This is a genomic window from Nostoc sp. NMS7 (assembly GCF_017115085.1).
Taxonomy (GTDB): Bacteria; Cyanobacteriota; Cyanobacteriia; order Cyanobacteriales; family Nostocaceae; genus Nostoc.
The window spans coordinates 1-40,910 of the sequence record NZ_JABXKJ010000261.1 but is presented as its reverse complement, the minus strand read 5'-3'; the positions used below and the strand labels follow the sequence as shown (position 1 = coordinate 40,910).

Below are 40,910 nucleotides of genomic sequence, written 5' to 3'. Positions count from 1 at the left end.
ATTTTATCAAACCCTTTCTACATAAGCTTTACGTCAAGTGTTTCTTGAAAGAGGGATATGTTATGGAATCAATTCATCAAGTATAAATACTTATAAAAATAGACAATCTTTAGCGAGTAGTCCAAGCTTTTAAAAAGATTTAACAGTGATTTAACATTGGCAGGTTATCGACTAAAAATCGTCAAAAAACAGAAGAAATGACATTTTTTCCTTCTCTAGGTTCGCTGTTTGCGATCGCAACCAATTTTTCAGCGCATAGATAGATTGACCTCACAAAGTTTAGTGAGATAATAGACTGGTGAGGGACAGAACGGACGCAACTTGATTATTAAGGGGGAAAATTATGAAACTCCAGCTATTAGCGGCCATTGCCTTAGCAACTCCCCTATTTTTCACTAGCTCGGTTAGAGCCGGGAATCCGCAGGACTTACAAAAGCTGCTTTCAACTGGGGAATGTGTCAAGTGTGATCTATCGGGAGCTAACCTCAGTGGCGCTCATTTAATTGGTGCTGATTTGAGAGGCTCGAAGCTCCAAGGAGCCAACCTTGTAGGGGCTAACCTCGAAGGTGCTGACTTAACTGGTGCAAACTTGGCAGGTGCTAATCTAACATCGGCTTATGTAACCAATGTGAATTTGAAGCAAACCAATCTCAACGGGGTAAATTTTACTCGCGCTACGATTAACGATTCTAATGTGTATCAAGCATCAATGAATGATCTCAATCTGACTGATGCAAAAATATATAATACTGGAATCGGTATTGGTGGAGAAGGAGAAGGTGACGTGATTCCTGATTGGAAATAGATTTAACTGAGTAGGCAAGTTAAAATAAACACAACATAGGTTTTTGCAGGCTTTAAATCAGAGAAACTGGTTTTTTGCCAGCATTATCCTTAAAATTTGCCTATACAAAAATAAAAAATGAACCCTCTCTGTTTTGTAATCACTTTACTATGACCAAAGCAGAGGGGGTTTTTTATGGGAATTGATACCTGCTGCCATAATAGAATTAAGCTGCTATCCCCAGAATTCCTTATGAGTGAATCTATCACCTTGACAGACGCTGGCTTATTACCAGAAGATTTGTTACCCGGTGTTAGTCATTTGGTAACAGAGGATGATGAACCTTTGGATAATCTACCATCTGAGAAACAACAAAGTTCTACAGATGTACGAGTTGCGAGGGCGGCAATACATACCCATGAGTGAGCAATGGCTGACTGAAGTTGAGCTAGGTTTATGTTTGTGGGAAGGTGCGTATGAAGGTAAGCGGGATGTTTGGCTTAGGTGGTGTGATGCTACAGGGAATATGATTCCGACTGGTGCAGAACGATCTGAACAAGAACGTTTACGAGCTGAACAAGAGCAAGAAGCCAAAGAAACTGCCCTGCAACGGGCTGAACGCTTGGCAGCACAGTTACGAGCATTGGGTGTTGAGCCGGAAGTGTGAGGATGGGGAGTGGGGAGTTGGGTAATTCAATTAATTGAAAAATGCTTTTAGAGCGAAATTGCTAGGAAACCCCATAAAAACGAAAAACCCGCCGTAGCGGGTTACACAACAAAACTATGAACAATGAAAACTTGATTTAGCTGAAATGTGTCATCTCAGCTTCTAGTTGACGAATCAGTTGTTCGTCGCCCTTTGCTCTGGCTACTTGCAAGCGATGCTCTAGGCTTTTTTGAATATTCGCTCTGTGAACTTCTTGTCCTTTGCTCACACTTTGTAGTCTATTTTGACTCATAGTGATTACCTTTTTTAATTTTTCGCTTTATGTCTTGTCTTCTTAACATAACACACATTTTGTAGCTGTTGCTACAGAAAAATATTTTTTTATGTAATTAATTTGATTAAGAATTATGTACACAAATCAGATAAATCAACAACCGCTTGTGACTTTACTGAGCGATTTCGGCGATCGCGATGTTTATGTGGGCATAATGAAGGGAATCATCGCCCAAATCAACAGAAGACTGACGGTGGTAGACTTAACGCACCAAATTGGACCGCAAGATATCAAAGCAGCCCGGTTTTGCCTGATGAATGCTTATCCCTATTTCCCAGTTGGGACAGTGCATGTGGCAGTAGTAGATCCGGGTGTGGGAAGCAAGCGACGAGCGATCGCAGTAGAATTTGCTCAAGGGTTTCTCGTCGGCCCAGATAATGGTATATTCAGTGGGGTACTGAGTCAAAGCCCAGCGACCTGTGCCGTCGAACTCACAAATCTTAACTATTGGCGAACTCCTCAACCAAGCAAGACTTTTCACGGTAGAGATATCTTTGCACCAATCGGGGCTAATCTTGCTAGTGGCGTCTCCCTCAAACAGCTAGGACAAGAAATTGATCCAGCAAGTTTGGTAAAACTGGATATCGGCGAGTGCAAGCAGACAACCACAGGTGTAGTGGGTTGCATTCAATATATTGACAATTTTGGCAACTTAGTGAGCAACATTCCAGGAAGTTACGTACAAGGCAAAACTTGGTGTGTGCAAGCCGCCGGGTTAAGTATACTAGGCTGTGAAACTTACAGTGATGTCAACGTGGGAGAGATAATAGCTTTAGTTGGCAGTCACGGCTGGGTAGAAATTGCCATTAATCGCGGCAATGCTAATTTACAGTTGCAGTTAGATTGGCAAGAACCGCTGCAAGTTATGCTAACTTAAATACCGCACCTCGTAAGTGCCGCATCAAGAGTCTTTGCCATTTTTGGATGCTTCTAATGACTTGGAATGCCCCAGGTCGAATTTAGTTTAACCACTACCACATAGATGTATATTTTAGCTTTTTTTGATAATTGTCATAGCATTCATAAAATCGTCACCTGTAGCGAATCATATTCTCCAGACTAATTCTTGTGGAGTGGACTTTCCGCCCCATCAACCCGCACCCGGACAATATAAGTTGCTGACTTGACGTTTACCTTCATTGAGCGTAGTACTGATAAATCTGATCGGAGTCCTATATTTTTGAAATGCACGTAGTGGACCCTCTAGGCTAAAGTAGTGCATTAGACGTAGACGTAGGTTGGGTGGAGCGGAGCGCAACCCAACATATATCATGATGTTGGGTTACGCAAAGCCTCCAACGCCACTTGCTACAACGCGGGAAACCCGCGCAACGCAGTGGCTCCCCAACCTACAATTTTTTTGGAACATTTTAGCCTAGATGGTTCACTGATAAATCTGATCGGAGTCCTATATCTAGTACTTACGCACTGTACAAATTCATCATGATCTGCGTTAACAAAAATAGGTTGTTTCAGGCTTTTCTTAATTATCCTTTGGTCGTAAATAGACGATGCTGTAGGGGTTTAGCATGCTAAACCCCTACAAAAGATGTGGTTTTTCACCTGATATATATTTGGTATTTATTGTCAACGCGTAAGTCTTGATATCATTTCACGAAATACCTAATACGGATACATAGGTAGGGGCGTACAGTTGTACACCCCTAGAGCCAATTCATCTGTTGCAAACGACATTCCTTAACTATGTTCATCCCAAACCACGGGAAAGGAATAATCTGAAAACGCCGAGAAATCATGATTATTGCTACGGGTTTCTTCATCCAGAACTTTGACAACTTTGTTATAAATGTCTTGTGCTTGTTGCGGGGAATCACCGATGCTGGTTAATCCCAACTTGCCAAACTGCGAAAGGCAACCCATAAGATGAAAGACTGTACCTGTTTCAGTACCACTGTCAAAGTGTAGTCTCTGGTGAGCGATGATATCCATCAAATCATTAGGTAATAATCCCTGATAGCGCTCTTTTTGGAGATTGTCAGTGGCAATGTAGTATTTGGGACGACCTTGTTGACTATAAAATAAGCCCGTGGAAAGGTCATAACGACCGTTCGTTAATAATTTCAGGGTCATGAATGGATGAGTTGTGCCGCCTTTACGCAGGTTAATTTCGATCGCCTGAATATCCCACTCTCCATTACCCTTGTCAACAGCGATAAAATCTACACCAAATCGCTCTAAAGTGCCTTTTTCTGCTAGCTTTCTGCCAACTTGTAATCCCAATTGCTGTAATTGCAACCGATAGCTTTCATCAGCCGGAAAGCGACAACCAAGATAAATTTGACCGTCTGGACCTCCAAGAATTTGGTCGTGGGTTGAAAGGATTTCCACTTCGCCAGTGGGTGTGATCCGCCCTTGGACACTGGGCGATCGCTTAATTTCGCCTTCCACAAATGCTTCAGCGATCGCCCCTAATTCCCTGATTCTTCCGGAAAAATTGTCCCAACTCTCTTGCTTTGCTTGAAAGCGCATTGTTGAGAAGCGATCGCTAATTGCTGCTACCCTTTGGGCATGAGTACCTTTACTTGGTGCTAAATTCTCAATCGGTCTAAAGTCTAGCAAGGCATTCCCTTCTCCAGAAATGCCTTCGTTGAGTTTTACCACTACCCGTTGTAATGTTGGTTGTCGTTCCCACAAATCACCGGTAGCTTCTGCCAAATCTGTATGATTCCAAACTTTTTCGGTGCCATCTGGATGCGGTACTCCGCTTTCCTTGAAGATTTGCCGACTCCCACTTTTTGTCCCCCAAATCTGTAAATCTGGTGCGGCAGCATATAGTGGTACACCTAATTTTACAGACAATTCGCCTTCCCAGTGCGAAGAGTTGTAACAGATCATAAATGATTTCTCTAGCCTCAAAGATTGATGAATCCGCTCTAGCAGGCGGGGGCGTTCTAAAATCTTTTGGCTGAGGGGCTTAAGAGAGGAATCGTAAGTTGAAAGTAGCAGCAAGCGATTCCGAGCATGAGAAAAGGGAATTCCTGGCAACAGTTGCAGATAATAATCAATGATACTAGGATGCAACGGTACTGATGTTACATAAACTAGCCGAGTCCGGGGATTTTGTAACCGAATTAAGGAAAATAGTAATCTTTCTTCATAATGTTCGCAGCCTTCAATCTTTTGGAGTTCGCGCTGGTCGATACTCAGGGAGGGAATAATTATAATATCCGCTTCACTATTGTCAAATAGCTCAATCGTTTTCCAGCGATCGCGCAGAGTTGATTGTAAATGGCGAAACTTTTCAATCTGTTCTAACTCGGAAATATTTAGTGTTGCCATAACCCCTGCTCTCTAATGATCTCAATGTAGCGCACCACGCAGACTTTTGGACGTTTAGTTTAAAGGTATAGCCCAGGTGTCAGGATTCAGGTAGTTTTGCAATAATTTTAAGAAAGTCGGCAAGAATAAATCAAACTATAGCAATCCTACTTAATTTGTGATAATTGCAACCCCCAGATTCCCGACTTATTTAAGAAGTCGGGAATCTTGTTTATCACTATTTCCTTAATTTATTTTCCGTCTTAAGGTTGAGCAAATTGCAGCTTACTTTACCTCTAGGGAGCGATAAAGTACAGCAACATAATAGTTAACTTGAAAGCAGATGAAAAGTATAAATCTTTCATCAGATGAAACTTGTGTACTTGTTTTTCGTGGTTAGGTGAATTACCAAGACAAAACCTATGGCTAAATCAAAAGAGCAAAAAGAAAAAAAATTACAACCGCCACAGCAACAAGAAGCACCAGGGGTTGAATCAGAAATGACGCCAAAACCCAAGGCAGATGATGCCAAGTATCGGGGTAGTGGCAAGTTACAAGATAAAGTAGCATTGATTACGGGTGCAGATAGTGGTATTGGTCGTGCTGTAGCGATCGCATTTGCTAAAGAAGGTGCAGATGTGGCGATTCTTTACCTAAATGAACACGACGATGCCAAAGAAACAAAAGATTTGGTAAAAAAACAAGGACGTCGTGCAGTAACCATCGCAGGCGATATTGGCGATGAAACTTTTTGTCAGCAAGCTATACAACAAACAGTTGATGAGTTTGGCAAACTCGATATTCTGATCAACAATGCTGCCGAACAACATCCGCAAGATAGTATTGAGGAAATTACCAAAGAACAACTAGAGCGCACTTTCCGCACTAATATATTCTCGATGTTTTTCATGACTAAAGCTGCACTCAAGCATTTAAAAGCAGGCAGTTCTATCATCAATACCACATCGGTAACAGCTTATAAAGGGAACCCACAACTCCTAGATTATTCCTCTACAAAAGGTGCGATCGTTGCTTTTACTCGCTCCTTATCACAAAATTTGGTGTCAAAGAAGATTCGCGTTAACGCTGTCGCACCAGGGCCAATTTGGACACCTTTAATTCCCTCAACTTTTCCGAAAGAGAAAGTTCAAACTTTTGGGAAACAAGTACCAATGGAACGAGCTGGACAACCAGAAGAAGTTGCTCCCAGCTACGTATTTTTAGCCTCTGATGATTCTTCTTATATGTCTGGACAAGTATTACACGTCAATGGTGGAGAAGTTATCAATGGCTAAGTAAATAGAGTTAGAAGTTAGGAGATACGCGATTAATCGCGTCTGTACAGGAGTTAGGAGAGACGCAATTAATCGCGTCTGTACAGGAGTTAGGAATTAGGAGTTATAAACTATATATTCTTAATTTATAACTCTTCACTCTAAACTCCTAACTGTAAATTCCTACCTCTACCCTAATTGTCTTCCATTGGAGGGATGAGTCAAAGGTAAAATATTGATAATCTATCTAGCAGCAAACATTTAAGAAATAATAACTACGTCTATGGCATCTCCTACACCACTGCATGGCACAGAACTAGTAGATTGTGCTAGAGCAAATGCCAAGCAAGGGATTGAAACTGCTGCTCATCAATGTGGCTATGGTCAAGACCTCAACAAATTTGCACGAGAACTCAGACAAGCTTGTGAAGACATGAATTTACAAGTCAAGGAACTCAGCGGATTAATTACTGACCAGGACATGATACTGCAATTGGGTACTGGCGAAATTGTTGCTCCAGACACGGCATCAGAATTGTAAAAGTTGGTCATTTGTGCCTAACGTTCCTCTCAATAATGCCCCTCAAGAGACAACTATCACTATTCTCGATTAGGACTTACGCAAAACTACATGCATTCTGGGGCAATACCCTGCGGTCAGCTAAAGCTACGTGAATTGCCTCTACCTAAAAATCATTCTTTTCAGCTATTGTTTGCCTAAGTCTTATCGATTGTCATTAGTCGGTTTAAACCGATTTCAGCTATAAGAAAAGGAAATTTATTTCCGGGCGGATGCTGACTTGGGTCAAGATAACTTGGTGAGAAATCCTAATAATTTTTTGGTATTTGATGTTAAGAGTGTACGACGATAAGTATCAGCTGCTTTTTTAATAGCTTCGACTTGAGTCGGATAAGGATGAATTACACTGCTTAACTTACTCAAACCAATTTTATTCACCATTGCCGTAGTCACTTCTGAAATCATCTCACCCGCATGACTGGCGACAATAGTTGCACCGATAATTTCATCAGACCCTTTTTTATGGTGGATTTTGAGAAATCCTGACTCTTCACCATCTGCGATCGCTCGGTCTACACTATTAAAAGCTATCTTGATTGTCGTCACCTCAATACCCAATTTCTGTGCTTCATGTTCGTACAATCCTACATGGGCAATTTCTGGGTGAGTATAAGTTACCCAAGGCATCACCAGATTACTGAGTTTCGAGCGTCCTAAGCCAAAGGGAGAAAACAGCGTATTTTTAATTACAATCCGCGCTGCGGCATCAGCCGCATGGGTAAACTTCCAGTTCATACAGATATCGCCAGCTGCATAAATTTTGGGATTCGTCGTTTGGAGATAATCATTTACCTTCAGACCTTGGCGCTTGTCGTATTCTACACCCACTGCTTCTAAATTTAAACTTTCCACATTCGGCGATCGCCCCGCACCAACTAAAATTTCATCTACTGTCACCGAATCTCGATGACCATTGGCGGAAAAGTAAAGCCGTTTCCCTTCAGTGACTGTTACCACTTCTTCTAATTTGGAATTCAGTACCACGCGAATTCCTTCGCTAATCAAAACCTTTTGGAGAATTTCAGCCGCCTCAGCATCTTCTTTATTCAGAAGATGAGAACTGCTATGGAAAAGTACCACCTCACAACCCAATCGCCGGAAAGCCTGCGCCAATTCGCAACCAATGGGACCGCCACCAATCACGGCCAAACGTTCCGGTCGTTGAATCAGCGAAAAAACCGTTTCATTGGTTAGATAACCCGCCTTTTCAATTCCCGGAATTGACAGTTGTGCAGCTCTTGTGCCAGTAGCAATTACAGCTTTTTTAAACCGGAGAGTTTTATCGCCAACTTCCACAGAATTTTTACTCGCAAATCGACCGCTACCCAAAAAGACATCGACACCCAACTTTTGAAACCGTTCCGCCGAGTCATTATGGCTGATACCAGCCCTTACCCGCCGCATCCTCGCCATGACTTTGGGAAAATCAACATCAATATTATGTTGGGGAATATTAACTCCCAAATCTTGAGCATCCCAGATTTCGCCAACAACACGAGCAGACCGAATAATAGTTTTAGATGGTACGCAACCAACATTTAAGCAATCTCCACCCATGAGATGCTTTTCAATTAACGCCACTTTTAGACCCAAATCCAGACCCGCCGCGCCAGCCGCCACCACTAATCCCGCCGTACCAGCACCAATTACTACCAAATCGTAAACATCTGCGGGTTGAGGATTAACCCAATTTGGCGGATGGACGTAAGACACCAACTTTTGGTTATACTCATCCATTGGGCGAACTGTGACTCTCTCGAATTCTGGATTGGACATTAGTTATACCTCATTTGAAAATTAAAAATGCTCAAGTCAACGCCTTTGCGGTATTCAAAATTAAGAATCCCGATAAATTTAGGCGGCTCAATCTTTTATTTTTAATGCTTATTTAACAATGAATACAGCCTTTAAACTGTTTTGTCCGTCTGGAATTGACAGATACTATTCAAGCTTTCCTGTATAAACGTTTCAGCGGGAGCATCTCAATGAGTGTAAAAAGCCTTGTAAAACCTCACCCTAACCCTCTCCGAACCCACGGAGAGGGAGCAAGAATCTTGTTTCTCGTCTGGTATATTTGCTTTCACTGAGATGCTCCTGGTTTCAGCAAGGGATAATTTATCTTGAGCATTTTAATTGCTATTTACCTGCTCTTCTAAAGCTTTGCGTGCAATCCAGGTTACATAAACTGTCACAGCCACTGTTGCAATCAAACCCAAGATGCGAATTGCCCATTGTAAAGTCGGGTTGGTAGGTTGAGCTTCAGTGCCAATCATGGCCAGATTACCCGCAAGGGAACCAATATAAACATACAGAATGGTTCCGGGAATCATGCCTACAGAGGCGATGAAGTAATCTTTAAGTGAAACTCCCGTAATTCCAAAAGCATAGTTGAGCAAATTAAAAGGAAAGATGGGGAACAATCGCGTTAACAGGACAATTTTTAATCCTTCTCTACCAACAGCTTGGTCAATGGCAGCAAATTTTTTGTTATCTGCGATTTTACTAGCAACCCAGCCCCTTGCTAAATAACGTCCCACAAAGAAAGCAGCTGTAGCGCCAAGGGTTGCACCAATGAACACGTAGAGAGAACCCCAAACTGCACCAAAAATTACACCCGCTCCCAAGGTGAGAATAGAACCTGGGAAAAAAGCGACGGTAGCGATAATGTAAAGGGCAATAAAAGCGATCGCTCCTACTGTACCAAGGCTATCAATCCATTGCAACGCATTCGCTAAAATAGCTTGGGGATTAAAAGAATTTGAATTTACAGATTTTTGTGCGAAAGCAAAGTCAGTATTTAACAAAAAAGCAAAGCTAAGTATTAGTAATATTAATACAATCAATCTAAAAAACTTCCGCAAATCTCCCGGATTAAATCGATTTGCTATAAAATGCTTGTTCATAACTTGCACGGGATGAATTTTTGACCTTCTGAGGCTCAACGTTGATATTTACACGGATATACTACCTAGATCAGAAATAGCTTAAACCTTCTTAAATTTTTCTTGGCGATACCAGCGACAAATTCGTTCAGGTGAAACACCGAGTAAATAAGCAATAATTACTAATTGATTAAGTAGCGTAGTTTTGAATACTCCCTTTTGCAACCATCTACGGGCTGAAGTAACAACTGGTGTGAGAATAATTACAATGCATCCGGTGCGTTTTAAACGACGCATGAGTTCAAAGTCTTCCATGATGGGCAATTCAGGAAAACCACCTATTTGCTGAAATACTGCTTTTGTTAAAAAAATTGCTTGGTCGCCATAAGGCATTTGGTAAAAATGCGATCGCGCATTTACTCCCCACTCCACCCATCGTAAACTTAAAAGTGAGGCATCAATCCGCAAATTAAACGCACCAGCTACAGTCCCAGGCTGTTGTAGCGCTGTGCGAATCATGTTATCAAACCCGGTCGGTAAACGAGTATCTGCATGGAGAAATAATAGAATATCACCGCTAGCAGCTACAGCACCGGCATTCATTTGAACAGCCCGACCGGGAGACGATGAGATAACTTTGATATTTAATGACTGAGCAATTTCTACTGTGCCATCTTCTGAGCCAGCATCTACGATAATTACTTCTATATCTTTACTGGGTTGAGTAGTTGCGATTGCTTCTTTAATATTCCCAGCTTCATTGAGAGTTGGAATAATAATCGAAATTCTGGCACTTCCAATATTCTGATTCATACCTTGACTGACTGCATAAGCTAATCGCCTGTTCTAAACTATGTGCAATAATCCACAATAAATCTGTTTCCTAATTGGTAATTCAATGATTATTAATCCCGAAGAAGTACCTAGTGAAATACGCACAAATTACCCTGATGAGTTCAAGCCAATGGTTGCAGGAAGAATACGGCAACGGTTAGGTAACTTTGCAGGATTGCAAAACTTTGGAGTAAATCGGGTAAAGTTAGAGCCTGGAAGCTATTCTTCTTTAAGACACTGGCATTCTCATCAAGATGAGTTTATCTATGTCTTGGAGGGTGAACTAACATTAGTCACAGATAGAGGTACAGAAATTCTCACACCGGGAATGGCAGCAGGATTTGCCGCAGGTGAGGCAAATGGACATCATTTAGTAAATCGCTCATCGGTGGTTGCTATTTATTTAGAAGTAGGAGACCGTACTCCCAATGACAAAGTTACTTACCCTGATGAAAATTTGATGACAACACCCAGCCCTGATGGCAAGTCTAGAAAACTTATTCCTAACGATGGCACACCCAGGGCTATTTCGTTCTAGACAGAAAACGCCCAGAACTGAAGTTCAGAGGCTTATAGCTAAAGTCCGTTAAAACTGATATCTTGCATCAGTTCCAACAACCGCCTCAGAATTCATTCTGAGGCTAATAGCTAAAGTCTTCTAAAGAAGACTGAGCAAAAGTTTGAGTCCACTAAGCGTGGAGTTGAGCTATCAGCCCGGAACTTGAGTTCTGGGCGGGCGATGGTGCTAATTGAGAATGGTACAAGATGTCAGTTAAAACGGACTATAACCTTTTCTTAGCCGTCTTTAGACGACTTTCGCTATTAGACTGGTGAATTCATTCTGAGGCGGACTAGATGAGAATGAAATAGCCCTGATGGCACACCCGATTAAATTTAGTCATCCTCAACATAATTACTATGACAGCGATCGCCATTAACTTAAACCCGATCATCCAACTCACCGACAACCAATTTTATCAGTTGTGTCGGCAAAACCCTGAAGTCAAATTTGAACGCAATGCAGCCGGAGAACTTCTAATCATGCCACCCACAGGCGGAGAAACTGGAAATCGTAATTTTGAAATGACGGCAGATTTTGTGATTTGGAATCGCCAAACTAAACTAGGAGTTGGCTTTGATTCTTCCACCTGTTTTAAACTGCCCAATGGTGCAAACCGCTCTCCTGATGTTGCTTGGATTAGACAAGATAGATGGGATGCACTCACACCTGAACAAAAAGAAAAGTTCCCTCCAATTGCCCCAGATTTTGTTTTAGAGTTAATGTCACCCAGCGATACTTTGCGGGAAACACAAGAGAAAATGCAGGAATATATCGATAATGGAGTTAAATTAGGTTGGTTAATTAATCCGAAAATGCGTCAGGTACAAATTTATCGTCTTGGTCAACCAGTGGAAATATTAACATCTCCACAACAATTATCAGGAGAAGATATTTTACCAGGATTTATTTTAAATTTGCAAATAATCTGGAGATAAATATTGATTTATGACAGCGATCGCTATTAACTTAAACCCGATCATCCAACTCACCGACAACCAATTTTATCAACCCTGTCGGGAAAATCCTGAAATCAAATATGAACGCAACGCAGCCGGAGAACTTCTGATCATGCCACCCACAGGCGGAGAAACTGGAAATCGTAATATTGAAATTGCAGCAGATTTTGTGATTTGGAATCGCCAAACTAACTTAGGAGTTTGCTTTGATTCTTCCACCTGCTTCAAACTTCCTAATGGTGCAAACCGTTCTCCTGATGTCGCTTGGATTAGACAAGAGCGATGGGATGCACTCACGCCTGAACAGAAACAAAAGTTCCCCCTAATTGCTCCAGATTTTGTTTTAGAATTACTTTTCACTTTTTCATGTTTATCTCCAATGGGCGACATAATTTCTAAGATTCCTGACAAATAAAACAGTCTGACATTGCGGTTATCTTGAAGTTGTGCCTCAATCCCTTTGAATTGCTCCCAAGAAACATTTTTGAGAGTTACCAGTTTTTCTTGTGTGGGCTGCTTTACAAGTGGGATGCTCATAAAAACACTTTTCTACTTTTCGAGATATTAGAGTTATTCTAAAGTTTTGCGATCGCTTACCGTATTAGTTCTCAATCAGATTAAGCGATCGTGATTACCAAAACTTGCCTTGTTTATGGAAACCAGCTTCCCCTATTGCTGTAAAACTGAAACCGTCCAAAGCCAAGAAATTGGCCGTGGGATTTCTCACCCACCGGGAACGCTGTGACACCCAATAAGTAGACACCAGAAAAGCTGGGATTACTCACAGGGCGGAGGGCGATTGTAATTGTTTGTCCCGGAGTTACAGGCGGGTCAAAGTTCACAGAAACCGTGCGTGTCTTGCGCTCGTTTGTGACTGCGCCTAGTTTTAGTCGCGTTTCTTTACGATCGCTTGTTCCGACAAAGGCGCGGGTATCATTAAGATTGTAGTCGATGTTTTCTACTCCTTCTTTCTGAGCGATCGTTACCTTCTGGAGGGATTCTCCAGCATTCTCTGGCAAATTAATAGTAAAATAATAAGTCCCGCCCAAAATATTCACATCTTTGTAAGTAGTTGTCGCCTTAACAAGTTTCGGCGGTTCGACAAAGTAGACAGTACCATCTCTAAGCTGCACTGCTTGAGTCCCCGTCACGGCAACTCCTCCAATGCTTATTGCTAACGAGAGTGTTATCCCAAACAAAGTTGCAACGCGCATGATTCAAATATAAAAAAACGTACTTATTTCAATTTTAGTCCTTTGGGAATCAGTGATTTAGGAATGATAGAAGCTTGTTTTTCCCAATCAGAAGATTTCGTGTACCACCAAGCCCAAGCAATTAAAACTGCTTGAAAGGGAAGTCTGACTACGTGTAACCAAGGTGAATTTGGTATATGTTCTAGCTTAATATGATTAACCGCCATGTTGATATTGGCAGGTAAAACCGCAATAAAAAGAGCAATAAGTCCCCAAGCAGCAGCTTGACTTACAGGCGGGACTAATAACCCGATACCACCTAAAATTTCATAAAAGCCACTGAGATAAACTAATCCTAAAGGGTAAGGAAGTTGCGGCGGCACAATTTTGACAAATGGTTCTGGAATAATAAAGTGTGTTACTCCAACCACAATGATCGATATAGCAAGTACGACACGTAAAATTTCCTTATACTTATTCATGGTTTTTGCCTGATTATATACTTGTCGCTATTACTTCAGTTTTACCCACAAGAAGTTTAGGGGAAGTCTCTAGCTTAAACTCTGCTTGTATAAGATGTGAAATCTTATTAACTCTTTCAGGTAGAGCAAAAGACATAAGAGTATTGAGTGTAGTTTTTTCAATTCCCCCAGTCTTAAATTCTGGATGACCTATCTTCCATAGAATATTAGAAAGTTTTATTGAGGGATGAGAGTGAACGTTAAAAGTTAATCTATCTTGATTTGCAAAACGTATGTACCAATCGTAATCTGCCATAGTATTTAGCTTAATATCTTGGTGTCCACCCAAAAATTCAGTATATTCAATGTTAGGTTTAAATAATTCTCTTAATTCTTGCATTCCATCATCCCAATTCAACTCTTCTACCGAAAAAATCAATTCCGAATCAACTTGCTTAACTTTTTTCTTAAATTCATACCCTTTGCAAAGACTTCGATTCAAAAAGGCGTACTGGTAGAGTATTTCTGGCATTTCTACTCCAAGAGTATATAAACTGCGTCCCTCACAGAATGCGCGAGCCTCATCATGCAGTTGATTTATTAGTAACCCAATATCTTTAGTAGCAAAACTTGTGTAATCTCCTCCTTTCGCTTCAAAGGCATCAGCTTTTGCTCTGACACTAAAGGCAAGAGCTACCATTAGTGGTAATCTTTCCGGTTTGCCTATGTCAATACGATTAAGTTGAGTTCGCAGCCAAGCTTCTAAATCCTCGGCTCTTTGAATAAGTGGATCTGCTTCTAGTAATTCAGGCACTGTATAGGTAAATCGTTCATAGGTTTTGAGTAGTAGAAAAGTTCGAGTCTCAAACTCATCTCTACGGCTACGAGCTTCTAAATCTTTAACTTCTTCTACAACATTTTGAAAACCTGTACGCATCTCCTCACGGAGAATATTCATTTGCTGTGCTGAGTTACACTGATTACAAACTAATAACTCAAGAGTGCGGTGTTGAACAGTAAGGGCATTTTGAATACTGTTAAAGCAAGAGTGAATTTGTTCATGATTTCTGTCTAATTTATCTGAGACTGCTTGAACTTGTTCATGATTTCTGCCTAACTTCTCAACACATGATTGAATCTGCTCTTGATTCCGGTCTAATTTCTTTTTGACCTTGTGAAGTTGGGCAGCATTGTAAATGCCTACACCCAGATTGAGTATATTTACTCCCAAATTAGCAATGTTAAACATATCAATAGCTGGTCTAACGGATTGAATAGTCTCTCCACTTGCTCTATGGCGAGTACCCCAAGTACCTGCTTCACCTTCGACTACCTTGTAATCTGAGGCATCTCCTCCCTTAAACAAATGTGGTTCTGGTCGCTGAGTAAAAGGATTAACCATAGTTGTTGTCAAAATAGACTTAATCTTAGTATTACCAGGAATAATCTTGGTGTATCACTCGTTCTCTACAAAAGAGCGATCGCCCTACTTCTGCAAAGCATCTAAAAAAGATTTAAGCCACTTTTAACGGTTTCTGAGGAAAAGTAATTGGCTCTGGCAAAGTTTTTCCTTGCTCTTTATACCATTCAATCAGAGACTCAATCACTTCCTGTCCATGTTTAGCGGCTTCTTCATAAGTCTTACCATGAGTGTGGAATTGCTGCCAAGGGAATTCCGGTAAGTGTACTAAGTAGCAATTATCCTCATCTGACCATTGAATTACCATACTGTAGCGATCGCTCATTATTCTTCCTCTATTTCTCCTAGTTGCTTCAAAACACGATTGACTTGCTTTTCCAAGTATCGGGGTGCATCGTCTCCATCTTTTCCCCCAATGGTAACTGGTTCGTCAGGTATTAATAGGTGAGTCCAGAAGGTATGACTACCTTTTGCAGGACGATAGACAAACCCAGCCTTCAACAAAATTGCTTTTAACTCTCTAATTTTCTTGAGCATCTACCCTAAATTTAAATCGCCATACTGATTGTTGTCCATTAAGGTGAGGAAGCGATCGCTTAATTTATCTGAATTGACAAAGGCGATCGCCCTTTTTCCCAACCCGGATTTCAACGTCCTGAACTACTCGCGCCAGCAGGTAACTGGGACTGTGCTAAAGCTGCTGTGGAAAATGGCACAGATGCGATTTACTTCGGTTTGGATCGGTTTAACTAACGCAAGAATGCGGGCACAAATCTTCAGCCAAAGTGACAAAGTAGCGCAAGTGTCGTAGTTCCATCTGTTATCTGAATTAATATCTTTAAAATATTAGTTAAGCTAAAAGTATATATTGGACATAATTAAGAATATTTTCTACTGTGATCAATAGGCGGTGATCAACCCAAGGCACATGGTTGATTTACCGAAAATCAACATTCTGTAATTTCACCACTTATGAACAATCTTTCAATACCTAATAATGATTGGGATGCTGCCCTTTACGAAGATAAACACGCCTTTGTTTGGCAGTATGGTGACGACTTACTAAAATTCCTCAACCCTCAGCCAGGAGAATCCATTTTGGATCTCGGCTGTGGTACTGGACAACTCACTGAAAAAATTGCCCAAGCTGGTGCTGAAGTGATGGGAGTTGATCATGCACCCACGATGATCGAAAAAGCCAGAGAAAACTATCCCCATATCCGCTTTGATGTTGCTGATGCTATAAACTTTCAAGTAGATAAGCCATTGGATGCAGTGTTTTCCAACGCTGTACTACATTGGGTGAAACAAGCAGATAGTGCGATCGCTTCCATACATCAATCCCTAAAACCAGGGGGACGTTTTGTGGCAGAATTTGGTGGTAAGGGAAATGTGCAGGCGATCGCTACAGCTTTAGAAAGCGCCTTAGAAGCATTTAATATTTCTGCACAAGCCCGAAATCCTTGGTATTTTCCTAGCATTGGTGAATACGCCACTCTGCTAGAACATCAGGGCTTTGATGTCATTCATGCCATGCTTTTTGCTCGTCCAACTCCTTTAGCAGAGGGAGAAGCAGGTATGGCAAACTGGATTCAGATGTTCGCCAGCAGTTTTTTAACAGGACTTTCTAGTGAGCAACAAATACAAGTAATTCGCGCCGTCGAGGAATATCTGAAGCCAAGGCTATATCAACAAGGAACTTGGACAGCAGACTATCGAAGAATTCGTATAGTTGCCATAAAACTTTAAATTGTGCGAATTTTTACTTGTGCCTTAATTAGCAATTAGTATCAGTTATGTATATACTCAAATTGTGCGTTCGCCCTTGGCGTTGGCGCAGCCGTCCCCAGACATCGTTTTTATTACTACTAACCATTAGCCTCACCGCTTTAGTAGTCCCGCCTTCACTAGCGCAAACGCCCTCAATACCATTGCCTTCTAGTGCGCCTCTGGAACTAGATTTATTGACCAAGCCAAAAGACTATGTAATCACAGCTAACACCATAAACCCAGAACGATTAACCGTTCCCAGTTTATGGTGGGCACAACAAAACTCTGAGAAAAAGCTATTGGATAATTGGATAGCATATCCAGCTTCTGACAAAGAACCTGCACGAGTAGACTTGATCGTGAATCAGCAAATTTGGAGCTTACTAGATTATGTAGAGCGCTACAACTTCGTAAATCGCTTGGGTAGCGCTGCACGGAACTTTGGTTACAATCTCCGCGTATTTAATTATCAAAAAGAACCCTTGGCAACCTACACTTGCAACTTTAGTACAAGTCCAGCTTCATGCAGTATCCAAACGACTGTTAAGAACAAGATAGGGTTACAGCGTTCTTTGTAGAAAAGGGAGTGGGGAGTGAAGAGTGGGGGGAGATGAGGGAGATGAGGGAGACAAGGGAGACAAGGGAGATAAGGGAGACAAGGGGAATAACCCATGCCCAATGCCCAATCAAGAGGAAGTTAGGGCATGTTTTTTCAATTCGTCTAGGGAAACCACTTCCAAAGCTCTAGCATGGGTTGCTGAAAGGATGACGGGTGGAGCAACGCCAGCATCGAGAGCTTCTTGCCAGCGAGAAGCACACAAACACCAGCGATCGCCGAGCTTCAGTCCAGGAAAATTAAAATCAGGAACAGGTGTGCTGAGGTCGTTTCCCCGCGATTTGGTGAACTCTAGGAATTCTGATGTCACTTGGGCGCAGATGACGTGCGATCCGAAATCCTGACCACCTGTGCGACAAAAACCGTCGCGGTAAAACCCACTCATGGGAGAAGTACAGCAAACCTCTAGGTTTCCGTCGATTACGTTTTTAGCGTCTGTCATTGTTAATTCGTTGTACTTGATTTTTCCACTTCGATATAAGCCTATATTGACACTTTCCTATCTTTTTTTGATTTATGCAAGAAGTCTAATAATTTCCTTCCGCTGACATGAACTTTCAGTTACCCTGAATAGGGTGTATTTAAATCTGTAACAAATATTTATGCCTCCTCGTTGGCCTCGCAAACCCGATCGCAAAGACCCAGATTACCGCAAGATCGATGACCGGATGAATTTTGCTGTGCATGTGGCGATCGCTGCTACTATTAATTCTGGCTTTTGGTTTTTTCACATCTTAAAAAGCACTACCTGGGAGTGGCTGCCGTGGTTGACTGCAAGTTGGACAGGAATATTGTTGGTGCATCTGATTTATATTAGTGCGATCGCTAATTATAGCGATCCATCAAAATCCACCTGAAGAGGGACTGCTGATGCTGGGGCGATTGTAACCTGTGGTAGTAGAATCAGCCTGTTAAGTGAGCAATAATGTAAAAAAGCCTGGATTTCTCGCTCTTTCTGAATGTAGGGTTACTTTTATGGCTAAGACTAACACCACAGAACTACTGGAAGCCCTAGCAGCTGAAATTGGCGAAAATGTCTACATGGACATTGCCAAATGGCATCTTTATTTATCTAATGCCAAACTACATACCCTTGTTGCTGAACAGTTGTATCCCTTAATTACTTCCAACACTGTAAATGAAGACCAAGTTATAAAAGTCTTGGAATCAATTCCCATAAAAATTGGTGGCGGTAGAAGAGAGGTTCCTTTAATCGATTTACTACCACTGCAATGCCAAGTCAACTTAGTAGATATCTTGGAGAAATATCAACGCGAAATCTAATCGCTAAAACCAAGATTATTTATTTTACTTGGACAATGTTTTAGTTAGTATTCCCTGATTAGATTTGAGATACTGAATTAGGGATTTATTTGCTACTTCAATTTTATAAAAACGAAAACCACAGATACACATAAATGAATCTCGTACAATTTATGTGTACATCGGTAGAAAAATATCCTTTAACAATTAAGGAATCTCGGCCTTCTAAATCGGTTGAGATGTGAGCGAGTTTATTTTGAGACTTGCTTTTAACTTTCATGCAAACTTATTGAGGCAATTTACATGCTTTTACAAATCAAAGATACTGGCGCATTGGTCAAAATTGTTGAAATTCAGGAATTACTTGACCCAAATAGTGATGTTGTTCACGCAAAAGACCAAGAAGGTCAAGAAGAACAGCAACCTGAAACGTTTAAAAAAGAAAATCTCGTTTTTCCTTCAGGTGAAGTTCTACCACGCTGTTGGTTAGATGCCGACTATAGACACGACAACGCTTAACGATTTTGAAATCAGGTAATTGGTAATGATGGTAAAGTGATTATCCATTATTAATTTACCTAACAAGACCAACAAGTGGTAGCACACCTAGCTGTGCTACCCTAATATTATGTTCCAGATGATGATGCAGCTTTTTCTGCTAACGTCGCCGTTTCATTCTGCTGAAACTTCGGGAAAAATGTCTTGGCAATCCAGTCAGTCAAGATGTGAGACAGTAATCCTAAAGGCCCAGCAAACAAAGACAAAGCCAGAGAATGAATTGTCCAAATACCTGTTTTTTGCCCTTCCCAATAAATCCAGCGGCCGACGAATAAATCCATCACTAAAAAATGAATCCAACCTGTTGCAGCAGCTGTTTCATCTGCAAAAAATCGCGCAATATCAGCTAATTGGGGATTCGATAAAGCTTGGGCATTTTCTGGGGTAATGCTGTTGATAAACAAATATAAATACGCCCCTGCTAATAGCACAAAAGGCAAATATGATTCCATGATTCGCCGTGTCACTTTCCAATTTGGCAATAAAATCATCAATGCCCAAAATGGCAACACGAAAAGATTGGCAACGTTAAATAGTTGAGAAATTGTCATATTTTTGTCAAGTGAAGAATTCTCAGTTATTATGTTTTTCTTCTTTTGAATTAACTAGTTATTCATAACTCGTAACTCTCAAGAGATAGATGCCTGACTTCTCAAAGAAGTCAGGCATCTGCGTATACTTATAAAGCTACAAGTTGTGATTCAATTTCTGAGGACTTCAAATCACGGCCGATGAAAACTAAGCGGGTTTGCCTGGCCTCTTCTGGTTTCCAGGGGCGATCGTAAAATTTATCAAATCGGGTTCCCACGCCTTGCATCACTAAGCGCATGGATTTATTTGGCACTGCCACAAAGCCTTTAATCCGGTAAATTTCTTGTTCTTGTGCTAATTTCTCCAACTGCTGTTGCAGCTTTTCTGGGTCAAAGGTACGATCCAAAATTAAATTAGCTGAGGTAATTTCTTCGTCGTGATTGTGGTCTTCTTCGGTATCGTGATGACTAGGACGGCTATCTAAGTTGTCTTCGACTGCGGCTTGGAATCCTAATAATATAGATGCATCAAGTTGAGAACCATCACTCTCGACAATCTTCACCACTCTGGGCAACTCTTGCTTAATCAATTCCTCAACTCTGGCTTTTGTCTGGGCATCTACCAAATCAATTTTATTCAACACCACCAAGTCTGCACAAGCAAGTTGGTCTTCAAACAGTTCTTGCAAAGGTGTTTCATGTTCTAGACTATCATCTGCTTGGCGCTGGGCTGCGATCGCCTCTAGATCACTAGCAAATGTCCCCGCCGCAACCGCCGCACAATCTACGACAGTAATCACAGCATCCACAGTGGCGGCGTTGCGAATTTCCTGCCAGCGAAAAGCCTTTACTAACGGTTTTGGTAAGGCTAAACCAGAGGTTTCAATCAAAATGCAGTCGATGTTATCTCGCCGCTTGATTAACTCTTGCATCATCGGGTAAAATTCTTCTTGCACGGTGCAGCATAAGCAGCCGTTAGTTAATTCATAGATATTATTGTCAGCCTCACCATCTTCAGGGCAAACTTGACAAGATTTTAATAATTCGCCATCAATACCGAGTTCGCCAAATTCGTTGACTATAACGGCAATGCGACGCCCTTGGTTGTTTTGTAGCAGGTGGCGAATTAGGCTGGTTTTTCCACTACCTAAGAAGCCTGTAATCACTGTGACAGGAATTTTCGTAGCCATATTTTTGCCGGATTTACTCAGTATAGTAAGTTTCACGAGTTATAAACTTAAATACTGAGATTAAGCTTGGTTTGAAGATTGACTTAGTTATTTTAAGCTGAAAGTCTATGGTAAAGCTGAAAATATAGCAATAATTGAGGGGCAATCTCCCCATGCTTGCTTTCACAAATCAAAAGCAGTCACAGGGCTATTGCCCCTAAATATTTTGAGCATTGTTCGCTCTTTCTCCAGAAACACCTATGAATTATCCTTCATCAGGCTGTCTGGATTTATGACTCCACACACCATACTCCGCAATCTCAACACAGTTACTCAGCAGTTGCCAGTTCAGTACTACCGCGTGTACGACGCCGTGTGAGGCTATTGTAAAGCATTACACCGATCGCCTTAATTAAATTGCCTTCTAATTCTTGGAACATCTTCATGTTCGTACCAAAAGCGGCGTTAGCTTCATCAACGATGCGATCGCATGTAGCCTCGTCAAGGGGTAATTCATCCAAAACTTGACGATATTTGGCTTTGAATGCCTTCTCATCAGAAATCTCTGGAAACTCATAAAAGGCTGTTCCTTGCCCATCAGACAAATTCATCGCTGTTACAGCAATATTTTTGAGAATTTGTCCCCCGGATAAGTCACCCAGGTAACGAGTATATGAATGGGCGATTAACAGTTCTGGTTCTGTTTCAGATATTTCTCGGATGCGCTGTACATAAGCTTCACCTGCGGGAGATAGTTTGATTTGCTCTCTCCAGTTGGTACCAAAGTAATAACTCAGGTCTTGCTCTAAGGTATACTTGCGGTTTAACTGAGGAAAGTTAATTTGAGAAACTATTGGGTGCTGGCGATGCTTTTCCATTTCCTCTTCCATCGCTGAGTAGACGAAGTAGAAGTTAGCAACTAGTTTCCGGTAAGAGTTTTTCTCGACTACTCCTCTTAAAAAGCACTTGACAAAACCTACATTCTCTGCCATTGTGTGGGCTTTTTTAGTGCCTACACGTAATTTGGTTGCTAAATTGCTGCTCATGCTAAAATTCTCAACTTTAAAAAGTTAACTGCCGAAGTTTGGATTCACTAACGGCTAAAAAAGCCATTAAAACGTTACCTTAAAACTATTTGATGAGAATTTATATTAAAATTTTTTAAGCTGCAATGATTTTGTAGGTATTTACACACCAACAAGCCTAAGGGAATAGAATTTTACATTTCGCTGTTTTGATTTTTTGTTGTTATTAGCTGAATTTTGCTTTCATCCTCAGCTTTCCTGAAAAACACCTGTGATGAAAAAAGTGTAATATTTATTACAATTTATTCTTTGTGATTAACATTACAAAGTGTGAACTAATACAGATAATCAAGACTCAAGTTGAGGGCATAAAAAGAATAATTCGCTAAGATGTGGAGACTTTAATAATAATCTAAAAAGCAATACTGACTTTATAAAATCTTTACAATTAAAGTTGGGTTAATTCAGTATTATTACGTAATCTTAGCCGAATCTGGAATGAATTTCTAAAGAGAAAAAGCATCTCAAAATTGCTGAATAAAGTCTTAAGTGTTATTTTTCAGTGTGATTGTGTGGAGTGTTTAAACAATATGGTTTCATCTATAACTCGGACATCGGGCATTGCTGGGGGTTCTGCTTCCGACGTTGAGGGATTGGGCAAAGGGATTGAGAGCAGTTTTGCACTGAATTTAATCCCACTACCAGTAAATCCCTTATTTGGCACAGATGGGATTCGCGGACGAGTGGGAGAATTACTGAGTGCGCCCCTAGCATTACAAGTTGGTTTTTGGACAGGGATTGTTTTACGTAACCATGCTACTGAAGTAGGGCCAGTCATTCTCGGACAAGACTCTAGAAACTCCAGCGATATGCTGGCAATGGCGTTGAGTGCAGGGTTAACAGCAGCAGGATTAGAGGTGTGGTATTTGGGATTATGTCCCACTCCTGGCGTTGCCTATCTCACCAGCATTAGTGAAGCCATCGGCGGAGTGATGATTTCTGCCAGCCACAATCCCCCAGAAGACAATGGGATTAAGATTTTTAGTGCCGATGGTGGGAAGTTACCGCAAATATTGCAGGCAGAAATAGAAGCCGGACTGCGTGGTAAAATATCACCTATTGCTATCAGTAATTGCGGTCGGCATTACTCACGTTTGGAGTTAGTGGGGGATTATAGCTCGGCGTTGAAAAAACCCTTGAACAGTAGCCTAAATCTTCAAGGAATGAAGATTGTTTTAGACTTGGCGTGGGGTGCAGCAGTCGGGTTAGCACCATCAGTATTTAGAGAAATGGGGGCAGAGGTAATCTGCTTGCATAACGAACCAGACGGCGATCGCATTAATGTTAATTGCGGTTCCACTTATTTAGATATTTTGGCAGCAACAGTACAAGAACACAACGCCGACATCGGCTTTGCCTTCGATGGTGATGCCGATCGCGTCTTAGGAGTAGACAATACCGGACGGCAAGTTAACGGCGATTACATTCTCTATCTCTGGGGACGCCACTTACAACAAAAGCAACAACTCCCAGACAACCTGATTGTATCTACTGTCATGGCCAACTTAGGCTTTGAGAAAGCTTGGCAGCAACAGGGTGGAAACTTAATTCGTACCGCAGTCGGCGACCAATACGTGCAAGCCGAAATGTTGCGGACTGGGGCAATGCTAGGCGGCGAACAATCAGGTCATATTCTTTGCCGTCATTATGCTGTGACTGGAGATGGTTTGTTAACAGCATTACATATAGCAGCCTTGGTGAAAGAGGCGGGTGTTCCCTTAGGCGAATTAGTAGATCAAAGCTTCCAGACCTATCCGCAATTGTTGCGAAATGTGCGAGTTATTGATCGCGATCGCCGTTTGGGATGGCAAGATTGCCAACCTCTGCAACAAGCGATCGCTCTTGCGGAAGTTGCAATGGGTGATTCCGGCAGAATTTTGGTTCGCGCCTCTGGCACAGAACCAGTGATCAGAGTTATGGTGGAAGCTGCCAATGCCGACCTTGCCAACCACTGGACAAATGAATTAGTTTCCCAAGTCCAGCAACATTTGATGGACTAAATTAGCTATTATCAAGCACCAATTTTTCGTCATAGCTTCTGCAAATTAACCAGCCTTGGTTATCTGTAGAAGCTGTGAAATTTGTATTTGCAATAAGTAAGTGGGTCAAATTAAATATAAAACCTCACCCTGCCTCCGGCTTCCCTCTCCGTGAGTTCGGAGAGGGATTGAAGGTGAGGTTTGATCTTATGTTTAATTACGCCTACCTACTTATCTGGCTAATTTATATTTTGGAAACAGGAGAGAATTTTTTTGATAATTCAAAAAGATTAAGATTTATAGCGTTTCCTAATCACTCTCGAAGAGCGGGGAGGAGGTTGGGGGTGGGGTTCTTGTACCTCACTCAACCGATAACTGCTATAGCATTTTTAATTACAAATTATTAAATCAATCAATTAGAGATGAATTCGGATTGCACGAGTTACAGCAATCCAAAGAAATTTGTCAACTATAATAGATTCTCTGAGGCTGATAGGCTACAGCACCACCATGCCAAAATTCAAGTCAAAATCTCAGCAATCTAAAAAATCGAAAAAGCAGGCTAAAAAGGAAACTTCTACCCTTAACCTCAAAGAACAGTTAGCCCAAAAGCGCAAAGCAGCCCAAGCACGTAAAGAACTCATTAGCTTACTTACCACCGCCACTTTTGGCGGTGTCTTCGTTGGCATTCTGCTCTTTTTCCTAGCTGGAATTAAAGCAGCAGTCCCTGGCGTCTTAGGGATAATCATCATGTCCCTTTCCTACAAATACCCCCGCCAAGCGCTATATGCCTTCATCATTTACGTACCTATTGGGGGTACTATCACCTACTACTTAGGCGATAGTCCCATACTCCAATTAGCTAAAGATGCATTTTACGTTCCAGCGCTAATTGGACTTTGGCAGACTTGCCGGAAACAGGGGCTACCCCTAATTATTCCCCAAGGCATTAAAATCCCACTTTATATTGTTTTGGGTTGCAGTCTGCTAACACTGTTATTTGTCAATGGTGGACAGCAGTTTAACCCGCCTATTTCGGGACTATTAGAAAAAGGTCCCCCAGAAATACCTTTAGGTATGGGAATTCTCGGACTAAAAATATTTTTAGGCTATGTCCCCCTGATTGGTTGTGCTTACTATTTAATTCGGGATAAACGGGATTTTCTATTTTTATCACGCCTCCAGATTGCTCTTATACTAATTTGCTGTGTGCTGGGATTTATTCAATACTTCTTACTAATAACGGGTGTATGTCAAGGCACTAGAGGTCTTGAAGGAGACGCCTTATTTAGAGCAACACTCGAAGCCAGATGTTATTTTGGTGGAGCGCTAGTATATAGTCCTGATGAAGGGGTTATTCGCCTACCAGGGACATTTGTAGCTCCTTGGCAGTGGGCATGGTTCTTAATTGCCAGCACCTTTTTTACTTTTGCCACCGGCTTCACCGATCCCTCCCCAATATGGCGGCTAGTCGGTTTAGGTTCTTTAGTGACAGTCTTTCTCAATTCTGTTATTTCTGGACAGAGAATCGCCTTAGCTTTAGTACCAATCTGCTTCGGGATTTTGCTATTGCTCACTGGACAAATTGGCAACCTGAAACGATTTATCCCCATAGGCGTGGGACTTGCCTTGATTGTGGGAATTGCGATCGTGACTAACCCTGTTCTAGTGCAAGAGAGAACCGAGAGTTTTACTGGTCGCTGGGACGCTTCACCACCTCAAGATTTTATCATCCAGCAATTTGAAGAGAATTGGAAAACCGTAGACGGTCCACTGGGAAGTGGCTTAGGTCGAGCAACTAACTCTACCCGTGCATTGGGTAAAACTAAGCTTGTGGAAACCTACTATCCCAAAGTACTTTATGAAGTTGGAATTATTGGAGTACTAGCGTTTCTGGGTTTGGTAACAACTTTAACAATTATTGGCTTTAAAACCTATCGCTCCATAAAGAACCGTAATTTCCGCAGTTACGGAGCAGCTTTATGGGTGTTTATATTGTTTATTAGCTACAACACCTACTACTATCCTCTAGATGTTGATCCGGTTGCTGTCTATTACTGGTTTTTTGCAGGAGTTCTTTTCAAATTGCCGATATTAGATAAACAAGAGAAGGAAGAAGCAAATCCTAAGCAGAAAAACAAAAAACTCTAATAAGCTGACGGGACATAGTGAGAATACTCCAGTACGCTATCGGTGGACAGAACCTTGCTTGTGTATTAAGCTTAACCAAGGGTTGCTAAATCCTCTTAGTGGCTAAGTCTGGTTATCAGTAAGTATTAGCGAATAATCAGCATCTAAAGGTCGAATTACTGGATATCAAGCTGAATATAAACTCCGAGATATCAGATATATGAATACTCACAGTCAAACACGCCAAACTAGATTTAATTGGATTGACCAGATAAAAGGATTAGCAATTTTAGCAATTGTCATATTTCATTTTTTTCAAAATTATCCGGCGCGATCGCAACTAATTTCAGTTTTAGATAGTAATGGAGCAAAGCTCGGATATGCTGCTGTAGATATCTTCTTTTTAATGGCTGGTTTTAACACAAGTTATGCTCTCATCTCTAAGTTACAAAAAAACCAGATAGAGGAGATTAAAATTAACTGGAAATCATGGCTACTTAAACGTTTATATAGAATATATCCTGCTTATATACTAGCTGTTATATTAACTTGTTTACTTTATTTACTTGTTAATATTAAGATTAATTTAAACCTAAATTTTTTCTTATCATTTATAGGTATAGCCGGGATAAGATTCCAATCAATCAACCCTGGTTTTTGGTTTTTCACAGTAATTTTAGAGGCTTATTTACTTACACCATTGATATTTTTATTTTGCAAAACTCACCAGAATAAAATATTAATTTTAGGACTTATAGGAGCAATAATAACGAAGTTATTAGCTTTTTACTTTTTAATAAATCATCATACAAATAATTATTTATTTTTCTTACAAGATAATTTTATAGGAAGTTATTTATTTCAGTTCTGTCTAGGACTTTATTGGGGAATTATCTATGCCAAGCATCAAATTTTTAGAAAAACAGATTTGATTGTTTCAAGCATTCTTTTTAGTCTGGGATTTATTATTTATGCTATCTTAACTATTTTTAAAATCAAATATATATATATGTTAGGTATAGATATGCTATTTACTCCTTTATTTTTTTTTGGTATTCAAGCATTATTATCCCATCTCGCTAAAATAGCTAAAATTCAACATATATTAAGCTTTTTTAGTATATTAGGAATTTATTCTTATCAAATTTATCTAATTCATCAACCTTTGTATTTTGTTTTATTACCTAAATTAAATTATGTGATTCAAATAAATAACTATTTGAAGATAGGAGTTTCTTTAATAATAGTGAGTATATTACTGGCAATTTATGTATTTTCATTTATTAGAATAGAGCGATTCCTCATGAAAATGCTTGGAACAGTCATGAATAAGCAAAATTAGTGTTTCAGATGATTAACGAAAATTCCAATTACCTTTAGATAAAGTAGTAGAAAAAATTATGACTAATTACCCTTTAATTTCTGTAATTATACCAACCTATGGGCGAGAGGAAGCGCTACGTGATAGCATTGTGGATGTCTTAAAACAGGACTATCCAAATTTTGAAGTTTTAGTTGTAGACCAAACCGCAAAACACCAACCAGAAATTCAAGCCTACCTGGAAGAGATGGCAAAGGCAGGTAAAATTAAATGGTTGCGCTTAGATTGGGCAAGTTTGCCAGGGGCGCGGAATTATGCTGTCCGGCGGTCTTCTGGTGAAATAATATTATTTATTGATGATGATGTTCAATTAACTCCAGGATTGTTAGCAGCCCATGCAAAAAATTATTTGCAAAATCCAGAGGTGGGGGCTGTCGCCGGACGGGTATTTGACAGAATGAAATTGGGTGATTCGGGAGGAGATTTAGAGATTGAATATCTACCTCCCCAGGCTATGGACCCAGGAATTGCTTGGTATCATATTGATTTAGTACATACGATTAAACCCCAGCAAGTGCTGACAGCGAGGGGTTGCAATATGTCTTTTCGGCGCGAAATTTTTACTAAGTACGGGCTGAGGTTTGATGAAAGGTTTGGCGGTAGTGCGGTGCGGGAAGAGTCAGACTTTTGTTTGCGGGTGCGCCAGACGGGATATAAGATTTGGTACGACCCAGAAGCCCATTTGGTGCATTTAGGCGAAGAAACAGGGGGTTGTCATGATATTAGTATGCGATCGCTCAAATATCAACTCACTTTCTACCACAACCATTTCTTGCTGGGGCTGAAAAACCTGACTCCAACTCAAGCTTTACGCCTATTCGCCCGTTTATTTGACTGTCACGTACTGGGACGCCCACCTTGCCATAAAAGCGGTTCCCCCATCAAAATTGTCACTCGTGCTATTTTCTACATTTTGGGTTTTTTCAAAGCCTTAGGTACTGTCATCCAATCAATATGGAATGACGGTCAAATTTATAGTCGATTGGATGAACAAGTTTAGTTAGGAGTTAGGAGTTTGGAGTTTGGAGAGACGCGATTAATCACGTCTGTACAGGAGTTAGGAGTTAGTGAATACCAAAGGATAACTAACAATGAAAATTTTAGTTGCTAGTCACACTTATATCGTAGACTTGAACTGTGAAAAATTACGCGCTTTATCTCAACTAGAACCTGACATTGAAGTGACAGTTGTAGTCCCAAAGCGCTGGAAACCAGGTGGTGTGCAAAACAGAATTATTGAAACTGAATACCGCGATGAAGGCACATTTAGAATAGTTCCTATTTCTAATTTTAGTCAAAATCATCAGGGACTCCTTACCTTTGGTGTCGATTTGATATCTTTGTTAAAATGGTTTCGTCCCCAAATTATTCAGGTAGAACAAGGGTCTAGAGCATTGGCTTATACTCAAATGATTGTCTTAAATAAATTCTTAGGACTCAAGGCAAAAAATGTATTTTTTACTTGGTGGAATCTTCCATACAAACTGAAACTCCCAGTTTCTTTGTTAGAAAAATATAACCTCAACCACAGCCACGGGATCATTTGTGGCAATCAGGATGGAGCAGAAGTTTTGCGACAACGGGGATATCAAGGGTCAATTAAAGTTATGCCACAACTGGGCATAGATGAAAGTCTATTTACTCCCAAGGCGCAACCGGAATTAGCAGCTAAGTTGGGTATTGAAAAAACCGATTTTGTGATAGGCTTTGTAGGGCGTTTTGTACAAGAAAAGGGTTTATTAACACTTTTACAAGCCTTAATCACTTTGAAAAACAAACCTTGGAAATTACTCCTCCTGGGACGGGGAGAGTTGCAAAGTGAATTAATCAAAATAGCGACGGAAAATCATATTAAAGAACGGTTAATTTTGCTAGAAAGTGTCCCTCATGATCAGGTTGCAAACTATATCAATTTAATGAGTACTTTAGTACTGCCTTCAGAAACAACTTACAAGTTTAAAACCTTAACATCTGTTGGCTGGAAAGAACAGTTTGGTCATGTGCTAATTGAGGCGATGGCTTGCCAAGTACCTGTAATTGGTTCTGATTCTGGGGAAATTCCCTATGTAATTGGCGATGCTGGTTTAGTATTTCCCGAAGGTGATACTCAAGCCCTTGCTAATTGCTTAGTTCAGTTAATGGATAAACCCTATTTTGCTCACAGTCTGGGTGAAATGGGTTATCAAAAAGCAATGATTAAATATACAAATAAAGCTTTAGCTAAACAGCAATTAGAGTTTTATCAAGAATTAGTTAATAGTCATTAAGAGGATGTTTTAAAAATCTAATTTATTACTAGCCTGGGCGACTAGAAGTCGCGCGCCAGGTGCTTCTCCCAGGGGGAGACGCTGCGCGAACAAGTCGGGCATTGCCCGCCCAACGCACTGGCTTGGCTACACAGACAAAACCCACCTCCGTGGGTTAAAAAACCTTGATTAATGACAAAAAAATGAAAATATTACAAATTGTCCCCTCAATTTCTCTGATTTACGGCGGCCCCAGTCAAATGGTACTAGGATTAGCTCCAGCATTGGTAAAAGAGGGAGTGGAAGTTACAATTCTCACAACTGATAGTAATGGCGATAATGGTCAAACACCTCTGGATGTTCCTTTAAATCGCCCAATTAAACAAGATGGCTATGAAATAATTTACTTTCGTTGCGCCCCGTTTCGTCGCTACAAATTTTCTCTAGATTTATTAAACTGGCTAAAACGTCATGCTCATGAGTTTGACATAGCACATATTCATGCTCTATTCTCCCCAATAATTAGTGCTGCTGCTATTGTGTGTCGTCAGCAAAAGCTACCTTATATTTTCCGTCCTTTGGGTACTCTTGATCCGGCTGATTTACGCAAGAAAAAGCAATTAAAACAGCTTTATGTCGCAATTATAGAACGTCAAAATTTAGCTGGTGCGGCAGCTATTCATTTTACCAGCGATCAAGAAGCTAAAATATCAGAACGATTTGGAGTATCTACGCCAGAGTTGGTGATTCCCTTGGGTGTAATCCCCCCTGAATCGTTTCTTAAAAATGTATCTGATCAGTTGTTAAAAATACCAAAGGATGTACCGTTAGTGCTGTTTATGTCACGAATTGACCCAAAAAAAGGGTTTAATTTGTTGATTCCAGCGCTAGAAAAGCTATTAGCGGTTGGTTATAAGTTTCATTTTGTCTTAGCTGGAACAAATCCCCAAGATCCAGATTACGAACAAAAGATAATATCCCAAATTCAAAATTCACCACTGCGATCGCACACTACAATTACTGGCTTTGTAACTGGTGAACTAAAATTTAGTTTACTACAAGCTGCTGATTTATTTGTCTTGCCTTCCTACTACGAAAATTTTGGGATTGCTGTCGCTGAAGCGATGGTAGCAGGAACACCCGTAGTCATTTCTGACCAAGTGCATATTTGTCAACAGATACGTGATAGTCAGTCAGGTTGGGTGGGTGCAACAGATGTCGAAGCACTGGTAGAGTTACTACAAGAAGCTTTGCAAAATCCCGCAGAACGCCAACGACGCGGATTAAACGCCCAAAAATATGCTTTGGAAAATTTTAGCTGGGATGCGATCGCTCGTCAAACAATCCAAGCTTACCAGGAAATTCTGGCAAACAAATTAATTTAATTCAACGCGAACCCAATCAAATGAGTTGGGAGGATTACTTGGAGACATGAGTACTATAGAAGATGGTGAAACTCCTGTTCCTGCTGTTTGGCATGAGTGGTTACGATGCGTTGCTCAAGTCAAACAAGGTAAAGTTGATATAGACTTACACATTCACAGCTAAGATAAGTAAGTCGGCGTGGAAATTTATAACTATAGGATTCCTATTTGATTTTTGAAATGTAAAGAAAAACCTGTAGGGAAAAAATACTAATTTAGAGCATATATGTGTACTTTAGTCAATAAATTTTACCTCTCTCTCGTTTCATATCCGAGAGTACTGACAACCTAAAATTTTGTTTCAAACCGCTAAACTCCGATAGGAAAATAGGGGTTTTATGTGATGATGGCATACTAGAATATATATGCTTTTCTAACTACAGGGAATATCAATATGACTATCCGTCTAGGTGACACAGTACCCAACTTTACGCAAGCCTCAACACACGGCGACATCGATTTTTACGAATGGGCAGGTGAGAGCTGGGTTGTGCTGTTTTCTCACCCTGCTGATTTTACACCTGTTTGCACAACAGAACTCGGCACAGTTGCCAAGCTCAAACCAGAATTTGACAAGCGCAATGTCAAAGCGATCGCACTTAGTGTTGATAACGTTGAATCCCACAACGGCTGGGTGGGAGACATCGAAGAAACTCAAAGCACCACCCTTAACTACCCAATTTTGGCAGATGCCGATCGCAAGGTTTCTGACCTTTACGACATGATCCATCCGAATGCTAATGCGGCTGTGACAGTGCGATCGGTTTTCGTGATTGACCCCAACAAGAAACTCCGTCTCACTTTCACCTACCCTCCCAGCACGGGACGTAACTTTGATGAACTTTTGCGGGTGATTGATTCTCTGCAATTGACTGATAATTACAGTGTGGCAACACCAGCTGACTGGAAAGATGGAGAGGATGTTGTAATTGTCCCCTCACTGAAAGATCCAGAAGTACTCAAACAGAAATTCCCCAAAGGTTACGAGGAAGTCAAACCCTATCTGCGGCTAACTCCTCAGCCTAATAAGTAAATCTGAAAATGATTTCGGATAAAAAAGCAAAGACGCAAAGTTATATCTTGGCGTCTTTGTTTTTTGCATGAGAATATAGTCAGTAGGCTAGGCATCCGAACCTGGAGGAAATCCCGATGTTTTCATCTGCTTTGGTTTTGCAAATTCCGTCATCAATGCAAATGACAGACGAACAATTTTTTGATTTCTGTCAGGTGAATCGTGACTTACGGATTGAGCGAAATAAATTAGGAGAATTGGTAATTATGCCCCCTACTGGTTCAGAGACAGGAAACCGAGAAGTTAATATCTCAGGACAGCTATGGGTGTGGTCAGAACAAGATGGTACAGGTATAACTTTTAGCTCTAGTACCGGATTTAAGCTATCAACAGGTGCAGAACGTTCTCCAGACGCTTCCTGGATTAAACTAGAACGGTGGAATGCTCTCTCAGCAGAACAGCAGCGAAAGTTTGCTCCTATTTGTCCAGATTTTGTAGTCGAACTCAAATCTCCTAGCGACAACCTCCAGACTTTGAAGGAAAAAATGGAGGAATATATGAACGAGCCAGGAATACAGTTAGGCTGGTTGATTGACCGTAAGCAGCGTAAAGTTTATATTTATAGTCCTGGATTACCAGAGGAATGTTTAGATAATCCTGCAACAGTTAGCGGCGAGTTGGTATTGCCTGGGTTTATTCTAAATATGAGTAAAGTTTGGTAGAGAAAGTTTTACTTAAATTTAGGTTTGAGGTAATACAGCAATTTAATTTGGGAAATTGGGGTGACATCAAAAGGTAATTGAATCGTAAAAGTGCTACCTTTACCTAATTCACTTTGCACCTTCAAACTACCTTAGTATGCCTGAATAATTGCTTTAGCGATCGCTAATCCTAATCCAGAACCACCAGTTTTACGAGAGTGTAGGCGCAGTCTGCACTTCTCTACGAGACCCTTCTCTACGAGACGCTACGCGAACGGCAAGTTCAGGACATCGCGCTGCGCGAATGGCAAGCTCAGTGACCACCGTAGGCATCGCTATTCACCCGATAAAAGCGATCAAAAATCTGAGTCAGTTCCTGAATAGTCGTCATGGACAATCTGCGCGCTCCAAGAGTGGTGAATCTGTAAGACTTGCAATTGAGTCTGTCGACGCAAAAGTAAAGTTTTTACCGCCCTATTCTCCTGATTTATCTCCAATAGAGTCTCTAGCTTCCCTCTCCAATATATCGGAGAGGGATTGAGGGTGAGGTAAGCCAGGGGCATAAATTGTATCTTATTTAATTCTTATTCCTTAATTGTTATCCCATTACCTCAGCAGTCTTCTTCTTATCCAACTTGAGAATCAACACACCCAAAGGTGGCAAACACAAATCCAGGGAATAGGGATGACTGTGCAAAGACCAATCATTTGTCCACTTACCACCTAAGTTGCCCATATTACTGCCGCCATAGGGTCGCGCATCACTATTGAACAACTCGGTATAAAATCCTTTTTGCGGTACACCAATACGGTAATGTGAATGGGGTTGCGGTGTAAAATTGCAAACCACGATCGCAAAATCATCAGAATCTTGATCACGACGGATAAAGGAAACTACACTATGACGGTTATCGCTACAGTCAATCCACTCAAACCCAGGTTGAGCAAAATCCTGGGTGTACAAAACTGGTTCAGAACGGTAGAGATGGTTCAAATCCTGGAAAAACCTTTTTAACCGTTGGTGGCCTTCATGCTGCAATAAATCCCACTGCAAATCTGTCCAATCATTCCATTCACTCCACTGCCCAAACTCCATGCTCATAAACATGGTTTTCTTGCCTGGATGAGCAAACATATAGCTAAACAAACAACGCACATTCGCTAACTTCTGCCATGTATCCCCCGGCATTTTACCGATGATATTGCTCTTACCATGCACCACTTCATCGTGGGATAGAGCCAGCATGAAGTTCTCGCTGTGGTTGTACCACATACTAAAGGTGATATTGTTTTGGTGGAACTGACGGAACCAAGGGTCCATGCTAAAGTAATCCAGCATATCGTGCATCCACCCCATATCCCACTTCAAGTTAAAGCCCAGCCCGCCTGTATAGGTGGGCCAAGATACCATTGGCCAGGAAGTAGATTCTTCAGCAATTGAGAGAATACCGGGGAAATAGCTAAAGATAATGTGATTTACCTGACGCAGAAAATCTGCTGCTTCTAGGTTTTCTCTGCCGCCGTACTTGTTGGGCAGCCATTCTCCAGGTTCGCGGCAATAGTCGTTATAGAGCATCGAGGCAACAGCATCGACACGAATCCCGTCAATGTGGTACTTGTCAAACCAGAAGAGGGCATTTGCAGCTAAAAAATTACTAACTTCATGGCGACCATAGTTGAACACCAGAGTACCCCATCCTTTGTGTTCGCCCTTCCGGGGGTCAGAGTGTTCGTAGAGGTGGCTACCATCAAAGAAAGCTAAACCATGTCCATCTTTGGGGAAGTGACCAGGAACCCAATCTACAATTACCCCTAGATCATTTTCGTGACATTTGTCAACAAAATACATGAAATCTTCCGGGCTGCCAAAACGCGAAGTGGGGGCATAGTACCCAGTTACTTGATAACCCCAAGAACCATCAAAGGGATGCTCCGCAATCGGCAGCAATTCTAGATGGGTGTATCCTAATTCTTTGACGTATGGAATAAGTCGGTCAGCTAGTTCCCGATAGGTAAGGAAGCGTGCGCCCGGCTTCAGTTCGGAAACGATAACTACAGGTTCCGTTTCACCATTAGGGAGTTTCGCTGGTTCGGCACTCGAAGCGTGTAACCAAGAGCCTAAATGTACTTCATAGACTGAGACGGGCTGAGTCAGGGGGTCAGAGCGACGCCGCTTTTCCATCCAATCTTCATCAGTCCAACTATAAGTATTTAAATCAGTGACAATAGATGCCGTTTTCGGGCGGGGTTCCTGCTGGAAACCGTAGGGATCAGATTTTTCGTAAATGTGTCCTTCAAAATTTTTGATTTCATATTTGTAATGCTCTCCCACACCGATTTCAGGAATAAATAATTCCCAAACCCCGGTGCGGCCTTTACGCATCTGGTTTTTACGCCCATCCCAGAGGTTGAAATCTGCCAACAATGAAACATTACGAGCGTTGGGTGCCCAAACAGCAAAATAAACGCCTTTAACTCCGTCTATTTCCGTAGGGTGCGCTCCCAGTTTTTCGTATATCCGGTGATGGTTGCCTTCCTTAAACAAATGCAAGTCAAAGTCTGTCAAGTGGGGAGAACGGAAAGCGTAAGGGTCATAAATGACACGCTCATGTTCACCCTCTTTAATCCGTAACTGATAGTTTGCTAGTTCTGCGGTTTCAATGGTGCATTCAAAAAACTGGGGATGATGCACTGTTTGCATCGGGTATTCTTTGCGTTGTTCAGGAATAACCACCCATGCCGCACTTGCATTTGGTAGATAGGCTCGCACAGCCCAGACAGTTTTACCATCTTGTTCTATGGGATGAGAACCTAGTATTTCAAAGGGATCGTTATGCTGATTCCAAACGATGCTGTTAACCTGTTCAGGGGCGATCGTGGTCATGGACATGAAGCTACCTAAGTGAAATAACGTGATTGACTAAATCTACTTATTTAATATCTATATATATTCTTTACATTTATTTGCAATTTTGTCGCCACCGTTATCCTACCTCAGAATCGGGCATTGGGGAGTGGGGAAGATGGGATAAAGCTCTTGACATTTGACCCTTGAGTAATTCTCAAAAATTTAAAAATGGGAAAAACTGAAATAATGTTTTACGTAAGCGAAGCAAGAAAATCTGTTCTCGAATTTTCGGGTCTAGTTTTGGTGGGGGTCCTTCTTGCAGCTGCGCTTGTAATTGGATATATTCGGCAGCTGTGAGGAATTTTCCATCAATCGGCGATCGCGCTTCTATGATAATTTTAGTGCGTAATATTTCTTCTGGTGTATCTTCTGCTGGCGGTAAAGCTACTACTGCTGACCCCCAATAGCTACTTAAGAGAATTAACGTAGCACTAATCACAATTAAGCATAGTAATTGTATCTCCTTTCTCGCTTTAACTTTTCCCATCTCCTGAACTGCCTTCACAACGCCGGATGAAAATCTGTTTTTCTCATTCCCTATATTCAAAGTTACAAATTCTCCTAATAAAAATCTGGCAATATCAAGGGACATTACCAGGTCTCTCCTGATCCGGAATAGACTATAGGGAATGCTCAAGAGCAATTGCCAGCGATCGCGATGAATTGTTTTATCCTCTGAAAACTCAGGAATTTAAGCTATTCCAAATACCAAACCAGAGAAGTACCTTGCCCACAAAATGGCTTAGATTTATATAACTCAACTCCCTTGGACTTGGAACAAGCTTCGGTCAGGCGAGAATTTCAGGCGGACACTTGGTTGAGGACGTAACCCTCATCACCAGTGTCCTCTACTTGCTGCCCTACTTAGCTGATATTTCAGCAAACTCTGGCCTCTGATCCACCAATAGATAGAAATATCCAGGTTTTTACATTAACCTAATTAATTCTAGCTATGTCGTGACGAGTGTTATTACTAAGCTCTTTTGGGCATCATTCAAACTAAAGCTGAAGATGCCTTATTTAGGAGTAGTTGCGGGAGTAGGTGCTGTAGTCGCGGCAGGGCTAGAGGCCGCAGGAGGCGCATCAGTTGGTTCACCTGTAGCAGCGGGAGTACTAGTGGTACCAGCACCAGCACCAGCACCATCACCACCACCACCTTCGCAGGCTCCGAGAATTGCAGCCAGACTTAACATTAAAGCCAAACCAAAGATTTTTGTTTTCATAACTCCTCTTTCACCAATTGTGGCTAGAACAATATTTCGCCTGTTGAATACGATACCGTATTTATTGCTTTTTTTTAAGGCTGCGAGAATACATACTTAAAAAAACAATCCTTTGGCGTATTCTTTTTGGGATTACAGATCATACAGCCATCTGATTAGTTTCTCTTAACTCAGGAGCAAAACGGAAATTACCAAGTTTTCTAGCAATTCGAGTTATCATAGCAAAAAATTTTATTTTTTCACAGAGTATTGCATCTTGCTGCCTCGCGAAGCCATACTTTAGGGGCGATCGCTAAAGGGTAAGCTGTCCAGTTGCTAATCGCTGATTGCAAACATTGCAATATTTAGAGGATGCAAACATTGGTACAGCTACCTATCAGAACAGTTAAAAGGGTGTAGTCTGTTATGTGTGCTTGTTGCAAAGAAGGTGATTTTAACCTCAGCAAAAACAGACAATCAAGACAGTCAATCTAAAGTACAGTATTTCCCATCTAAAAAAATTATGGTAATTGCTCGTAAATCTACTGTTTCTACAAGGGGTAATTGGTTCCGGCAAGATTCTATCCTTTCTTTAGGGAGGCGACGCTCTGCGCGTATGAAGTCAACACCACGGAGCGCTTCTACACCAGTATCCTCTCAAAGACAACAGCGTTCCTCGAAAAATCTCGCGGTTTCTCCCACAAATGAGGCAGTTATGCCCAAATCGGTGAAAGAGTTAGGTAGACGACAAGTGCCAAATCTCAATCAGCAGTCGAGTGGGAACCTTCCCACAATGCCTAATTCGGCAGCTGTACCTTTGTGGTTGCTGCGCTTGTACACCTTTCATGGTTATTCAACCGTTTTGGCGTTCTTGTTAGTAGCATCGACACTTGCTGTTTATGGCTGGACGGTATATTCCCAACAGCTTTGGAGTCAGTCATATCGCAGACTGCAAGGGCTACAACGTCATGAGCAGTTGCTAATGACAACCAACGCGACGTTGACAAATAAAATGGCTCAGGAAGCAGAACAACCAACAGCAGGGCTGGTATCACCGACTCCTCAAGGGATGATTTTCTTGCTTCCAGCATCTCATAGTTCTAAGCCGGCATCGTCTAACACAACGCCAAATTCTGAAACGCAGCAAAGACTCTCGCCATTAGGATACTAAATCTAATTCGTAATTCGTAATGACGCTCTCTACCAGAGGCTAAAAGCGAACGAATACTCGCTAACGCTACGCTAACATAATTCGTAATTCGGAAAGTCAGATTCACAGCAATATTCAGGTAATTAAACCATACTCTAGGACAACAGATGTGCATTGGTGTCAAGTTAACGTGAAAGTTAGTAAGCAAGAATGTTTTGAGACATTATCTCGTTTATCTCGTTCCCAGTCGGAGACTGGGAATGCCCCTGATTGAGGCTTTGCCTATTAACTTGCGGCTCTGCCGCAATGAGCAGCATTTCTAGCCAGAACGAGGTTTTAAAAGGGTTTTGGCTGAAGTTGACACCAATGATATCTGTGCGCCCCTAGCGAAGATTATGGTTCAAATACATGAAAAAGGCTGTAATCTGAGTTTCTACCTCTTAAATCTGTAGCTTTATTTTGGAGAATTGGTAAAAGGCTAAGAGTCATTAGTCATTTGTCATTAGGACTCCGACTTGTAGCAAATGACAAATGACAAATGACAAAGGACGAACCCAATGCAGAAGTCACCAAGCAGAACAAAATTCACAAAGTTTCGCAATCCAGGATTCACAAGGGGACAAAAGGGTTATAAGCGAGGGTTTTTGGGAAAACTAGCCTCTAATATCCAAAACCAAACATTCAACACTAAGTCTCGACTGTTTATAGTCTGGGGCGTATTAATGGCATCAGGGTTGGGGTTGGGTGTGAAATTGTATAACCTCCAAATTGTCAAGGGTACAAAGTTAACAGAGCAGGCGCGAAACCAGCAAATGGTGAATTTGCGACCTTTTATGCCCCGTCGCCCGGTGTTAGATCGCAATAGTAATCTGTTGGCGATTGACCGTCCTGTATACACTTTGTACGCTCATCCCAAGCTGTTTGATAAGTCTAATGAAGATATGGCAGAGCGACTTGCGCCAATTTTGGCAAAAGATTCTGCGGAATTGGTGAAAACTTTTGAAAGCAAAAGAAGCGGAATTATACTTGCCCCTGCCCTACCGCAAGAAATTATTGATCGCATCATCTCTTTGCGCTTAAATGGCTTGGAGTGGATTCAAAAATACTCCCGATATTACCCATCAGATGATTTGGTTGCTGACGTGGTGGGCTATGTGAATGTTGACCGCCGTGGTCAAGCAGGTGTGGAATACTCTCAAGAGAAGTTGCTAGAACGTCCTGTGCAAACGGTGCGGCTCAGTCGGTCGGGTAATGGATCTGTGATGCCTGATCATGCCCCTGAAGGTTTTTTGCATTTTGATGATTTGCGACTGCAACTAACTATTGATAGCCGTCTGCAACGAATTGCTCGGACTGCGCTTAAACAACAGATGCAGAAGTTTGACGCCAAACGGGGAGCGGTAATTGTAATGGATGCGTTCGATGGTTCCTTGCTCGCCCTGGTTTCTGAACCTACCTATAACCCTAATGAATACGCTAAAGCTAATATTTCGCTATTTAAAAACTGGACGGTGGCGGATCTTTATGAACCGGGATCGACTTTTAAACCTTTGAATGTGGCGATCGCTCTAGAAAATGGCGTGATCAAAGCAGATGATATGTTTAATGACTCCGGCTCTATTCAAGTAGCTAATTACACCATCAAAAATGCTGAGAACAATGGTTACGGGCGGATCAACATTGCTCAAATTCTCCAACATTCTAGCAACATTGGCATGGTGCAAATTATTCAACGCTTAAAGCCTTCAATCTACTATAACTGGCTCGAACGTTTGGGGCTAGGACAAAAAGTTGATACAGATTTACCTTTTGAAGTTGGTGGCCGGCTCAAAAGTCAAGAAGAATTTATCGCTTCGCCAATTGAGGCAGCTACTACTTCCTTTGGACAAGGCTTTTCCATGACACCGTTACAGCTAGTGCAAATGCACGGCGCTTTAGCCAATGGCGGTAAGTTGGTAACACCCCATATAGTTCGGGGGCTGATTGATAGCAAAGGGCAGATGCATGATTCACCCACGCGCACCATCCCCCGCCAAATTTTCTCAGCCGCAACAGCCCAAAAGGTTGTAGAAATGATGGAAACTGTTGTTACTGAAGGCACCGGCAAGGTGGCACAAATTCCGGGATATCGGATTGCTGGTAAAACTGGTACAGCCCAAAAAGCTAGTCCCTCTGGCGGCTACATCAAGGGTGCGAGAATGACCAGCTTTGTGGCTATTTTGCCCGTGGAATCTCCTCGGTATGTAGTGTTCGCACTGGTAGATGAGCCAAAAGGAGAAAGTGCCTATGGTTCTACTGTCGCCGCGCCAATTGTGAAGTCGGTGATCGAAGCCCTGATTCCTCTTGAGGAGATTCCACCAAGTAAGGCAACAGAGCAACAGACGGAAGCGCCGTAGGGAGATGAGGGAGATGAGGGAGATAAGGGAGACAAGGGGGATAAGGGTTGACAAAATCAACGCCCACTCAACCGCAATTCCGAGATAAGGGAGACAAGGGGAATAACCCATGCCCAATGCCCAATGCCCAATGCCCAATGCCCAATGCCCAATGCCCAATGCCC

General features: G+C 41.5%; 41 protein-coding genes and 2 pseudogenes. 25 read left to right on the top strand and 18 right to left on the bottom strand.

The genetic code is table 11. The features are described from left to right. The first annotated feature begins 343 nt into the window (after nt 1–343). From HWQ38_RS38115 to HWQ38_RS38105, 3 genes are all read left to right on the top strand, one after another. Nucleotides 344–805: a pentapeptide repeat-containing protein gene (locus tag HWQ38_RS38115; RefSeq protein ID WP_292804999.1), complete on the top strand. Its 462-nt coding sequence runs from the start codon at nt 344–346 to the stop codon at nt 803–805. Nucleotides 806–1,036: 231 nt separating this feature from the next. Continuing rightward, the gene (locus tag HWQ38_RS38110) at nt 1,037–1,210 is read left to right on the top strand and encodes a hypothetical protein (protein WP_292804996.1); all 174 of its coding nucleotides are present in this window, start codon (nt 1,037–1,039) and stop codon (nt 1,208–1,210) included. Then, nucleotides 1,203–1,451, top strand: coding sequence for a hypothetical protein (locus tag HWQ38_RS38105; protein ID WP_292804993.1), 249 nt, complete (start codon nt 1,203–1,205; stop codon nt 1,449–1,451). Before HWQ38_RS38110 ends, HWQ38_RS38105 begins: the two co-directional genes overlap by 8 nt. 136 nt (nt 1,452–1,587) lie before the next feature. Here the strand turns inward: HWQ38_RS38105 and HWQ38_RS38100 are convergent, their stop codons facing one another. After that, a complete protein-coding gene (locus tag HWQ38_RS38100) occupies nt 1,588–1,743 on the bottom strand; it encodes a hypothetical protein (protein ID WP_292804990.1) in 156 nt (51 codons plus the stop codon). Between the two features lie 115 nt (nt 1,744–1,858). On the opposite strand from HWQ38_RS38100, the gene HWQ38_RS38095 reads away from it, so the two are divergent. Then, nucleotides 1,859–2,662, top strand: coding sequence for an SAM-dependent chlorinase/fluorinase (locus tag HWQ38_RS38095; protein ID WP_292804987.1), 804 nt, complete (start codon nt 1,859–1,861; stop codon nt 2,660–2,662). An 821-nt stretch (nt 2,663–3,483) separates the two neighbouring features. On the opposite strand, the gene HWQ38_RS38090 is transcribed toward HWQ38_RS38095, so the two are convergent. Continuing rightward, nucleotides 3,484–5,085, bottom strand: coding sequence for a peptide ligase PGM1-related protein (locus HWQ38_RS38090; protein WP_292804985.1), 1,602 nt, complete (start codon nt 5,083–5,085; stop codon nt 3,484–3,486). Nucleotides 5,086–5,486: 401 nt separating this feature from the next. Here HWQ38_RS38090 and HWQ38_RS38085 point away from each other — a divergent pair, with 401 nt between their 5' ends. Beyond that, the gene (locus tag HWQ38_RS38085) at nt 5,487–6,359 is read left to right on the top strand and encodes an SDR family oxidoreductase (RefSeq protein WP_292804982.1); all 873 of its coding nucleotides are present in this window, start codon (nt 5,487–5,489) and stop codon (nt 6,357–6,359) included. Nucleotides 6,360–6,621: 262 nt separating this feature from the next. Continuing rightward, nucleotides 6,622–6,879 (top strand): hypothetical protein, encoded by a 258-nt coding sequence (locus HWQ38_RS38080; RefSeq protein WP_292804979.1) that lies wholly within the window; start codon nt 6,622–6,624, stop codon nt 6,877–6,879. Between the two features lie 264 nt (nt 6,880–7,143). Here HWQ38_RS38080 and HWQ38_RS38075 read toward each other — a convergent pair whose 3' ends face one another. The 3 genes from HWQ38_RS38075 to HWQ38_RS38065 form a co-directional block, all read right to left on the bottom strand. Then, nucleotides 7,144–8,694 (bottom strand): mercuric reductase, encoded by a 1,551-nt coding sequence (locus tag HWQ38_RS38075; RefSeq protein WP_292804977.1) that lies wholly within the window; start codon nt 8,692–8,694, stop codon nt 7,144–7,146. A 353-nt stretch (nt 8,695–9,047) separates the two neighbouring features. Continuing rightward, nucleotides 9,048–9,821 (bottom strand): TVP38/TMEM64 family protein, encoded by a 774-nt coding sequence (locus HWQ38_RS38070; protein ID WP_292804974.1) that lies wholly within the window; start codon nt 9,819–9,821, stop codon nt 9,048–9,050. Between the two features lie 81 nt (nt 9,822–9,902). After that, entirely contained in the window at nt 9,903–10,613 is a 711-nt protein-coding gene (locus tag HWQ38_RS38065; RefSeq protein ID WP_292804971.1) for a TIGR04283 family arsenosugar biosynthesis glycosyltransferase, read from the bottom strand. Between the two features lie 85 nt (nt 10,614–10,698). On the opposite strand from HWQ38_RS38065, the gene HWQ38_RS38060 reads away from it, so the two are divergent. From HWQ38_RS38060 to HWQ38_RS38050, 3 genes and pseudogenes are all read left to right on the top strand, one after another. Then, a complete protein-coding gene (locus tag HWQ38_RS38060) occupies nt 10,699–11,172 on the top strand; it encodes a cupin domain-containing protein (protein WP_292804968.1) in 474 nt (157 codons plus the stop codon). A gap of 380 nt (nt 11,173–11,552) precedes the next feature. Continuing rightward, on the top strand, nt 11,553–12,131 hold the full coding sequence (locus HWQ38_RS38055; RefSeq protein ID WP_292804965.1) for a Uma2 family endonuclease: 579 nt from the start codon (nt 11,553–11,555) through the stop codon (nt 12,129–12,131). A gap of 10 nt (nt 12,132–12,141) precedes the next feature. Further along, nucleotides 12,142–12,507, top strand: a pseudogene (locus HWQ38_RS38050) (Uma2 family endonuclease); the annotation flags it as partial. A 295-nt stretch (nt 12,508–12,802) separates the two neighbouring features. Here the strand turns inward: HWQ38_RS38050 and HWQ38_RS38045 are convergent. The 5 genes from HWQ38_RS38045 to HWQ38_RS38025 all read right to left on the bottom strand — a co-directional run bounded on the left by HWQ38_RS38045 (nt 12,803) and on the right by HWQ38_RS38025 (nt 15,763). After that, nucleotides 12,803–13,366, bottom strand: coding sequence for a DUF2808 domain-containing protein (locus HWQ38_RS38045; RefSeq protein WP_292804962.1), 564 nt, complete (start codon nt 13,364–13,366; stop codon nt 12,803–12,805). Between the two features lie 23 nt (nt 13,367–13,389). Continuing rightward, nucleotides 13,390–13,827 (bottom strand): DoxX family protein, encoded by a 438-nt coding sequence (locus HWQ38_RS38040; RefSeq protein ID WP_292804959.1) that lies wholly within the window; start codon nt 13,825–13,827, stop codon nt 13,390–13,392. Between the two features lie 13 nt (nt 13,828–13,840). Beyond that, nucleotides 13,841–15,208 carry a hypothetical protein gene (locus HWQ38_RS38035; RefSeq protein ID WP_292804956.1) on the bottom strand — a complete coding sequence of 456 codons (1,368 nt, stop codon included), beginning with the start codon at nt 15,206–15,208 and terminating at the stop codon, nt 13,841–13,843. Nucleotides 15,209–15,320: 112 nt separating this feature from the next. Beyond that, a complete protein-coding gene (locus HWQ38_RS38030; protein ID WP_292804953.1) occupies nt 15,321–15,551 on the bottom strand; it encodes a type II toxin-antitoxin system HicB family antitoxin in 231 nt (76 codons plus the stop codon). Further along, nucleotides 15,551–15,763 (bottom strand): type II toxin-antitoxin system HicA family toxin, encoded by a 213-nt coding sequence (locus tag HWQ38_RS38025; protein ID WP_292804950.1) that lies wholly within the window; start codon nt 15,761–15,763, stop codon nt 15,551–15,553. The genes HWQ38_RS38030 and HWQ38_RS38025 overlap by 1 nt, the downstream gene beginning before the upstream one ends. A 28-nt stretch (nt 15,764–15,791) precedes the next feature. Here HWQ38_RS38025 and HWQ38_RS38020 point away from each other — a divergent pair, with 28 nt between their 5' ends. The 3 genes from HWQ38_RS38020 (at nt 15,792) to HWQ38_RS38010 (ending at nt 17,574) form a co-directional block, all read left to right on the top strand. Then, nucleotides 15,792–16,037, top strand: coding sequence for a hypothetical protein (locus HWQ38_RS38020; RefSeq protein WP_292804947.1), 246 nt, complete (start codon nt 15,792–15,794; stop codon nt 16,035–16,037). 161 nt (nt 16,038–16,198) lie between these two features. Beyond that, nucleotides 16,199–16,975, top strand: coding sequence for a trans-aconitate 2-methyltransferase (locus HWQ38_RS38015; protein ID WP_292804944.1), 777 nt, complete (start codon nt 16,199–16,201; stop codon nt 16,973–16,975). Between the two features lie 47 nt (nt 16,976–17,022). Further along, nucleotides 17,023–17,574 (top strand): hypothetical protein, encoded by a 552-nt coding sequence (locus HWQ38_RS38010; RefSeq protein ID WP_292804940.1) that lies wholly within the window; start codon nt 17,023–17,025, stop codon nt 17,572–17,574. Between the two features lie 108 nt (nt 17,575–17,682). On the opposite strand, the gene HWQ38_RS38005 is transcribed toward HWQ38_RS38010, so the two are convergent. Then, nucleotides 17,683–18,054: a DUF2237 domain-containing protein gene (locus HWQ38_RS38005; RefSeq protein WP_292804938.1), complete on the bottom strand. Its 372-nt coding sequence runs from the start codon at nt 18,052–18,054 to the stop codon at nt 17,683–17,685. A 160-nt stretch (nt 18,055–18,214) separates the two neighbouring features. On the opposite strand from HWQ38_RS38005, the gene HWQ38_RS38000 reads away from it, so the two are divergent. From HWQ38_RS38000 to HWQ38_RS37990, 3 genes are all read left to right on the top strand, one after another. Further along, nucleotides 18,215–18,469, top strand: a complete 255-nt coding sequence (locus HWQ38_RS38000; protein ID WP_292804935.1) for a hypothetical protein — start codon at nt 18,215–18,217, stop codon at nt 18,467–18,469. 118 nt (nt 18,470–18,587) lie between these two features. Continuing rightward, nucleotides 18,588–18,896 carry a DUF3181 family protein gene (locus HWQ38_RS37995; protein ID WP_292804932.1) on the top strand — a complete coding sequence of 103 codons (309 nt, stop codon included), beginning with the start codon at nt 18,588–18,590 and terminating at the stop codon, nt 18,894–18,896. Between the two features lie 282 nt (nt 18,897–19,178). Further along, nucleotides 19,179–19,394, top strand: coding sequence for an acetyltransferase (locus HWQ38_RS37990; protein ID WP_292804929.1), 216 nt, complete (start codon nt 19,179–19,181; stop codon nt 19,392–19,394). Between the two features lie 107 nt (nt 19,395–19,501). Here the strand turns inward: HWQ38_RS37990 and HWQ38_RS37985 are convergent, their stop codons facing one another. The 3 genes from HWQ38_RS37985 to HWQ38_RS37975 all read right to left on the bottom strand — a co-directional run bounded on the left by HWQ38_RS37985 (nt 19,502) and on the right by HWQ38_RS37975 (nt 22,178). Next, on the bottom strand, nt 19,502–19,984 hold the full coding sequence (locus HWQ38_RS37985; protein WP_292804926.1) for an ABA4-like family protein: 483 nt from the start codon (nt 19,982–19,984) through the stop codon (nt 19,502–19,504). A gap of 128 nt (nt 19,985–20,112) precedes the next feature. Further along, on the bottom strand, nt 20,113–21,153 hold the full coding sequence (gene cobW, locus HWQ38_RS37980) for a cobalamin biosynthesis protein CobW (protein WP_292804923.1): 1,041 nt from the start codon (nt 21,151–21,153) through the stop codon (nt 20,113–20,115). Between the two features lie 308 nt (nt 21,154–21,461). After that, entirely contained in the window at nt 21,462–22,178 is a 717-nt protein-coding gene (locus HWQ38_RS37975) for a heme oxygenase (biliverdin-producing) (protein WP_292804920.1), read from the bottom strand. 569 nt (nt 22,179–22,747) lie between these two features. Here HWQ38_RS37975 and glmM point away from each other — a divergent pair. The 8 genes from glmM (at nt 22,748) to HWQ38_RS37935 (ending at nt 33,111) form a co-directional block, all read left to right on the top strand. Next, nucleotides 22,748–24,217: a phosphoglucosamine mutase gene (glmM, locus tag HWQ38_RS37970; RefSeq protein ID WP_292804917.1), complete on the top strand. Its 1,470-nt coding sequence runs from the start codon at nt 22,748–22,750 to the stop codon at nt 24,215–24,217. 489 nt (nt 24,218–24,706) lie between these two features. Further along, the gene (hpsL, locus tag HWQ38_RS37965) at nt 24,707–26,347 is read left to right on the top strand and encodes a hormogonium polysaccharide biosynthesis protein HpsL (protein ID WP_292805004.1); all 1,641 of its coding nucleotides are present in this window, start codon (nt 24,707–24,709) and stop codon (nt 26,345–26,347) included. Nucleotides 26,348–26,546: 199 nt separating this feature from the next. Further along, nucleotides 26,547–27,668, top strand: coding sequence for an acyltransferase (locus HWQ38_RS37960; protein ID WP_292804915.1), 1,122 nt, complete (start codon nt 26,547–26,549; stop codon nt 27,666–27,668). A gap of 58 nt (nt 27,669–27,726) precedes the next feature. Further along, the gene (gene hpsN / locus HWQ38_RS37955) at nt 27,727–28,707 is read left to right on the top strand and encodes a hormogonium polysaccharide biosynthesis glycosyltransferase HpsN (RefSeq protein WP_292804913.1); all 981 of its coding nucleotides are present in this window, start codon (nt 27,727–27,729) and stop codon (nt 28,705–28,707) included. 91 nt (nt 28,708–28,798) lie between these two features. Beyond that, nucleotides 28,799–29,974 (top strand): hormogonium polysaccharide biosynthesis glycosyltransferase HpsO, encoded by a 1,176-nt coding sequence (hpsO, locus tag HWQ38_RS37950; protein WP_292804912.1) that lies wholly within the window; start codon nt 28,799–28,801, stop codon nt 29,972–29,974. Between the two features lie 182 nt (nt 29,975–30,156). Further along, nucleotides 30,157–31,338, top strand: coding sequence for a hormogonium polysaccharide biosynthesis glycosyltransferase HpsP (gene hpsP, locus HWQ38_RS37945; protein WP_292804910.1), 1,182 nt, complete (start codon nt 30,157–30,159; stop codon nt 31,336–31,338). A gap of 433 nt (nt 31,339–31,771) precedes the next feature. Beyond that, nucleotides 31,772–32,410: a peroxiredoxin gene (locus tag HWQ38_RS37940; RefSeq protein ID WP_292804908.1), complete on the top strand. Its 639-nt coding sequence runs from the start codon at nt 31,772–31,774 to the stop codon at nt 32,408–32,410. A gap of 116 nt (nt 32,411–32,526) precedes the next feature. After that, nucleotides 32,527–33,111, top strand: coding sequence for a Uma2 family endonuclease (locus HWQ38_RS37935; protein ID WP_292804907.1), 585 nt, complete (start codon nt 32,527–32,529; stop codon nt 33,109–33,111). An 8-nt stretch (nt 33,112–33,119) separates the two neighbouring features. On the opposite strand, the pseudogene HWQ38_RS37930 reads toward HWQ38_RS37935, so the two are convergent. The 4 genes and pseudogenes from HWQ38_RS37930 to HWQ38_RS37915 all read right to left on the bottom strand — a co-directional run. After that, nucleotides 33,120–33,308, bottom strand: a pseudogene (locus HWQ38_RS37930) (ATP-binding protein); the annotation flags it as partial. Nucleotides 33,309–33,688: 380 nt separating this feature from the next. Further along, entirely contained in the window at nt 33,689–35,980 is a 2,292-nt protein-coding gene (gene glgB / locus HWQ38_RS37925; protein ID WP_292804906.1) for a 1,4-alpha-glucan branching enzyme, read from the bottom strand. 172 nt (nt 35,981–36,152) lie between these two features. Continuing rightward, the gene (locus HWQ38_RS37920; RefSeq protein WP_292805001.1) at nt 36,153–36,485 is read right to left on the bottom strand and encodes a hypothetical protein; all 333 of its coding nucleotides are present in this window, start codon (nt 36,483–36,485) and stop codon (nt 36,153–36,155) included. Nucleotides 36,486–37,014: 529 nt separating this feature from the next. Continuing rightward, entirely contained in the window at nt 37,015–37,221 is a 207-nt protein-coding gene (locus HWQ38_RS37915) for a hypothetical protein (protein WP_292804905.1), read from the bottom strand. 502 nt (nt 37,222–37,723) lie between these two features. Here HWQ38_RS37915 and HWQ38_RS37910 point away from each other — a divergent pair. Together HWQ38_RS37910 and HWQ38_RS37905 are read left to right on the top strand one after the other, a co-directional pair. After that, nucleotides 37,724–38,371 carry a hypothetical protein gene (locus HWQ38_RS37910; RefSeq protein ID WP_292804904.1) on the top strand — a complete coding sequence of 216 codons (648 nt, stop codon included), beginning with the start codon at nt 37,724–37,726 and terminating at the stop codon, nt 38,369–38,371. Between the two features lie 536 nt (nt 38,372–38,907). Continuing rightward, nucleotides 38,908–40,746 carry a penicillin-binding protein 2 gene (locus HWQ38_RS37905; protein ID WP_292804902.1) on the top strand — a complete coding sequence of 613 codons (1,839 nt, stop codon included), beginning with the start codon at nt 38,908–38,910 and terminating at the stop codon, nt 40,744–40,746. Nucleotides 40,747–40,910 lie beyond the last annotated feature (164 nt).

What these genes read in the sequence shown, in the direction of transcription:
- HWQ38_RS38115 (WP_292804999.1), top strand. Translation starts at nt 344, where the DNA reads ATGAAACTCCAGCTATTAGCGGCCATTGCCTTAGCAACTCCCCTATTT.
- HWQ38_RS38110 (WP_292804996.1), top strand. Translation starts at nt 1,037, where the DNA reads ATGAGTGAATCTATCACCTTGACAGACGCTGGCTTATTACCAGAAGAT.
- HWQ38_RS38105 (WP_292804993.1), top strand. Translation starts at nt 1,203, where the DNA reads ATGAGTGAGCAATGGCTGACTGAAGTTGAGCTAGGTTTATGTTTGTGG.
- HWQ38_RS38100 (WP_292804990.1), bottom strand. Translation starts at nt 1,743, where the DNA reads ATGAGTCAAAATAGACTACAAAGTGTGAGCAAAGGACAAGAAGTTCAC.
- HWQ38_RS38095 (WP_292804987.1), top strand. Translation starts at nt 1,859, where the DNA reads ATGTACACAAATCAGATAAATCAACAACCGCTTGTGACTTTACTGAGC.
- HWQ38_RS38090 (WP_292804985.1), bottom strand. Translation starts at nt 5,085, where the DNA reads ATGGCAACACTAAATATTTCCGAGTTAGAACAGATTGAAAAGTTTCGC.
- HWQ38_RS38085 (WP_292804982.1), top strand. Translation starts at nt 5,487, where the DNA reads ATGGCTAAATCAAAAGAGCAAAAAGAAAAAAAATTACAACCGCCACAG.
- HWQ38_RS38080 (WP_292804979.1), top strand. Translation starts at nt 6,622, where the DNA reads ATGGCATCTCCTACACCACTGCATGGCACAGAACTAGTAGATTGTGCT.
- HWQ38_RS38075 (WP_292804977.1), bottom strand. Translation starts at nt 8,694, where the DNA reads ATGTCCAATCCAGAATTCGAGAGAGTCACAGTTCGCCCAATGGATGAG.
- HWQ38_RS38070 (WP_292804974.1), bottom strand. Translation starts at nt 9,821, where the DNA reads ATGAACAAGCATTTTATAGCAAATCGATTTAATCCGGGAGATTTGCGG.
- HWQ38_RS38065 (WP_292804971.1), bottom strand. Translation starts at nt 10,613, where the DNA reads ATGAATCAGAATATTGGAAGTGCCAGAATTTCGATTATTATTCCAACT.
- HWQ38_RS38060 (WP_292804968.1), top strand. Translation starts at nt 10,699, where the DNA reads ATGATTATTAATCCCGAAGAAGTACCTAGTGAAATACGCACAAATTAC.
- HWQ38_RS38055 (WP_292804965.1), top strand. Translation starts at nt 11,553, where the DNA reads ATGACAGCGATCGCCATTAACTTAAACCCGATCATCCAACTCACCGAC.
- HWQ38_RS38045 (WP_292804962.1), bottom strand. Translation starts at nt 13,366, where the DNA reads ATGCGCGTTGCAACTTTGTTTGGGATAACACTCTCGTTAGCAATAAGC.
- HWQ38_RS38040 (WP_292804959.1), bottom strand. Translation starts at nt 13,827, where the DNA reads ATGAATAAGTATAAGGAAATTTTACGTGTCGTACTTGCTATATCGATC.
- HWQ38_RS38035 (WP_292804956.1), bottom strand. Translation starts at nt 15,208, where the DNA reads ATGGTTAATCCTTTTACTCAGCGACCAGAACCACATTTGTTTAAGGGA.
- HWQ38_RS38030 (WP_292804953.1), bottom strand. Translation starts at nt 15,551, where the DNA reads ATGAGCGATCGCTACAGTATGGTAATTCAATGGTCAGATGAGGATAAT.
- HWQ38_RS38025 (WP_292804950.1), bottom strand. Translation starts at nt 15,763, where the DNA reads ATGCTCAAGAAAATTAGAGAGTTAAAAGCAATTTTGTTGAAGGCTGGG.
- HWQ38_RS38015 (WP_292804944.1), top strand. Translation starts at nt 16,199, where the DNA reads ATGAACAATCTTTCAATACCTAATAATGATTGGGATGCTGCCCTTTAC.
- HWQ38_RS38010 (WP_292804940.1), top strand. Translation starts at nt 17,023, where the DNA reads ATGTATATACTCAAATTGTGCGTTCGCCCTTGGCGTTGGCGCAGCCGT.
- HWQ38_RS38005 (WP_292804938.1), bottom strand. Translation starts at nt 18,054, where the DNA reads ATGACAGACGCTAAAAACGTAATCGACGGAAACCTAGAGGTTTGCTGT.
- HWQ38_RS38000 (WP_292804935.1), top strand. Translation starts at nt 18,215, where the DNA reads ATGCCTCCTCGTTGGCCTCGCAAACCCGATCGCAAAGACCCAGATTAC.
- HWQ38_RS37995 (WP_292804932.1), top strand. Translation starts at nt 18,588, where the DNA reads ATGGCTAAGACTAACACCACAGAACTACTGGAAGCCCTAGCAGCTGAA.
- HWQ38_RS37990 (WP_292804929.1), top strand. Translation starts at nt 19,179, where the DNA reads ATGCTTTTACAAATCAAAGATACTGGCGCATTGGTCAAAATTGTTGAA.
- HWQ38_RS37985 (WP_292804926.1), bottom strand. Translation starts at nt 19,984, where the DNA reads ATGACAATTTCTCAACTATTTAACGTTGCCAATCTTTTCGTGTTGCCA.
- cobW (WP_292804923.1), bottom strand. Translation starts at nt 21,153, where the DNA reads ATGGCTACGAAAATTCCTGTCACAGTGATTACAGGCTTCTTAGGTAGT.
- HWQ38_RS37975 (WP_292804920.1), bottom strand. Translation starts at nt 22,178, where the DNA reads ATGAGCAGCAATTTAGCAACCAAATTACGTGTAGGCACTAAAAAAGCC.
- glmM (WP_292804917.1), top strand. Translation starts at nt 22,748, where the DNA reads ATGGTTTCATCTATAACTCGGACATCGGGCATTGCTGGGGGTTCTGCT.
- hpsL (WP_292805004.1), top strand. Translation starts at nt 24,707, where the DNA reads ATGCCAAAATTCAAGTCAAAATCTCAGCAATCTAAAAAATCGAAAAAG.
- HWQ38_RS37960 (WP_292804915.1), top strand. Translation starts at nt 26,547, where the DNA reads ATGAATACTCACAGTCAAACACGCCAAACTAGATTTAATTGGATTGAC.
- hpsN (WP_292804913.1), top strand. Translation starts at nt 27,727, where the DNA reads ATGACTAATTACCCTTTAATTTCTGTAATTATACCAACCTATGGGCGA.
- hpsO (WP_292804912.1), top strand. Translation starts at nt 28,799, where the DNA reads ATGAAAATTTTAGTTGCTAGTCACACTTATATCGTAGACTTGAACTGT.
- hpsP (WP_292804910.1), top strand. Translation starts at nt 30,157, where the DNA reads ATGAAAATATTACAAATTGTCCCCTCAATTTCTCTGATTTACGGCGGC.
- HWQ38_RS37940 (WP_292804908.1), top strand. Translation starts at nt 31,772, where the DNA reads ATGACTATCCGTCTAGGTGACACAGTACCCAACTTTACGCAAGCCTCA.
- HWQ38_RS37935 (WP_292804907.1), top strand. Translation starts at nt 32,527, where the DNA reads ATGTTTTCATCTGCTTTGGTTTTGCAAATTCCGTCATCAATGCAAATG.
- glgB (WP_292804906.1), bottom strand. Translation starts at nt 35,980, where the DNA reads ATGTCCATGACCACGATCGCCCCTGAACAGGTTAACAGCATCGTTTGG.
- HWQ38_RS37920 (WP_292805001.1), bottom strand. Translation starts at nt 36,485, where the DNA reads ATGGGAAAAGTTAAAGCGAGAAAGGAGATACAATTACTATGCTTAATT.
- HWQ38_RS37915 (WP_292804905.1), bottom strand. Translation starts at nt 37,221, where the DNA reads ATGAAAACAAAAATCTTTGGTTTGGCTTTAATGTTAAGTCTGGCTGCA.
- HWQ38_RS37910 (WP_292804904.1), top strand. Translation starts at nt 37,724, where the DNA reads ATGGTAATTGCTCGTAAATCTACTGTTTCTACAAGGGGTAATTGGTTC.
- HWQ38_RS37905 (WP_292804902.1), top strand. Translation starts at nt 38,908, where the DNA reads ATGCAGAAGTCACCAAGCAGAACAAAATTCACAAAGTTTCGCAATCCA.